Here is a 55,852-nt window from a genome sequence, read left to right as displayed (position 1 = left end):
AACAAATGGTTTCCATTGCGGCGGCCGGTGGCAAAGCCCAGTGTTATGGTTAAGGCAAGGACTGTTCGGCTGAGCGGTCTTTGTCCTGCGAAGCAGGAGCGTCATGCGGCATATTTTGAGCTCTTTTCTAGCATTGCATTGGGCGGCCGTTTTCGCCCTGCTGGCGTTCATCTGCATCGATGGGAATCGTGGCGTCGCGGCGGCCCTTGGCGTGCTCGGCGTTCCCGTCCAGAACGCTCGTTTTGCCGATCTTGAAAACGCCGTCGTCGTGGCGCCGCTCGCCGTGGCATTGCTTGTCGTCGCGGTGCTGTTCTGCTGGGCCTTTGTTGAAGCATTGACCAGCGACGCCACCAACCCGGACCCAGCCGACAGTGTTGTGCGGATCGCCTTCATCTCGGCCTCGGGCGTGCTGTCGTTGATCGTCATCGGCGGCGCTGCGCAAGGCATCAATGGGCTGTTCATGGTTGTCGCCGTGCAATTGGCGGCACTTCTGGCGTCATATGTCGCGATGCTCGCCGAGCGGCGCTCAGCCGCTGCCGCGGCAGTTCCAGTGACCGGCGAAATCCGCGCGGCCGCGCATATCATGGCCAAGGCAGCGGCGTACAATTCCTCGCTTGCCCGCATTTCGGGCCGGCCGGATTCGAGGGACGATCGCTGATGCGCACCTTGTTCGCGCTGTGGGCGGCTCCGCTCCTCCTGTTCTGGGGCTGGTTCTTTCTGTCGCTCAACGACATCAATTTCGGCTATGTCATGCTGAGCCGCCAATTGCACGATCTCGTTTTCCAGCTTTATGGGCAGATGCTCGGCGTCGATCCGGCGCTCATCCCGGGCATGGTGGCGAAGGCTTGCGTCTTCGACGGACTGCTGCTGATGGCGTTCTGGGCATTTCGCCGCCGCAAGGCGATCGGCAGCTGGATCAAGGCAACGCGCAATCGCTATTTCGACCAGGCATCGACTCCGAGCGCCTGAAGCCGGTCGAGAACACCCTGCAGGATGAAGGCCGCCGCCGCTGAATCGATCTTGCCGGCGCGTTTCTTGCGCGAAAAATCCATCTCGATCAGTGTCCGCTCGGCCGCCACCGTCGACAGCCTTTCGTCCCAAAAGACGAACGGCAGATCGGTCAATCCAGCCATGTTGCGGACGAAAGCGCGGGATTTTTGGGCGCGTGGGCCTTCCGAGCCGTCCATGTTGATGGGGAGGCCGATCACCACTGCGCCGGCATTTTCCTTCTGCAGCAGAGCGAGCAGCACCGCGGCATCGAGCGAGAATTTCTTGCGCATGATGACAGGGCGCGGGTGCGCGAAGGACAAGCCGCGGTCCGAAACCGCCACGCCGATCGTCTTGTCGCCGAGGTCAAGCCCAGCCAGGGTCTTGCCGCCGCCGAGCCGGCCCGGCAACTCCTCGATCGTGATGATGCCCAACGGCTTTTCCTTTGACCGCGACGCCGCACTTCCTATACGCGCAACATATGCCGCGGCACTTTAATTTCGCCGTCGGTGTTCTAGCCTCTACCGAAGCAAAAATCGAGGAAGGCATTGATGAAACTTACCTGGTACGGACACTCGGCATTCCGCGTCGAAATCGAAGGCGCGAAAATCCTCATCGACCCGTATCTGGTCGGCAATCCGTCATGGACAGGCGGCTGGGAAGAGCCGGCCGAAGGGGTCACGCACGTGTTGCTTACCCATGGCCACAGCGACCACATCAGCGGCGCCGTCGAAGTGCTCAAGAAAAGCGGCGCGATGCTTGTCGCCAATTTCGAGATTTGCATGTACCTGGTCGGCAAAGGCGTCAGTGACAAGCAAATCAATCCCGGCAATATCGGTGGTACCGTCGATTGCGGCGGCTTCACCACCACTTTCGTTCAGGCTCTGCATTCATCGTCCTTTCTAGGCGAGAGCGGCCAGAACACCTATCTCGGCAATCCGGGCGGGCTCGTCCTGCACTTCCCCGAGGATAAGACGCTCTACCATATGGGCGACACCGACATCTTTTCCGATATGGCGCTGATCAACGAGTTGCATGACCCGAAGATCGGCATCGTGCCGATCGGCGACCGCTTCACCATGGGTGGCGCGGTGGCAGCTCTTGCCTGCCAGCGTTTCTTCAAGTTCGAGACGGTCGTTCCCGCTCACTTCGGCACATTTCCGATGATAGATCAGACCGCCGACAAGTTTGTGGCCGGGCTGGACGGATCGGGTGTGAAAGTGGCGTTGCCGAAGATCGGCGAGACGATTACGCTGTAGGAATAGCGAACCGGAATGACGACATGGGTCTGAGAAACTCTCTTTGCATTTCTATGCTGGTTGCCGCATCGCCGGCGCTGGCCGCCGAGGATTTCATCGAGGGCATCTATCTGCAATCGGAGGATCTCTGCGCGCAGGCCAAAAAGGATACGCTGCAGACGGTGATCGAGGGCGGCAATATCGTACTGTCGGCAAACGGACTGGAAAGCATCGAATATAACTGCGAGTTCCTGCAGATCACCAAGGCGGCACGCTCGCCAAGCTAGGCGGTGACCGCCATCTGCCAGGAGCCGGGCTACGTCTTTCCGGATGTTCTCTCACTGACTCAGATGAACGCGAAGCAGATCGACCTGGTTTCGGTTCGGCCTGCCGCGGACGAAAGCGAGCAGAGCGGCAACGGCGGCAGCTATTTCCTCTGCGACGGCGTGGCAATGCCGTAGGGCAGTTGTCGGCACGATGCATGTTGCGCGGCACGCGCTGCGCCGCTATAGCGCTGGTTTTCCCCGAGGCACAAACATGTCCGTTGATATTAAAACCGTGAAGCGCGTCGCGCACCTTGCCCGCATTGCGGTGAGCGAGGAGGATGCAGAGCGCATGACCGGCGAATTGAACGCCATTTTGGGCTTTGTCGAGCAGTTGAACGAGGTCGATGTTTCCGGCGTCGAGCCGATGACCTCGGTCACGCCGATGGCAATGAAGAAGCGCCAGGACGTCGTCACCGACGGCAGCAAGGCAGCCGACATCGTCGCCAACGCGCCGGCAACCGAAGAGAACTTCTTTCTCGTGCCAAAGGTCGTGGAGTAGCTGGCCGATGGGAATCGAGATCGCCGCGGAGACGCCGCTGCAGGACGATGTGCGTGGGCTGGTCGAGGAGCTCAACGCCACATTGCTGGAGTTGACGCCGCCGGAGCATCGCTACCATTTGACGGTCGAGCAGATGGCGGACCGCGACACGACCGTCTTCATCGCCCGCGATAACGGCCTTGCCATCGGTTGCGGCGCGCTGAAGCGCCACGATGCTGTCGTCGGCGAGGTCAAGCGTATGTATACGCGGCCTTCGCATCGCGGCCGCAAAATCGGTGCGATGATCGTCGAGCGGATTGAGGGCTTGGCGCGCCAAGAAGGGCTGAAGCGTCTGGTGCTGGAGACGGGCGACCGTCATCCCGCCGCCTGGACCGTCTACGAACGCGCCGGTTTTTCGCGCTGTGGGCCGGTGCTGAATTATCCCAATTCCGAGTGGTCGGTGTTTTACGAAAAGAGTCTTGCCTGATGAGCGACCTGACCCAGCTGACGATTTCGCAGGCCCGCGCCAAATTGCGCTCCAGGGAGATCACCGCCACCGAAGTCACCGAGGCTTATCTTTCGGCTATCGAGCGAGCCAATCCGGCGCTCAATGCCTATGTGGTGGTCACTGGCGACAAAGCGCGCGACATGGCCAAGGCCTCCGACGCGAAACTGGCCAAGGGCGAGGGCGGGTCGCTCGAGGGTATCCCGCTCGGCATCAAGGATCTGTTCGGCACCGAAGGCGTCCACACCCAGGCCTGCAGCCACGTGCTTGACGGGTTCAAGCCGCGCTACGAATCGACTATCACCGCCAATCTGTGGGCGGATGGCGCCGTCATGCTCGGCAAGCTCAACATGGACGAGTTCGCCATGGGCTCGTCCAACGAGACCTCGTATTACGGGCCTGTCATCAACCCGTGGCGGCGTTCGCGGCTCGACACGGTGGTAATGCCGACGACACATCAGGGCGAGGGCGGCTTCGTTTCGGCGGGCGGCACCAGGACCGCGCGCACGTTGGACAATGCCCAGCTGGTGCCGGGCGGTTCGTCCGGTGGCTCGGCATCAGCCGTCTCGGCCTTCCTGTGCGCCGGCGCTACCGCCACCGACACCGGCGGCTCGATCCGCCAGCCCGCCGCCTTCACCGGCACGGTCGGCATTAAGCCGACCTATGGCCGCTGCTCGCGTTGGGGCGTCGTCGCCTTCGCCTCGTCGCTCGACCAGGCCGGGCCGATCGCGCGCGACGTGCGCGATGCCGCGATCCTGTTGAAGTCGATGGCTTCGGTCGACCCGAAGGACACGACCTCCGTCGACCTGCCGGTGCCGGATTACGAGGCGGCGATCGGCCGCTCGATCAAGGGGATGAAGGTCGGCATCCCCAAGGAATACCGTGTCGACGGCATGCCCGAGGAGATCGAGGCGTTGTGGCAGAAGGGCATTGCCTGGCTGAGGGATGCCGGCGCCGAGATTGTCGACATCTCGCTGCCGCACACGAAATACGCGCTGCCGGCCTATTACATTGTTGCGCCCGCCGAAGCCTCGTCCAACCTCGCCCGTTACGACGGCGTCCGCTATGGATTGCGCGTGCCCGGCAAGGACATTGTCGACATGTATGAAAAGACCCGCGCCGCCGGCTTCGGGCGTGAGGTCAAGCGCCGCATCATGATCGGCACCTATGTGCTTTCCGCTGGCTACTACGATGCCTACTATCTGCAGGCGCAGAAGGTTCGTAACCTGATCAAGCGCGATTTCGAAAATGTGTTTGTCGCAGGTGTCGACGTCATCCTGACGCCGGCAACGCCGTCCGCCGCCTTCGGCATCGCAGACGAAGACATGGCCGCCGACCCGGTCAAGATGTATCTCAACGACATCTTTACGGTGACGGTGAACATGGCCGGCTTGCCCGGCATCGCGGTTCCGGCCGGGCTCGACGCCAAGGGGCTGCCACTCGGCCTGCAGCTGATCGGCCGGCCTTTCGACGAGGAAACGCTGTTCCAGACCGCCCATGTCATCGAACAGGCGGCCGGCACATTTCAGCCGGAAAAATGGTGGTAGGATCGTTTCTCATCTGAGGGGGTGAGGGATGTTCTTCTATGTCTCCAAGGTCCTGTGGCTCTTCGTCCAGCCGCTTAATCTCGCGATCATCCTGCTGCTGGCTGGATTGCTTGCGGCATTGGTCGGGCGCAAAAGGCTATTTGCCACCGGCAGCGTGCTGGCCTTCCTTGTCCTGGCACTGTCAGCATGGACCTCGCTCGGCGCAGTGATGCTCAATCCGCTCGAGGAGCGTTTCCCTAAGCCACCCCTGCCGGAAAGGGTTGACGGAATCGTTGTGCTCGGCGGCGGTATGGACGGCGCCATCAATTTCGTTCGCGGCGGTTATGAACTCAACGCCAGTGGCGATCGAATTGTCGAGGCAGCCGTGCTGGCGCGGCGTTTTCCGACAGCGAGAGTCGTCATTTCAGGCGGCCCCGTTGCAATAATCGGTGAGGACGAAGGCGACTCAACCACGGCGCCACGCGTACTCACTGCGCTCGGCGTGGCGGCCGATCGTCTGATCCTGGAAGACAAGTCACGCAACACCTACGAGAATGCCGTCTTCACCCAGCGGCTGATTACGCCGAAACCCGGCGAGATCTGGCTGCTGGTGACCTCAGCCTTCCACATGCCGCGCGCCAAGGCGCTGTTCGACAGAGCCGGCTTCCCGACGGTTCCATGGCCGGTCGACTACCGCACCTCCGGTAAGGAAGGTATCAGCCTGTTCCGCAAATCTACCAACGAAGCGCTGCAGACCACGACCATCGCGATTCGCGAATGGATCGGGCTCGTCGCCTATTGGCTGTCGGGCCGCATTGATCAGCCTTTTCCCGGGCCAGGCGGCTGACCGAGCACCGCCTGCCGCGCCGCCGAGAAAAATTGGCGGCGCACCAGCACCGCCAGAAGCAGCAGCGTCGATAGCACGAAAACGGCGGGATCGACGAACCAGCCAAGATAACCGATCGAGAAGAACACGCCGCGCAGCCCGGAATTGAAATGCTTCCCGGCCAGCATGTTCATGCGGGCCGCGCGCCACACCGCCGTTTCGGTGACCGGATTGCGCGACGCCTCGCCATGCGGAATCGGCACCGCGCCGATCAGGATCGAGCAATAGTTGAACAGCCGGTAAGCCCAGCCGAACTTGAAGAAGGAAAAGGCCAGGATCAGCACCAGCCCGAACACCTTCGTCTGGAAGGCGGCGCGTGAGGATGTGGCGCCAAACGGCAGGTCGCTCAGCACAGTGAGAACCTGATCGGAAGTGCCGAGCAAGGCAAAACAGCCGCCGATCGCAATTAGCGAACTGGAGGCAAAGAAGGCGGTCCCCTGTTGCAGGCCGCTCATGATGGCGGTGTCGACGATGCGGATCTCGCGTTCGGCCATGGTCCTCATCCAGGCCTCGCGCTGCGCGTTCATCGCCCTCGTCAGCGACATGCGGCTGACCAGCATTCCGTCGGCGGCGAGCGTATGCAGCACCCACGCGGCAAGGAAGAACCCCAGCGCAGCAAGGTCGGCCGTCGATAAATGAAAGGAATCGCTCATGCGGTGCTTTTACCACAGGCGGAGGGGACGCTTCGATGGCCGAAGCCGGAATGTCGCTGCCGGAGCAAACAAGGTCGGCAGGCGCAGCGCCGCGATCTTCAAAACAGCGGAAAACATCATGGGAATTCCTATATGTAGATCTCAACAGGGTCCCAGGAGAAAACGCCCACGTGTTCCTTTCGGTTTTCGACCTGTTCAAGATCGGCATCGGCCCATCGAGTTCGCACACGATGGGGCCGATGACGGCTGCGCGGCGGTTTCTCGACGAGATTGCGGGAGACGACTGGCCGCGTCCGGCCGACGCCAGGGTCGACCGAATCGCGGCCAGCCTGCATGGCTCGCTCGCCTATACCGGTATCGGCCATGGCTCCGATCGCGCCGTGGTGCTCGGCCTCGCCGGCCAGACGCCGCAGACGGTGGATCCTGACCACGCCGACGGCATCGCCGCTCGCATCGCCGCCGAGAAGCGGATTTCGCCGCCCGGCCATCCGTCCTATCGTTTCGACCCGGCAACGGATCTGGTGCTGGATCGCAAGACGCCGCTGCCGGGTCACGCCAATGGCATGGCGTTTTCTGCCTATGATGCCGGAGACCGGTTGCTGCTGAGGCGCGTCTACTATTCGATCGGCGGCGGCTTTGTCGTTTCCGAGGAAGAATTGCAGCGGATGAAGGCGAGGGGCTCGGCGACAACCGAAGGCAAGAAGGTTCCATATCCGTTCAAGAACGCCGTCGAAATGCTCTCAATGGCAGCGAAAAGTGGCCTTTCCATCGCCGAGATGAAGCGCGTCAACGAGGAGACGCAGATGTCGCGCAAGGAGCTCGACGCCGGCCTCGACGGCATCTGGAGCGCCATGAAGGGATGCATCGAGCGCGGCCTGTCGCAAGACGGCATCATGCCCGGCGGACTGAAGGTGCGCCGCCGTGCCCGGATGCTGCACGACAAGTTGCAGGAGCAATGGCAGCAGAACCGGCCCAACCCGCTGCTCGCCAATGACTGGCTGTCGATCTATGCAATGGCGGTCAACGAGGAGAACGCCGCCGGCGGCCGTGTCGTCACCGCGCCAACCAATGGGGCGGCCGGCACTCTGCCCGCGGTGTTGCGCTATTGGCTGCATTTCCATCCCGAAGCCGACCAGCCGAGTATCCGCGATTTCCTGCTGACGGCGGCGGCCGTTGGCGGCATCATCAAGACCAATGCTTCGATCTCGGGGGCCGAGGTAGGCTGCCAGGGCGAGGTCGGTTCGGCTTCGGCGATGGCTGCGGCGGGATTGTGCGCCGTCATGGGCGGCACGCCCGAGCAGGTCGAGAACGCTGCCGAAATCGCGCTGGAACATCATCTCGGCATGACCTGCGATCCGGTCGGCGGCCTGGTGCAGGTGCCGTGCATCGAGCGCAACGCGCTTGGCGCTGTCAAGGCGGTGACCGCCGCTTCGCTGGCCATCAAGGGCGATGGCGTTCATTTCGTGCCGCTCGATGCGGCGATCGAGACGATGCGCCAGACCGGCCTCGACATGAACGAAAAGTACAAGGAAACCAGCCTTGGCGGATTGGCCGTCAATGTCGTGGAGTGCTGAGCGCCAGTCTGGCGGCCTGGACCACCACTGTGGAGAAGTCGATCAGGCCGTTGACGCGTTCGCGTGCTGGGCTAAACCTTAAACGATGTCTCTCAATCTCATAAAGCTTTGCGTCGGCTGTGACAGCGTCGAGGATCTGGAAGAGTGGATTGCCTTCCGCCTCGACGAGCGGCGCCGCGCCGGCGAACCGGCCGAACACTACCACACCACCCGCATGGTGCCGACGCGCGGCGCCGAGATCACCGACGGCGGCTCGCTCTACTGGGTGGTCAAGGGCAATGTCCAATGCCGTCAGCTGATCACCGAAATCCGGCCCTTCACTGATGACGATGGCATCGGCCGCTGCCATCTGATCCTCGATCCCGAGGTCGTGCGCACCGACTGGCAGCCGCGCCGTGCATTCCAAGGGTGGCGCTACCTGAAGCCGGCGGACGCGCCGGCCGATCTCGGCAAGGGCAAAGCCGGGCTGATCGAAATGCCGCCGAAGCTCAGGCGTGAGCTTGCCGATCTCGGCCTACTCTGACGCCAAGAACCGTAACGCCAAGGGCACCGGCCGAACGCTTGTCCGCAGTTGCCATCATCACCGGTCCTGCAGGTCGCCTGATCTGGGCTTGCAAGCTGGGGAACAACGCCACATCTTGAATGTCATGAGCGACAAGAAGCAGCCCGTGCCTGCAAAGGCCAATCCTGCGCCGGTCGAGTCCCAATCGAGCACCGGCGAGATCGACGCCTTTCTCCGTCAGGCAAGGACGCTCGCTGCATCCGCCACCGGTTCAGGCAGGCTGATCCTGTCCCTCGACGCTACGATGAGCCGCCAGCCGACCTGGGATCTCGCCTGTGCGCTGCAGGCCGAGATGTTCGACGCCGTCGGCAAGGCTGGGGTGCTCAAGGTTCAACTGGTCTATTTCCGCGGGCTTGGCGAGTGCCGTTCCTCCGCATTCGTCACCGATACCGAAGCTCTGAAGCAGCTGATGACGCGCATCGACTGCCGTAGCGGCCACACCCAGATCGGCAAGGTGCTCGCCCATGCGCTGAAACAGACGGCGGCGGCCAAGGTCAACGCGCTGGTCTATATCGGCGATGCGATGGAAGAAAACATAGATGATCTGGCCGAAAAGGCCGGTAGCCTAGGTCTGCACGGCGTTCCTGTCTTCGTTTTTCAGGAAGGCCATGATGCCGGTGCAGAAAAGGCGTTCAAGGAAATTGCACGGCTGTCCAAAGGGGCCTGGTTCCGGTTTGATCGGCGGGCTGCCGCGACCTTGGCCGGCCTGCTTTCGTCCGTCGCCGTGTTTGCGACCGGCGGTCTGAAAGCACTGGAGGACCGGGGCAGGCCGGAGGACCGGCTGATGATCGAGCATCTGCGGGGCGGCGGAAACTGATGGGCGCGATTATCGCTTTTGTAGCATTGCTTCTGGTGCTTCTCGGCATGCTCACCATCTTCCTGCGCGCCGATCCGGGGAAGCTTGCAGGCGGCATGAGGACCCTTGGACCCGTGCTGCTCGGGCTGGTCGGCGTTGCCGTGCTGCTGGTCGGGCGCGAGGGCCTCGGCGGCTTGATCCTGTCGGCCGCGCTCGCCTGGTATGGCTCCATGCGCATGAATCAGCCGGCCGCAAAACTGGCACCGGGCAAGCGTTCGACGGTGCGTACCGCGGCGCTTGAGATGGAACTCGATCACGACACCGGCGGCCTCGAAGGCCTCGTGCTGGCTGGGCGCCATGAAGGCAAGATGCTTGGCTCGATGGGGCTTGCCGAATTGCAGCAACTTTATCGCGAGCTCTCCGGCGATCCGGAGAGCCGCCAGCTGCTAGAGACGTATCTTGACGGCAGATTTCCCATCTGGCGCAAAGACGCTGATGCGAATGGTGGCGAAGGGCTGGGTGTTGCGCCAGGTTCGGGCGCCATGACTAAGGAGGAGGCCTACAAGATCCTTGGTCTTGAAGCGGGGGCTGCCGCGGCGGATGTCCGCAAGGCGCACCGCCGCCTGATGCAGCGCCTGCACCCCGATATCGGTGGCACGTCTTTCCTGGCGGCGCGGATCAACGAAGCCAAGGACGTCTTGCTCTCCAATCACAACTAGTCTCCTTCGACGCAGAACTTTCGGGAAAGATATCGTTTCGCGCCCTTACTGCTGGACGGCGTAGCACTCGATCTTCTTCTTTTTCAAAGCGTTACAAGCCCTCCAGGCGGCGGTCTTCGAACCAAAACCACCGAACCGGGCGCGGTAATAGGTGACGCCGTCTTTGTCGAAGGCGACGGTGAAACCGGAGGCATCGGCCAGAACGGAGGGCACCTGCTTCGTCGCCTTGTCGAGGAAAGCCTTTGCTTCGGATTGCTTTGGCGAAGAGGCGACCTGTATTGCCCAGCCGGATGGCACCGACGCCGTGCTGACCGGATCGACCTCTGCAGCCGGTTCGGCATAGGCTGCGGCGACCCGGGCCGTCGCCACATCGTCCGCTGTCGCCACGGCCGCCGTCTTGACCTTTCTGGTCTGAACGACCGGAGTGGTTTCTTCAACGACGGGAGCATTTTCCTCGACGAGGGAGGCAACGGCATCGTCGTCCGGCTTACTATCCGGCGTCGGCGCGTCATGCTTCGGCAGAAGCACCTTGGCCAGGGCTGAAATCGGATTGCCGCCACCGGCTTTGGCAATCAGCATGCCGCCGCCGCGCGACGACGCCTTCGGCATGTAGGCATTGATCAACCCGGCCATCTGGCTGTCGCGGCTGCCGCCGGACCTGCCGCCCATGACCACCGCTACGATGCGCCGGTCGCGATCCGATACCGAGGAGACCAGGTTATAGCCGGAGGCGCGGGTATAACCGGTCTTGATGCCGTCGACGCCCTTGATGCGTCCGAGCAGACGGTTATGGCCGTTGATGCGCTGTCGCCCGTAAAGAAAGGAGCGCTGCGAGAAATAGCCGTAATATTGTGGAAAATGCTCTCTCAGGGCGATACCGAGCAGCGCCATGTCGCGCGCCGTCGTGAACTGCCCGGGATCAGGCAAGCCGTTGGCGTTGCGGAAAACGGTTCCCCGCATGCCCAGCGCCCGCGCCTTGGCGGTCATCATGCGGGCGAAATTGGCCTCATTGCCGCCGAGCATCTCGCCAAGCGCAGTTGCGGAATCGTTTGCCGATTTGGTCACCATCGACAGGATGGCGGTCTCGACCGTGACCGAGCCGCCCCGCTTGACGCCGAGCTTTGTTGGCGGTTCGGCAGCGGCATTGGCCGAGAACACGACCGGAGAATTCCTGCTGATCCTGCCCTTCGCCAATGCCTCGAACGTCAGATAGAGCGTCATCATCTTGGTAAGCGAGGCCGGATAGCGCCGGCCATCGGCATCCGACGAATAAAGCACCTTGCCGGACTTGGCATCGATGACGATGGCCGCCGACTTGGCCGCCATGGATGAAGCCGCGTCCGCGACGACGAAGCTCATCGCCATAGCGAGAATCATGATCGTTTTGAGGGGGGACGCGGATTTGGAAACGAAGCCCGACAACGCCTTACGCACTGATAGTTCCTTTGAATTTCCGTTGCCTTGGAGGCGGCAAAGGGTCCTGCCTCACCTCGGGCCACGCTAACGCGGGCAGCGTTACCAATCCGTTTATGGTAACCGCCGCGTTCACCATTTTCTGCGGGATTGAGCCTCTCTTTATTCGAATCTTAGCGATTGCCGGCGGCTCACGATGCGCATTGCCGCGGAAATCTTGACTTTTTGTGCACTGCACAATATATTTACACGCATTGCACAACGCGGCCCGGACAAGGCGCGTCCATCGTCCAAAGGCAACCGTTCAAGGGAATGCGTGAAATGACCCAGACCTATGAAGATTTCAGCAAATACGGCAAGGAATTTGCCGACACCGGATTGAAGAGCTTTGCATCGCTGTCCAAGGGTGCGCAGGCCATCGCCACCGAGGCGGGCGAGTACACCAAGAAAAGTTTTGAGGCCGGCAGCGCCGTTGTCGAGAAGCTCTTCTCCGCCAAGTCGCTGGATAAGGCGATCGAAATCCAGTCCGACTACGCCAAGCAGTCCTATGAGAGCTTCGTCACCGAGGCCACCAAGCTTGGCGATCTCTATGCCGAACTCGCCAAGGAAGCCTACAAGCCGTTCGAATCGATTGTCGCCAAGGCGAAGTAAATTCGACGAACGTTCCAAGCCGGCCCCTGGGCCTCAAAAGACAGACCCGGTCGCGAACGCGCGGCCGGGTTTTTTCATGCCAGTTCGAAATCGGGGTCCTTGCGGTCTTCACGATTTGAAAAATCGGTCAAGTTTGGCCACCTAGCCATATTGTCAGCTAAACAGAAGGGCTTAAAATCGTCCATCGAGCACCTACATGTCGAGCATGCATGAGGATTCGAAAGAGGCAGGACTACGTGACTACAGGTTTGACTGCCACGAGCTACGTGGTGCGAATGCAGAACGGCAGCAACGGCAATGAGGCCGGTCGCGGCACGGCCGTCATCACGCGCACAAAAACCAAGACCAAGAAGCCCAGTCTGTATCGGGTCCTCATCCTTAACGACGACTACACACCCATGGAGTTCGTGGTTCACGTGCTGGAGCGTTTTTTCCAGAAGGATCGCGAAGCCGCCACACGCATAATGCTTCATGTTCACAATCATGGGGTGGGCGAGTGCGGGGTCTATACATTCGAGGTGGCCGAGACCAAAGTGTCTCAGGTCATGGATTTCGCCCGACAGAATCAGCATCCGCTGCAATGCGTGATGGAGAAGAAGTGAGGTAACATGCCGGCTTTCTCCCAAGGCCTGGAAAAGGCGCTTCACCAAGCGCTGACGCTCGCCAATGAGCGGCACCATGAATATGCAACCCTTGAACATTTGCTGCTCGCCCTGATCGACGACACCGAGGCGGCCGCAGTCATGCGTGCCTGCAACGTCGATCTCGACGAGTTGAAGCATACGGTTCTCACCTATATCGACACCGAGCTCGACAATCTCGTCACCGGCTACGATGAAGATTCCAAGCCGACGGCCGGTTTTCAGCGCGTCATCCAGCGCGCGGTGATCCATGTGCAGTCGTCAGGCCGCGAGGAGGTGTCCGGCGCCAACGTGCTCGTCGCCATCTTCGCCGAGCGCGAGAGCCACGCCGCTTATTTCCTGCAGGAACAGCAGATGACCCGCTACGACGCGGTCAACTACATCTCGCATGGCATTGCCAAGCGCCCAGGCGCTTCCGAGACGCGGACGCCGCGCGGCGCCGACGACGAGCAAGGCAGCCAGGGCGGAGCTGAGCCGCAAGAAGAAGGCGGCAAGAAGAAGCAGCAGCAGGACGCGCTGACTGCCTATTGCGTCAACCTGAATAACAAGGCCAAGGCTGGCAAGATCGATCCGCTGATCGGTCGCGAGAGCGAGATCAACCGGACTATCCAGGTGCTGTGCCGCCGGTCCAAGAACAACCCGCTCTATGTCGGCGATCCCGGCGTCGGCAAGACGGCGATCGCCGAAGGCCTCGCCAAGCGCATCGTCGAGGGCGACGTTCCCGAAGTGCTGCACAATGCCACCATCTTCGCGCTCGACATGGGCACGCTGCTGGCCGGCACCCGTTATCGCGGCGATTTCGAGGAGCGGCTGAAGCAGGTCGTCAAGGAGCTCGAGGACTATCCCGGCGCCGTGCTGTTCATCGATGAGATCCACACCGTGATCGGGGCAGGAGCCACCTCTGGTGGCGCCATGGATGCGTCGAACCTGTTGAAGCCGGCGCTGTCGTCCGGCGCGATCCGCTGCATCGGCTCGACCACCTACAAGGAGTTCCGGCAGTTCTTCGAGAAGGACCGCGCGCTGGTGCGGCGATTCCAGAAGATCGACGTCAACGAGCCGACCGTCGAGGACGCCATCGAGATCATGAAGGGACTGAAGCCCTATTTCGAGGAGTTCCACAAGGTTCGCTACACGAGTGAAGCGATCAAGGCTTCGGTCGAGCTCTCGGCCCGTTACATCAACGACCGCAAGCTGCCGGACAAGGCGATCGACGTGATCGACGAGACCGGCGCCTCGCAGATGCTGGTGCCCGAAGCCAAGCGCAAGAAGACCATCGGCATCAAGGAGATCGAAGCGACGATCGCCACGATGGCGCGCATCCCGCCGAAGACGGTTTCCGCCGACGACGAGAAGGTGCTGCAAGGTCTCGACATCGAGTTGAAGCGCGTCGTCTATGGCCAGGACACCGCGATCACCGCGCTGACTTCGGCCATCAAGCTGGCGCGGGCCGGCCTGCGGGAACCGGAAAAGCCGATCGGCTCGTACCTGTTCTCCGGTCCGACCGGTGTCGGCAAGACGGAAGTGGCCAAGCAGCTCGCCGCCTCGCTCGGCGTGGAGCTGATCCGCTTCGACATGTCGGAATATATGGAACGCCACACCGTTTCGCGGCTGATCGGCGCGCCTCCCGGCTATGTCGGCTTCGACCAGGGCGGCCTTCTGACCGACGGCGTCGACCAGCATCCGCATTGCGTGCTGTTGCTGGACGAAGTCGAAAAGGCGCATCCGGACCTGTTCAACATCCTGTTGCAGGTCATGGATCACGGCAAGCTGACCGACCATAACGGTAAGCAGATCGACTTCCGCAATGTCATCCTGATCATGACCACCAATGCGGGCGCATCCGACGCGCAGCGCGCGGCGATCGGTTTCGGTTCGACCAAACGCGAAGGCGACGATGTCGAAGCGATCAACCGGCTGTTCACGCCGGAGTTCCGCAACCGTCTCGATGCGATCATTCCGTTCGGCTCGCTGCCGGTGCCGGTCATCCATCAGGTGGTGCAGAAGTTCGTCATGCAGCTGGAAGCGCAGCTTTCCGAACGCGGCGTGACCTTCGACCTGTCGCAGGATGCAATCGCCTGGCTGGCCGACAAGGGCTATGACGAGCGCATGGGTGCGCGGCCGCTTGGCCGTGTCATTCAGGAGCACATCAAGAAGCCGCTGGCCGACGAGGTGCTGTTCGGCAAGCTCAAGAAGGGCGGCACGGTGCGTGTCACCGTCGAGAAGAAGGAAACCGGCGAGACCGGCCTGAAGCTCGAATCGCTCGCCGACGAGGCGCCGGTGAAGCCGAAGAAGGAAGAGCCGGACGACGTGCCGAAAGCCAAGAAGGCGGTGGCGAAAAAGCCCGCCGGGAAAAAGGCGGTGGCGCAGAAGTCGGAGCCGAAGGGCAAGGATGGCGGCAAGCGCAGCCTGGTGCCGCAACTGCCGCGTAAGAACTGACAATCCTGCAAGTAAAAAAGCCCCGGCAACGGGGCTTTTTTCATGAAGCTTGTGGTCGAGTGTCGGCCGAGCGGCTTCGCCCCGATTCAGTTTGCCAGCGCCGTCCGTATCTTGCCGGCGTTCTCAGCCAGGACTTCAGGCTGTTCCATCTGTCCGCTGTGCGGCTTCAAGGGGATGCCTTCGAAGCGCGGAATGACATGGACATGGAGGTGGTAGACGGTCTGGCCCGAAGCTGGTTCGTTGAGCTGCATGACCGTGACGCCATCGGCATCGAAGGCCTTCTTTACTGCCCGCGCAACTTTCTGCACGTGAGCGAAGAGGGGGCCAAGCACCGCCGGATCCGCGTCGAGCAGGTTGCGCGACGGCGCTTTCGGCACGACCAGCGTGTGACCCGGTCCTTGCGGCATCACATCCATGAAGACGATGACCGCATCATCCTCGTAGACGCGGTGCGAAGGGATTTCTCCGCGCAGGATTTTTGCGAAAATGTTGCTGCTGTCGTAGGTTGCTTCGGCCATGGCGCACGCTCCGGTTCTTGGCTCGCGGTCTCGTGTAGCGAAGCTGTTGCGGGCGGGCAAGACGATCGGTCGACATCGGCCATGCAGGCTCGAACGTAGTTGAGCGATCGGGCGGGTTTTGCTACTCCGCCATGTCCTTGCGGAACGGGGTGTGCTCTTCCAGATATTCGCTCATCCGCTCGACTTCGCGCCGCTCGCGCTGGAGGTAGTCGGCCACTGCATTGCGCAGACCTGGATGGGCGATGTAGTGCGCCGAATGCATCGTCACCGGCCGGTAGCCGCGCGCCAGCTTGTGCTCGCCCTGCGCACCGGCTTCAACCACCTTCAGCTTTCGCGAGATGGCGAAATCGATCGCCTGATGGTAGCAGACCTCGAAATGCAGGAACGGGTGGTCCTCGATGCAGCCCCAATTGCGGCCGTAGAGCGCGTCTGAACCGATGAAGTTGATGGCGCCGGCTATGTAGCGCCCGTTGCGTTTGGCCATCACCAGCAGGATGTCGTCGGCCATGCGCTCGCCGATCAAGGAGAAGAAATCGCGGTTGAGGTAGGGCCGGCCCCATTTCCTGCTGCCGGTATCCATGTAGAACGCGTAAAAGTCGTCCCAGGCTTTTTCGGTCAGATCCTTGCCGGTCAGCCAGTCGATCGAGATGCCGTCGGCGAGCGCCTCACGCCGCTCCTTTTTCATCGCCTTGCGCTTGCGCGAGGCCAACGTCGAGAGAAAATCGTCGTAGCTCGAAAAGCCTTCGTTGAAGAAGTGAAACTGCTGGTCGGTGCGATGCAGGAAGCCGGCTGCCGCCAAGATCTGGACATCATCCTCCGGCGCGAAGGTGACATGCGCGGAAGACACGCCGAGCTTATCCGTCACCGCCTTTAGGCCGGCCGCAAGGCCGGCCTTGACGGTGGGGCTGTCCTCGCGCTTGCCGACCAGCAGGCGAGGGCCGGTGACGGGTGTGAACGGCACCGCGCATTGCAGCTTCGGATAGTAGCGCCCGCCGGCGCGTTCGAATGCGTCCGACCAGCCATGGTCGAAGACATATTCGCCCTGGCTGTGCGACTTCAGATAGCAGGGGACCGCACCGAGCAGCTTGCCTTGCGCGGTTTCCAGCCTGAGATGATGACCCTGCCAGCCGGTGCGTCGAACGGCGCAGCCGGAATCTTCTAGCGCGCTCAAAAAAGCGAATGAAACAAGCGGGTTGTAGGCGTTTTCTGCCTCGCCCCGCGTAGTGCCGCCGAGGCTGTCCCATTCCGCGCTGGTGAAGGCGCCGATGCCCGCGGCGATGCGGATCGACAGCTCCGCATTCGCCGTTTGTCTGTCGCAGTCGTCCCCTTGATCCATGTGGCTTACTTAAGCTCGCTGCGAACCCATACAAGCCCGTTCAAGCAAGCCGCACAAGATCGGGCTCGAATCCTTCGAACGTCATCTGGTCGGCATATTTGAAGGTCAGGTCGACGGCAGGTTGGTCATGCACTGTCCAGGTGATCACCGGCATGCCGAGCCTTTCACGTACGAACGACACGAACCGGTTCGGCAGGTCGCCGGCGGCGTAGGAGATAAAGGCGATGTCATGCGCCAGCATGGCGAAATGCGCCTCGATCAGATGGTTGTCGTTGCCGTAGGCGGTCAACCCGCCGGGTATGCCGGGTGCATGTTTCGGGAACTCGCGGATCAGCCAATGGTCGAACGACATGATCGCGGTCTTGCCCTTATAGCGCTTGAGCATCTTGCCGACGCCTTCGACCAGGCCTTCGTCGTGTCCGGCAGCGCCTTTCAGCTCGACAACCATCGGCACACGCCCGTCGACCAGATTAAGCGCCTGCTGCAGCGTCGGCAAATGGTCGGCGGTGCCGCCGACCTTCAGCGCCGTGATCTCAGCAGCCGTACGCTGCCAGACGAAGCCGTCCTCGCCGGTCAGCCGCCGCAGATCGCCATCGTGGATGATGACGGGGACGCCGTCGGATGACAGGTGCACGTCGCACTCGATCGCATAGCCGCGCTCGGCTGCCGCGGCGAAGGCGGAAAGAGTGTTCTCCCAGCGCGCCTTGTTCATGTCGTGGAGGCCGCGATGGGCGACGGGCCGGGCAGTCAGCCAGGAAAGGTCGGTCATGGTCGCAGTCCCGGTCATTCGACTTCGAAGATCGCTTCGATTTCCACTGCGGCATTAAGCGGCAGGGAGGGGGTGCCGACGGCGGAGCGGGCGTGCTTGCCGCGGTCGCCGAGCACGGCGACGAGAAAATCCGAGGCGCCGTTGGCGACCAGATGCTGTTCGACAAAATCCGGTGCCGAGGCGACGAAGACGGTGATCTTCACCAGGCGGCGGATCTTGTCGAGATCGCCAAGTGCCGCCTGGGCCTGCGCCAATATGTTGATCGCACAGTATTTTGCGGCTTCCTTTCCGGTCGCGGTGTCGACATCGCGGCCAAGCAGCCCGCTCGCCTGGAGCTTGCCCTCCTTGAGCGGCAACTGCCCGGCGGTGAACAGCAGATTGCCGGTCCTGCAATAGGGAACGTAGTTGGCGGCGGGCGCAGCGGCAGCCGGCAGCGTCACGCCGAGATCGCTTAGCCGCTTTTCGATTGTTTCGCTCATGCTATTTCCCTATTGCTTGAAGGTGCCGCGCAGGCCGGGCCGAAATTGCTATTTTTGCCTCGCTTCCGCCACGACTTTTTTTAAGCTGGACCATCTTTCCATGCGGCCTGCCATTAGCCGCGATGATCGGAGCACCCCATGCGCGCAACGCGCCTCGCATTCAACGCCGTTCTTCTGACAGCGGCTTCCTGGGCGGCTCCCGCTTTTGCGGTGCCGGCGCTGCAGGCGCACCGTGCCGTCTATGATATCACCCTGGACAAGGCGTCGGATCGCTCGGGGATCACCGGCATATCGGGCCGTATGGTCTACGAGTTCAATGGCTCGCCTTGCGAGGGCTACACGGTAAAGTTCCGCCTGGTCACCCAGATCGTCACCAACGACAATACTAGGCTGACCGACCAGCAGATGACCACCTTCGAGGATGCCGAAGGCAAGACCTTCTCCTTCGTCAACAAGTCCTTTGTCGACCAGAACCTCGACAAGGAGGTCAAGGGGACGGCAACGAAGGAGGCCAATGGTCTCAAGGTCGAAATCGACAAGCCCGAGAAGAACAGCCTGGAACTCGCCGCGACCCAGTTCCCGACCCAGCAAATGGTTGAAATGATCGGCAAGGCGGAAAAGGGCGAGCGTTTTTACGAAACCAACCTGTTCGACGGCTCGGAGGATGCCAACAAGGTGATGACCACCACCGTCGTCGTCGGCAAGCAAGCCAATGCCGACAAGACTGATCCGGAAGTGCCGGCGCTGGCCAAGCTCGCCAGCGACAAATACTGGCCGGTTGACATCGCCTATTTCGACGATACCGACAAAGGCGGCGAGGAAGTGCCGGAATACCGGATCAGCTTCAAGCTGCACGAGAACGGCATCACGCGCGGTCTCGTAATGGACTATGGCGAGTTCTCGATGACCGGCAAGCTGGTCAATCTGTCGCTGTTCGATCAGCCAAAGACCTGCCCGTCGAAATAGGCTCGAACCGACGGCAAGCTGCTGCCGGCTGCTCTCCGCGATAGTGGCGCTTGATCTTGCGGGCATGTTGCACCGACTTGAGCATGCCGCAATTGCATATCAACGTCTTACGACGGTAAGCGCCGCGGGGGGAGCAGGTTGAGCAGGATCGACGTTTTTGTGGCGCCGCGGCCCAATGCGACGCTGATCAAGGCCATGACATTCGTCAACCGCATTGTCATGCTGCACGGCATTCCGGGGCTTCGCGACCTGTTGCCGTTCAACCGTCTGGCCGGTCTGCGCGGCGTCGCCAATGTCCGCCACATCGATTTTCCGGAGGACGACCGGCAAAGGTTGAAGGCTTGTTGCGGCGCGGGCAAGGCGACGTTCATCACGCCCAACCATCCGGAGTTCTTTACCGACTGGATGATCGACAAGGAGGTCGTCTCGCGGGTAAGCCCGCTGGCGGCATCCTGGGCCACGCACGGCGTCGTCAACGGGCTTGGCCGGCTGATGCAGAAATTCTGGCTGGCCAACAATCTAATCGCCCAAATCCCGGGCAATAGCGGGGCCGCCAAGGAACATTCGGTGGCCTGGGCGCTGAAAGGGCACGGCGTTCTCCTGCATCCCGAAGGCGGCGTCGGCTGGCATGCCAACATCGTTGCCCCGCTGCTGCCGGGCGCGGTCGAGATGGGGCTCGAAGCGCTGAAGCGCGGCCGCCTGACGGATCCGGATTTCAAAGTTTGGATCGCGCCCGTGATCTGGAAGCTCGCTTTCACGGGGAATGTCGAGGCAGCGCTGGCAAAGGAGTGCGCCTACGTCGAGCGCAGCCTGAAGATCGAACGCCATGCCGCCGATTCGCTGCCGGAGCGCGTCCATCGTATCTATGCGACATTGCTGTCGCGCGATGAGGCTGCATATGGCCTGCGGTCCGATGAGCGGGTTTCGTATGACGCACGTCAGAAGGACCTGCTCGTGGAACTCGGCCGTCGCCTTGCTGAACTTGTCTCGGTCGGCGCCGGCACGCTCGACAGTGGCGAGCTTTTGCGCCGGTCGCGCCGCTGGCTGCGAGAAAACACGGATGATACCGGAAGCCGGAAGCAGGTCCGAACGCTGGCGGATACGATCCAGCGCTTGCGGCGTGTCGGGCCCTGGGCTTCAGCCAATCCGCGCATCACGCAGGAGGAGATCGCCGAACACTTGAAGCGGATCCGCAACGATTATTGCAAGGGTACACTGCGCGATACGATCGACCGTTTCGTGCCGCAGCCGGCAGGCCCACGCCGCGCCCATATCCGGGTGCCGGACCCTTTAGGCTTGCACGCCTATAAAGGCTCCGTCGAGGCGGCACTCGTCGAACTGCACGACCGCATGCAGGAGACCATCACCAGCACCATAGCGCAACTCCAGGCCGGCGGCGGCTTCATTTTCTATGCTAATCCCTTCTATCATCGTTAGCGGCGTGTTGGTCGGCGCAAGATGAAGGAGTGCGGCAAGCCCCATGGCGGTCTATGTCGATGCGGCGATCTGGAAATGGGTCGGCCACCGCTGGTGTCATCTGCTGGCAGACGACACCGACGAGCTGCATCGCTTCGCCGCGCAGCTCGGCATCAAGCGCTCGTCCTACCAAGGGCCGCCGAAGACATCGGCGCCGCATTATGACATAACCGGGTTCGAGCGCGACCGCGCGGTGCGGCTCGGCGCCATCGAGTGCAGCCGCGAGGAGATCGTCGCTGTTTTCCGGCGTGTGCGCGTGCCGAGGGGGAAGATGCGACGATGACATTGACGGCATTTTTGGCTTACTGCGCCGCGATCACATTTGCCGCCGCCACGCCTGGTCCGGCGATGTTCACGGTTATCGCCAATGGCGTCTCGCTTGGCTTCGTTCGCGCTTTCCTGGCTGGACTCGGCATCGCCGCAGGCGACGCGGTGCTGGTCACCTTGGCACTGCTCGGTCTCGTGGCGCTGGTACAGGCCTTCGAATGGGTTTTTTTAATCCTGAAGTATGCGGGTGCTGCCTATCTGGTGTTTCTCGGCATCCGGATGTGGCGATCGGCCTCCGCGCGATCGCATGGACAGCACGCAACCCAGGCAAGACTGTCTCGATCGTTTTTCCTCGGTATCTCCATCGCATTGGGCAATCCCAAGGCGATCCTGTTCCACGCCTCTATCATCATGCCGCTGATTCTTGACCTCAATACGATGACCTTCGCCGATGGGCTGCTCGTGGTTGCGGTCGTGATCTGCGTCAACATCGTCACCATGGGCTTCTACGCAGCGCTCTCCGGGCGGGCTTCGAGCTGGTTCAAGACGCCAAGGCGCATGCGGCTGATGAACAGGTTTGCCGGCGGCGCCATGATAGGCACCGGTGCGCTGATCGCCGCACGCTGAGCCGCAAGACGCCACAGCGCTTGCGTTTGTCGCGCATCCCCTCTATATGCGCGCACATTCCACACACGGACTTTGGTGTCTGCCCGGGAGAAATCCGGCGGAAACCTCCGGTGGCGTTCGAGGACCAAGTCCAAAAAATGCCTGTGTCCGTGGAGGCTAACCGGAAAGGAAATAAGAATGGCTCTGCCTGATTTCAGCATGCGCCAGCTATTGGAAGCTGGCATTCACTTCGGCCACCAGACCCACCGCTGGAATCCGAAAATGGCGCCCTATATCTACGGCGCCCGCAACAACATCCACATCATCGACCTCTCGCAGACGGTGCCTTTGCTGCACCAGGCGCTGAAGCAGGTTTCCGACACTGTTGCCAAGGGCGGCCGCGTGCTGTTCGTCGGCACCAAGCGCCAGGCCTCCGACATCGTCGCCGATGCCGCGCAGCGCTCGGCTCAGTACTATGTTAACTCGCGCTGGCTCGGCGGCATGCTGACCAACTGGAAGACGATCTCGAATTCCATCCAGCGCCTGCGCAAGCTCGACGAGATGCTGGCCGGCGAGGCTCAGGGCCTGACCAAGAAGGAGCGCCTCAACCTCGACCGCGAGCGTGAGAAGCTCGACAAGGCGCTGGGCGGCATCAAGGATATGGGTTCGACGCCCGATTTGATGTTCGTGATCGATACCAACAAGGAAGCGATCGCCATCCTCGAGGCCAAGCGTCTCGGCATCCCGGTCGTTGCCATCATCGATTCCAACTGCGACCCGGACAAGATCGACTTCCCGATCCCCGGCAATGACGATGCGGCCCGCGCCATCCAGCTCTATTGCGATCTGATTGCCAAGGCTGCGATCGACGGCATCGCCCGCCAGCAGGGCGCACTCGGCGTCGACATCGGCGCATCGGTCGAGGCTCCGGTCGAGCCGGCGCTCGAACCGACCCCGGCCGCCGAGAGCCCGGCAACCCAGACCCCGGAAGCATAATAGCGAAGGCCGGCTGCGGCCTTCATCTTTCCAATATGTTGGCGCGGTAAGCGCTACCGGCACCAGGCGCATCATCGAAACTCGATGGTGCGTCGGTGCATTTAGACAAAGAGGCGACAATGAGCATTTCGGCTGCACAGGTCAAAGAACTCCGCGACTTGACCGGCGCGGGCATGATGGACTGCAAGGCGGCGTTGAACGAGACCAACGGCAACATGGAAGAAGCCATCGACTGGCTGCGCAAGAAGGGCATTTCCAAGGCCGACAAGAAGGCTGGCCGTACTGCTGCCGAAGGCCTGATCGGCGTCGATTCCGGCGTCCGCGAGGCAGCGATCGTCGAGGTCAATTCCGAGACGGATTTCGTTGCGCGCAATGCTGCGTTCCAGGAGATCGTCGCCAATGTCGCGAAGGTCGCGCTTGCCTATGGCGGCAAGACCGAGGCCGTTGCCGCTGCTCCCTATCCGGGCTCGGGCAAGTCGGTCACCGAGACCATCAAGGACGCAGTCGGCACCATCGGCGAGAATCTGGGCTTCCGCCGCTCGGCCAAGCTCACCGTCGAGCACGGCGCTGTCGCAACCTACGTCCACAATGCGGTTGCCGACGGCCTTGGCAAGCTCGGCGTGCTGGTCGCCATCGAGACGACAGGCAACGCGCAGGCCGCCAACGCCTTTGCCCGCCAAGTCGCCATGCATGTCGCCGCCACCAACCCGATGGCCTTGACCACCGAAGAGCTCGATCCGGCCGCGGTCGAGCGCGAGAAGGCGATCTTCGCCGACCAGGCGCGCCAGTCCGGCAAGCCGGAAGCGATCATCGAGAAGATGGTCGAGGGCCGTTTGCGCAAGTTCTACGAAGAGGTCGTGCTGCTCAAGCAGGCTTTCGTGCTCAATCCCGACATCACCGTCGAGAAGGCGCTGAAGGATGCCGAAAGCGAGATCGGCGCGCCGGCCAAAATCGCCGCCTATCTGCGCTTCGCGCTCGGTGAGGGCATCGAGAAGGAAGAGACCGATTTCGCGGCGGAAGTCGCGGCAGCGGTCAAGAAGTAAACTATTCGTTTGAAAGGCTTTTTCGGCCGGGTGTCCGCGAGGATGCCCGGCCGATTTCTTGCGCGGTGTCGATAAAGGCGCGGAGCTTCGGGGCCATCGCGGCGCGGCGCGGGAAATAGAGGAACAGTCCCGGTTCCTCGATCGATGCCTCGCCAAGGACTTCGACCAGCCGGCCTGCCTCGATGTCGGGCTTGACAAGCGGCTCGAACAGATATGCGAGGCCGATGCCGGCAAGGGCCATGTCTTTTGCCGACAGCGGTTCGCTGACGACGACGCTGCCGCGCGTCTCGACGCCGATATCCTTGCCCTGGTCTGACAGATCCCAACGGTAGAGCGCACGTGATCGCAACAGCCGATAGCCGATGCAGTTGCGGGTGGAGAGATCAGCAATTGTTCGCGGCTTTCCGTGGCGGCCGATATAGGCCGGAGAGGCGACAATGGTCGTCCGGAACGGCTGAGTCAGCCGCACCGTCACCATATCCTCGGCGATCATCTCGCCCAGCCGGATGCCGGCGTCGAAACCCTCGCCGACGATATCGCTCAGACGTTCGTCGGTGACGATCTCCACCGTCACGTCAGGGTAACGTTCCGCCATCGCCGTCAGGATGGGCATCAGCGCCAGAGGCAGCGCCAAACGCGGCGCGTTGATCCTGAGCAGTCCGCTTGCCCGGCCTTTGACAGAGCGGATGCGTTCGATCCGGTCGGCAATGTCTTCCAGCGCCGGCTCCGCCGCAGCGACGAGGGCGGTGCCAGCCTCGGTCAGCGAGACGCTGCGTGTGGTGCGGGCAAACAACGGCTGGCCGATTCGCTCCTCCACCAGCCGCACCGCATGGCTGACCGCTGACGGGCTCATGCCGAGCTCGGCGGCCGCCGAGGCGAAGCCGCCACGCCGCGCGACGGCAACGATTATAGGTAGGTGGCTAAGCAGATCGCGATCCATTCATGCATGGTATCGCATAGTCCATTCGGATAATGCAATCTTATCGGATGGGGAAGAAGAACGCATCTTTGGCTGCATCACACGGCAATCGCCGAGCAGCCAAGGAGACGTCCAATGACCGACCTCAAGTCCGAACGAACCCGTAATCTCGAGACAGTGCGTAAATTCTTTGACCTGATGCACCGCAAGGACATTGAGGCATGGGGCAACCTTTGGGCTGAAGATGGCCGAATCCTTGTCTTCTACCCGCCGGCAGGATTTGGAAGCAGCATCGATGGTAAGGCCGCGATCCTGGCGGCCTTCCGAGGCCTCTTCGGCAATTTCGAATCCTTCGACTCCCAGCTGACAGCCGTCTATCCGGCAGCGGATTCGGACGCGATCGTCGTTGAGTACAAGAACCGCGCGATGCTGATTTGGCGGCTCTGAATACACCAACAGCAATATCGCGATCTTCCGCTTCGAGAGCGGTCTGATCAGCGCCTACCACGACTATTTCGATCCGCGTCGGTTCCAGGTGGTGGTCGATGCGCTGGCCAAGGCCTGACTGCATATCGCAGGCAAGGACCTCAATCCCGTTTTCAAATTTCAGGAGAAAATCCATGACCATGTCCTACTACACGCTCGGCAACAGCGGGCTGCGTGTCACTCGTCTGGCGCTCGGCACCATGACGTTCGGCACGGAATGGGGCTGGGGCGCGGAGAAGGAAACGGCGCGCGCCTTGGTTGATGCCTATGTCGAAGCCGGTGGCAATTTCTTCGATACCGCCGATCTCTATACCGGTGGCACGGCCGAAACCTGGCTCGGCGAATTCATCGCCGAGCGTGGGCTGCGCGACAAGGCGGTGATCAGTACCAAATTCACCTACAACGCCGAACCGGGTAATCCAAATGCCGGCGGCAACGGCCGTAAGAACATCCTGCGGGCGGTAGACGGTTCGCTGAAGCGGCTCGGCACCGATTACATCGACCTCTACATCCTCCATACCTGGGACAGGCTGACGCCACCGGAGGAGGTGATGCGGACGCTGGACGATCTGGTGCGCGCCGGAAAGATCCGGCATGTCGGTCTGTCCGACGTGCCGGCCTGGTACGCAAGCCGGGCGCAGGCGATCGCCGAGCATCGCGGCTATGAACCGGTTTCGGCGCTTCAGCTCGAATATTCGCTGGCCGAGCGCAACATCGAGCACGAGTTCGTGCCGTTCGGCACGCGCTATGGCGCTGGAATCATGGTCTGGAGTCCGTTGGCCAGCGGCCTGCTCAGCGGAAAATACCGTTTCGATACAATCGTCAAGGATGGTGGCCGGCTGGAGACAATGCGTGGTTCGACCAATCCCGGTTTCCAGAAATTCACCGACCGCAACTGGCAAATCGTCGCCGAACTGGAGAGGGTTGCCGGCCAGCTCGGCCGCAGCATGGCCCAGGTCGCCCTGAACTGGGCGGCAAACAGGCCAGGCATTGCGTCCGTCATCGTCGGCTCCACCAGGCTTGACCAGCTCAAGGACAATCTCGGCGCGCTTGATTTCGACATTCCCGAAGACCTTCGGGCACGGCTCGATGCGGTGAGCCGGCCGGTCACGCCCTTTCCGTATTCGTTCTTCGGCCCTGAAATACAAGGCGGCTTGACCGGTGGGCAGGCGGTTGGCGACAAGCCGGCAAGCTATCTGCCGGATCTGCTCATGCAAGGCACTTTTGCCGGCGTGAGCTGACGGCTATCCCAGTCCACGATCTCAACTTTCCGGCTCGGGCGCCGCGTGACATCGCGGCGCCCTTCGTGTATCGGAACGCCCAGTGTTTCGGGGCGCCACCGAAGCGCGTCACACGCATGATGACGAGGACCAGATGACGGTGAAGCCCCTCTACCGACGTGTCTTGCTGAAAGCGTCGGGCGAAGCGTTGATGGGCGAACAGCATTTCGGCATCGACGTATCGGTGGTCGACCGCATCGCCGCCGACATTGCCGAGGCCCGCGCACTGGGCATCGAGGTCGGTGTCGTCATCGGCGGCGGCAACATCTTTCGCGGCGTCGCGGTTGCATCAAAAGGCGGAGACCGCGTCACCGGCGACCATATGGGCATGCTTGCCACGGTCATCAATTCGCTGGCGCTACGCACCTCGCTCAACAAGATCGGCGTCGACGCCGTGGTGTTGTCGGCGATCGCCATGCCCGAGCTGTGCGAAAGTTTTTCGCAGCGTCAGGCAACCGCCTACATGAACCAGGGCAAGGTCGTCATCTTCGCCGGTGGCACCGGCAATCCGTTTTTCACTACCGATTCGGCTGCAGCCCTTCGCGCCGCCGAGATCGGCGCCGATGCTTTGTTCAAGGGCACTCAGGTCGATGGCGTCTATTCGGCTGATCCCAAGAAGGACCCGAACGCGACACGCTTCGAGCGCATCAGCCATAGCGACGTCATAAAACGCGGGCTTTCGATCATGGATACCGCGGCGATTGCACTTGCGCGCGAAAACAACATTCCGATAATCGTCTATTCGATCCACGAGAAGGGTGGTTTCGGTGATATCCTGCGTGGCGGCGGCCGTTGCACGGTTGTCGCCGACGATTAATCCGGACCGTGAACCCGAAAGAGGGACCAGTTCGCGGATTGAGGCTCGAACAGGGTTTTACCCTCAAGGCAGTGAACCCGGGCTAAACGGGTCGAGGAGACGATGATGAGTGGCGAATACGACGATCTCAAACGGCGCATGGACGGGGCGATCGCCGCGTTCAAGCATGATCTGGCTTCGCTGCGCACCGGCCGCGCGTCGAGCAGCCTGCTCGACGCCATCCAGGTGCAGGCCTACGGCACCGCCATGCCGATCAACCAGGTGGCAACCGTGTCGGTGCCGGAGCCGCGCATGATCTCGGTTTCGGTCTGGGACAAGTCGATGGTCAGTGCCGTCGACCGCGCCATCCGTGAATCCAATCTCGGCTTCAATCCAATCGTAGACGGCACCAATCTCAGGATCCCGTTGCCTGAACTCAACGAGCAGCGCCGCAAGGAGCTTGTCAAGATCTCGCACGGCTATGCCGAGAATGCCCGCGTCGCTGTGCGTCACGTTCGCCGGGACGGCATGGACTTTCTGAAAAAGGCGGAAAAGGACGGCGACATCAGCGAGGACGACCACCGCAAACGGGCCGACCAGGTTCAGAAACTAACCGACGAGACAATCAGCACCATCGACCACCTGCTTTCCGACAAGGAAGCGGAAATCATGCAGGTCTAGGGTCTGGCCACGGCTGGCCCGGAAGCGAGAACATGGCAACGCCCGCGCATGTCGCGATCATCATGGACGGAAACGGACGCTGGGCCAAGGCGCGCGGCTTGCCGCGGCTCGCCGGTCACCGCGCCGGCGTCGAAGCGCTGCGCAAGACGGTGCGCGCCGCCCCTAACCTGGGCATCTCCTTCCTGACCGTCTACGCTTTCTCGTCGGAAAACTGGTCACGGCCGAAATCCGAAGTCAGCGACCTCATGGGCCTGCTGAAGCTTTTCATCCGACGCGATCTCGCCGAGTTGCACCAGAGCGGCGTCCGAATCAGGGTCGTCGGTGACAGGGCAGGGCTGCAGCCCGACATAAGAGGCCTGCTCGAGGAAGCCGAAACGCTCACTCTCCGCAACGAGGCGCTGACGCTGGTCATCGCCTTCAATTATGGCGGGCGCGACGAGATCGTCCGCACAGCGCGCAAGCTCGCCGCGGCGGTGGCGCGTGGCGAGATCGACAGCGAAGCGATCACGGCAGAGTCCTTCGCCAACTCGCTCGATACAGAGGGCATTCCGGACCCGGAACTGGTTATCCGCACCAGCGGCGAGCTTCGGCTGTCGAATTTCCTGTTATGGCAGGCCGCCTACAGCGAACTTGTTTTTTTGCCTTGCTACTGGCCCGACTTCAGTCGCGAGCACCTGTCCGATGCACTGCGCGATTTCGCCGGCCGCGAGCGCCGCTTCGGCGGACTTGCCGCCCAAGACGTCGCCTCGGGCTGAGGGATGAGCAACCTTCAGCTCCGCGTCATTTCGGCCGTCGTGCTTGCCATCGTTACGCTCGGCCTGACCTGGCTTGGCGGACTGCCCTTCCGGTTGCTTTGCGCTGCCATGGCGGCGGTGATCTTCTACGAGTGGACGCGGATGAGCCGCCCCGTTGCGCCGGCAGGTGCTAATGCTACGGCAGGTTTCCGCTTTCTGCCCGAGGCGCTGATCGTGGTCTTTATCGGTGCCCTCATCGCCGGCCTGCCTGCGTCTTTGCTGCTGCCGCTCGTCGCGGCTCTGGTTGCTGTCGCTGCCATCGCGGCGTCGATGCGCAAGGCAGGACCGTGGGAAGCATCCGGCCTTGCCTATGCGGCGGTTTCCGGCCTGTCGCTGGCCTTCTTGCGCGACGGCGACCGTTCCGGGCTGCTGGCCATCCTCTTTCTGTTCGCCGTGGTTTGGGCGACCGATATTTTTGCATATTTCGTCGGCCGCTCCGTCGGTGGTCCAAGGCTGGCGCCGTCGATCTCGCCGGGCAAGACGCGGAGCGGGGCGCTCGGCGGGGCGATCGGCGGCGTGGTGGCCGGGCTGCTTCTGGCCGCCATAGCCGGAACGGGCAACGTTGTCGTGCTTGGCGTGATCGCACTGGTGCTTTCGATCGTCGCGCAAGCCGGCGACCTGTTCGAATCATGGGTCAAGCGACGCCACGGCCGTAAGGACTCCGGCGCGCTAATACCCGGCCATGGCGGCATCATGGACCGGGTCGACGGGCTTGTCGCGGCGGCTTTCGCCCTATACGTCATCGGCTGGATTTCCGCGACCGCCGACCATCCCGCACAGGGACTGTTCCCGGTTTGAGCGGCATCCGACGGCGGGCTGGCGCGGGTTGCGCCATGGATTCGCCTGGATTGATGTCACAGTCGCGGCGTGACCTGCGCCGTGGATGAATTTGAGGGCATGAATTGAACGAGATTCTTCACGCGGTTTTCAGCACAGAGGGCTTTGTCCTCGGCACGCTGGTGCCTTTCCTGTTCGTGCTGACCGTGGTCGTTTTCGTCCACGAAATGGGCCACTACCTCGTCGGCCGCTGGTGCGGTATCGGCGCAAAGGCCTTTTCGATCGGTTTTGGTCCTGAAATCATCGGCTTCAACGACAGCCGCGGCACGCGCTGGAAGCTTTGCGCCATACCGCTCGGCGGCTACGTCAAGTTCGTCGGCGACATGAACGCGACGTCGAGCCAGCCCAGCTCGGAGGAGATCGAGGCGCTGAGCGACGAAGAACGCAAGGTCGCCTTCCACACGCAGCCGATCTGGAAGCGCGCGGCGACAGTGGTGGCGGGGCCGCTGTTCAACTTCCTGCTGACGATCGCTGTCTTTTCCGTGCTTTTTTCTGTCCATGGCCGTCCCGTGCTGGAGCCGATGGTGGCTGAGGTTACCGTCGGCAGTGCGGCGGCGGCGGCCGGCATCATGCCCGGCGACCGATTCGTCAGCGTCGACGGCAGCAAGGTCGAGACCTTTGCCGACGTCCAGCGTCTGGTCTCCGGCCGTGCCGGCGACAGCATCACCTTCGTCATGCTACGCGGCGGCAAGGAAATCACCGTCACGGCGACGCCGCGCTTGATGGAACAACAGGACGCACTGGGCAACAAGGTCCAGGTGGCCGTGATCGGCGTCGTCAACAACAAGGAACTCGGCCAGCCACGGCTGATCACCTACAGTCCGGCCGGGGCGGTCGGGGCAGCGGTCCAGGAAACCGGACACGTCATTCAGCGCACCGGCCAGTTCCTGCAACGTTTCGTTGTCGGTCGCGAGGACAAGTGCCAGCTGGGCGGCCCTATCAAGATCGCCAAGATGTCGGGTCAGGCGGCAAAGCTCGGCTTTGAATGGCTCGTACAGCTTGTTGCATTCCTGTCAGTCGGGATCGGGATTCTCAACCTTTTGCCGATTCCCCCCCTCGACGGAGGGCATCTTCTGTTCTACGGCGTGGAGGCTGTCATCCGGCGGCCGGTGTCCGAACGGATGATGGAAATGGCTTACCGAAGCGGCCTCATATTGGTGCTCGGCTTCATGGGCTTTGTTTTCTGGAACGATCTGTTTGGGTGCTGAAATCATGAAGGAATTTGGCTTCGGCACGAGCAATGTTGAGACGCCGTTTACCATGCGTGGGGATATGCGTGACGCGAAAGCCACGCCACAGGGTTAAGTAAATACAAATTAACCAGAAGCCTTGCGTGTAGGGAAAATCCGGTTAATACGGTAGGGGAAATTACCGCACGTCCGGTTTTCTCGCCGTGGGGACTTCGAGAAAAGGTACAAAAGCCCGATGAAGGCAGCATCCAAGTTTCTGAGCGCCGCGTCCGCGGTGGCTATGTCCGCCGCTCTGGTTGTACCAGGCGCGCTCGCAGTGCAGTTCGTTGCCACATCGGCCGCCGAGGCGGCTGTCGTCTCCAGAGTCGAAGTCACCGGCAATCAGCGTGTCGACGCGGACACCATCCGCAATTACGTGACGATCAAGCCGGGCAAGGCGTTTTCCAGCTCCGACATCGACGATGCGGTCAAGGCGCTGTTCGGCACCGGGCTGTTTTCGGACGTGCAGATCAACCAAGTCGGATCGACGCTGGTCATCAAGGTTTCCGAATACCAGGTCGTCAACCAGGTGCTGTTCCAGGGCAACAAGAAGCTCAAGGACAACGCGCTTGAAGCTGCGGTGCAATTGAAGCCGCGCAGCACCTTCTCGCAACAGCAACTCGACACCGACGTTGAGGCGGTCAAGGCCGCTTACAGGCGTATCGGCCGCGACGACGCCGCCGTGACCACCCAGATCATGGATCTCGGCGACAACCGCGTGAACGTGGTCTTCAACATCAACGAAGGCGGCCGCACCCAGATCGCAGCGATCAATTTCGTCGGCAACAGCGCCTATTCGAGCCGCCGTCTGTCGGACATCATCTCCACCAAGCGCTCGTCCTTCCTTTCCTTCGTGCTGCGCGACGACGTCTATGACGAGGACAAGCTGCGGGCCGACCAAGAGCTGTTGCGCCGCTTCTATTACAATCACGGCTATGCCGACTTCCAGGTCGTCTCGGCTGTCGGCGAACTCGACGACACCACCAACAAATACACCGTCACCATCACGGTGCAGGAGGGCGAGCGTTATACGTTCGGCGATGTCAGTGTCGAAAGCACAATCCCCGAGGTCGACAGCAAGTCGCTTGAATCGGTAGTCCAGACCCACAAGGGCGATGTCTATAACGCCAAGGACGTCGAGGACACGATCATCGCGCTGACCGAGAAAGTCGCCGGTTCGGGCTATGCCTTCGCCCAGGTGACGCCGCGCGGCGATCGCAACTTCGAAAACCACACGATCTCGGTTGTGTATACAATCGACCAGGGCACCAAGGCCTATATCGAGCGCATCGAGATCCGCGGAAACGATCGAACGCGCGACTACGTCATTCGCCGCGAATTCGATGTCAGCGAAGGCGATGCGTTCAACCAGGTTCTCATCCAGCGCGCGAAGAGGCGGCTGGAAGCGCTCGATTATTTTGAGAAAGTCGAGATTTCCACCGTTCCGGGCTCTGAGCCGGACCAGGTCGTGTTGGTGGTCGACGTAGTCGAGAAGTCGACCGGTGAATTCTCGATCGGTGCCGGCTATTCGACTGGTGGCGAAACGTCAGGTCCGTCCGTCGAAGGTTCTATCAGTGAGCGCAATTTCCTCGGTCGCGGCCAATTCATCAAGGTGGCGGCGGGCGGCGGCAAGAACTCGCGCGACTACAGCTTCTCTTTCACCGAACCTTATTTCCTTGGGCGGCGCATCGCGGCCGGCTTCGACATCTACAAGCAGAGCCGAAACTACGACCATTACGACAGCGATACGACGGGCGCGACAGTGCGTTTCGGTCTGCCGATCACCGACAACATCACGACGCAGCTCGCGTACAATATCGCGCAAGAGAAGTACGAGTTCGACGAAGACTGCGACCCAATGGCCGGTTGCAACGTCTCCCAGGCGATCCAAAACGGAGTTAACGAGAGCCCATGGCTCAAGTCGTCGGTCAGCCTCGGCCTGATCTACAACACCATCGACGACATGAAGAACCCGCATGACGGGCTTTATGCCAATGTCAACACCGAAGTGGCCGGCGTCGGCGGCGACGCCAAGTTCATCAAGGTCACGGCGCGCGGCAGCATCTATCAGACGTTGTCCGAACAATTGGATCTGGTAGGCCTCATTTCCGGCGGCGCCGGCCATGTCCAGGGATATGGCGGCGGCGATCTACGTGTCTTCGACCATTTCCAGAGCAGCGACCGTATGATCCGCGGCTTCGAATATGGTGGCATCGGTCCGGTTGCCTTGGACAACCGCAACGACCATCTCGGCGGAACCACTTATTTCAACGCCTCGGCCGAAGCCCAGTTCCCGCTGCCGGTTATCCCGGAAAGCTTCGGCCTCCGCGGGGCAGTGTTTGCCGATGCGGCAACGCTCTACGGCAGCAAGATTGCAAGTGGCCTCGTCGATCAGTCGACAACCGGAATGGAATGGCGCGCTTCTGTCGGTGTCGGCCTGATGTGGGCATCGCCCTTCGGTCCGATCCGCATCGACTATGCGATCCCGGTCAAGAAGGAAAAGACCGACGACGTGCAGGAATTCAACTTCGGTATATCGACCCGCTTCTGATGTGCGGGTAACGATGCTTCCGGCTCGTTTGGATCCGGATGGGCGGTGACCCGACACTACAGCGCAGCGCGTCCTATTGGACACGCAAAGGATGTTGTAGCACTTTGTTTTTGCGCATGATCCTTTCCGAGGATCGACTTCCGATTTCCGGGGTCATGCGCTAGCTGGATATTGCTTCTGGAATGACCGATCCGGTGTTCTTCGCGCCCTCACGCCGGTATACGGCCGGCGAAGTCGCGAATCTGACCGGCTCGACGCTTGTCGATTCCGGTCTCTCCGATGTATCGATCGAGGCTCTGGCGCCCGCCAACGAAGGCGGCGAGAACGCGCTTGTCTTCGTCGATGGGAGGCGCAATTTCGCGCTGATGCAGTCACTGCGGGCGGCAGCGGTTCTCTGCCCCGCCGAATTTGCCGGCAAGGCGCCGGCGGGCATTGCGGTGCTGGTGCATCCGCGCCCGCAGCAGGCTTTCGCAATGGTCGGGCGCCTGCTTTTCCCGGCGGCTGCAACGCCTGGACCGATGACCGGCGAAACCGGTATCTCGCCGCACGCCCATGTCGATCCGACCGCCCATGTCGAGGCCGGTGCGATCATCGAAGCAGGCGCGGTCATCGGGCCGCGCGCTGCCATCGGCAGCGGAACCGTCATTGCCCCGCATGCGGTTATCGGTCCTTCCTCTCAGATCGGCCGCGACGGCTATGTCGGTCCAGGTGCAAGCGTGCAATATGCGTTGATCGGCAATCGCGTCATCATCCATGGCGGTGCCAGGATCGGCCAGGATGGCTTCGGTTTCGTTGCCGGCGCCAAGGGTCCGGAGCGGGTTCCGCAGATCGGCCGCGTCATCATTCAGGACGACGTCGAGATCGGCTCGAATACGACCGTCGATCGCGGCGCCATGTCCGACACGATCATCGGCCAGGGCACCAAGATCGACAATCTGGTGCAGATCGCCCACAACGTTCGCATCGGCCGCAATTGCATTATAGCCGGGCTTTCGGGTATTTCCGGTTCGGTGACGGTAGGCGACAACGTCACCATGGGTGGCGGCGTCGGCCTTGCGGATCATTTGACCATCGGGTCCGGGGCCAAGCTTGCCGCAAGAAGCGGGTTTATGAGCAATGTGCCTGCAGGTGAGATTTGGGGAGGATATCCGGCGCAGCCGATGGCGGAAGCCATGCGCGAGATAGCGGCCTTGCGCAGACTTGCACGGACGCGCAAACAGGGTGAGGGGGGAAATGGCTGAGATCGCAGCGGCGACGCTCGAAGCGGTTGACATAATGCGGCTGATGAAGCTCCTGCCGCACCGCTATCCGTTCTTGATGATCGACCGCATTGTCGACATAGATGGCGACGAATCCGCCATCGGCATCAAGAACGTCACCATAAACGAGCCGCATTTCCAAGGTCATTTCCCCGACCAGCCGGTCATGCCCGGCGTGCTCATCATCGAGGCGATGGCGCAGACGGCCGGCGCCATCTGCATCCGCAGCCTCGGTACGGAAAAGCCGTCGCTGGTTTATTTCCTGACCATCGACAACGCCAAGTTCCGCAAGCCGGTCGTTCCAGGCGACCAATTGAAAATTCATGTGAAGAAAATCAAGAAACGCGGCAATCTTCTCAAATTCGCCTGCGAGGCCCTCGTCGATGGCACCAAGGCGGCGGAAGCCGAGATCTCGGCAATGATGGTCGCAAGCGGCTGACAAACGAATGCTAATGAAAATCCAGACAGTCATCCATCCATCGTCGGTCATCGAGGCAGGCGCCCAAATCGGCGAAGGCGCCCGCATCGGACCCTTCTGCTACGTCGGCCCCGACGCCGTGATCGGCGACCGTGTCGAACTGGTCAGCCATGTGTCGGTGATGGGCGCGACCACCATCGGTGCATCGACCAAGGTCTATCCGATGGCGATACTGGGCGGGCCGCCGCAGAACACCAAGCACAAGGGCGGCCGTACCACGCTGGTGATCGGCGAGAACTGCGCGATCCGCGAAGGCGTCACCATGCATCTCGGCACCGATTCCAGCCGCGGCGAAACGACGATCGGCGACAACGGCAATTTCCTCGCCTATGCCCACATTGCACATGACTGCGTGGTCGGCAGGAACGCCACCTTCGCCAATCAAGCGACGTTAGGCGGGCATTGCGAAGTCGGTGACAATGTCTACATCGGCGGCCTTACCGCGGTTCATCAGTTTGTCCGCATCGGCGATAACGCCTTTCTCGGCGGTTGCTCGGCGATCGTCGGCGACGTCATTCCCTACGCCATCGCCGTTGGCAACCGTGCCAGCCTTCGCGGCCTCAACATCATTGGCCTGAAGCGCGCCGGCCTGCCGCGTTCCGAGATCCACTTGCTGCGCAAAGCCTACAACACGATCTTCGATCGCTCTCGGACCGTCGGCGAAAACATCGAGTTCGCCAAGGCGGAATTCGCCTCGTCGCCGACGGCCATGAAGATCGTCGATTTCATCGCTGGCCGCGGCAAGCGGCACTATGCCGTGCCGTCGCTCAAAGGTGGCGACGGCGACGATACCGATGATGAAGACTGAGGGCAGATGACGAAGATTGAGGCTGCCGGAAAGGGCCTTGATCTCGCGCCAGATGCCAAGGTCGGCATCATCGCCGGCGGCGGCAGTCTCCCGGTCGAAATTGCCCGAGCGCTCGCCCGGCAAGGCAAACCTCCCTTCGTCGTCATGGCGGCGGGCGAGGTCGACCGCATAGTCGATTTCGAGCCCTATGAGCAGGCAAGCTTGAGGCTGGAGGACGTCGGCTCGCTGCTGCCGATGCTCAAGCGGCATCACGTTACGCATCTGGTGACCGCGGGACATATTACGCGCCGCCCCATGCTGAGCGCCATGCGCCTCAATTTGGGCCTGCTCGCCTGGCTACCCAGCCTTCTCGTCGGTGTAACCCGGGGGGACGATACGGTGCTGAAACTGTTCGTGCGCAGGATCGAGCGCAGCGGCATCAAGGTTGTCGGCGCTCACGAGATCGTGCCGGAACTGGTCGCCGCCGAAGGCCCGCTGACCAAGATGGCGCCACGCAAATCCGACTGGCGCGACATCGAGGCGGCGCACGCTGCAGCAAAAGCTATCGGCGCGCTGGATATTGGCCAGGCGGCTGTTGCGGTTGGTGGCCGCGCCATCGCGCTGGAAGGCGTCGAGGGCACAGACGGGCTGCTCGAGCGGACAAAACAATTACGCGGGCACGGCAGGCTGGCTGGCAGGAGCCGTGGTGTTTTGGTCAAATGCGCCAAGCCCGGTCAGGAACTGCGTGCCGATCTGCCCTCCATTGGCCCGCTGACCGTCGAGGCGGCGCATGCCGCCGGACTGGCCGGCATTGCCGTCGAAGCCGGCCGCTCGCTGGTGCTCGAATGTCCTGCCACCATCGGGCGTGCCAATGCACTCGGCCTGTTCGTGATCGGCCTGCCTGCTGCGGAGCCGGCGCATGGCGAATGAGCAGCCGTTGAAGATAGCCGTCGTCGCCGGCGAGGAGTCCGGCGACCTGCTTGGCGCCGACCTTGTGCAGGCGTTAAAGCGCATGACCGGGCGCGAAGTTCGGCTCGTAGGCATCGGCGGCCGCCATTTGCAGGCGCTCGGTTTGGCGCCATTGTTCGACGGCAGCGAGATCGCGCTGATGGGGCTTAGCGCTATCCTGCGCGACCTGCCGCGCCTGATGCGGCGGATCGGCCAGACGGCAAACGCGATTGTCGATGAAAAGCCCGACTGCCTTATCACCATCGACAGTCCGGATTTCTCGCTGCGCGTCGCCAAGAAGGTGCGCGCCGCCGATCCGACGATCCCGATCGTCCACTATGTCTGCCCGAGCGTATGGGCTTGGCGGCCGGGCAGGGCGGCGGCAATGAAGCCATATGTCGATCACATTCTTTGTATCCTGCCGTTCGAGGTGAAGGAACTCGCTCGCCTGGGCGGGCCGCCCGGCACCTATGTCGGGCATCGCCTTGCACACGATCCGGGCATAGTCAGTGCCGCCAGGGCGCAGGCGCAGCCGCGTGACCTCTCCGCCGACCGTGTGAAAACGTTGCTTGTATTGCCCGGTTCGCGTCGCGGCGAGGTGCGGCGCCTGGTCGGGCCGTTCGGCGAAACGGTATCGATCCTGCGGGCGCGCGGGCACCGCTTGCGCTTGCTGTTGCCGACGGTGCCGCACGTCGCCGACCTGGTCAGGACCTCGGTCGCGAGCTGGAACGAGAAGCCGGAGATCATCCTTGATGCCGAACGCAAATGGCAGACCTTCGGCAAGGCCGATGCGGCGCTGATCGCGTCGGGGACGGTATCGCTGGAACTGGCACTGGCGGGCGTGCCGATGATCTCCTGCTACCGGCTCGATCCGGTCATGCGCATGGCGCAGGGACTGATCAAAGTTTGGAGCGCAGCCTTGCCCAATCTCATCGCCGACCGGCCGGTCGTGCCGGAACACTACAACCAATATGTGCGTCCGCATTATCTGGCGCGCCAGCTGGAGGCGCTATTCTCCGATACCGCCTACCGCGCCTGGCAGAAGGACGGTTTTGCCGACATCGCCGGGCGTATGGCAACCGACAAGCCGTCAGGCGAGATGGCGGCGGGGGTGGTGATGGGTATGGTGAGGAAGTGAGCGAGTAGTGAGTAGCGAATAGGAAATGGTGCTGGCCGTAACAGCCAAGCTGCTTCAGCTACTACTCGCTACTCGCTACTCGCTACTCGCTACTCGCTACTCGCTACTCGCTACTCGCTACTTTCACCGCTTCGCGATCGGCACGTAATCCCGTTCCGGCGCACCGGTATAAAGCTGGCGCGGACGGCCGATCTTCTGGTGCGGGTCCTCGATCATCTCCTTCCACTGCGCAATCCAGCCGACGGTGCGGGCAACCGCGAACAGCACGGTGAACATGGTAGTGGGGAAGCCCAGCGCCTTCAGCGTGATGCCGGAATAGAAATCGACGTTGGGGTAGAGCTTCTTCTCGATGAAATAGGAATCGGTCAGCGCGATCTTTTCCAGCTCCATGGCGATGTCGAGCAGCGGATCGTCCTTGATGCCGAGCTCGCCCAGGACTTCGTGCGCGGTCTTCTGCATGATCTTGGCGCGCGGATCGTAGTTCTTATAAACGCGGTGGCCAAAGCCCATCAATCGGAACGGATCGTTCTTATCCTTGGCGCGCGCAATGAATTCCGGGATGTGATCGACATGGCCGATCTCGCCCAACATGTTCAGGGCTGCCTCGTTGGCTCCGCCATGTGCAGGACCCCACAGGCAGGCGATGCCGGCAGCGATACAGGCAAAGGGATTGGCGCCCGACGAGCCGGCGAGGCGGACGGTCGAGGTCGAGGCGTTCTGCTCGTGGTCGGCGTGCAGGATGAAGATGCGCTCCATCGCGCGCGCCAGCACCGGATTGATCTTGTATTCCTCGCAAGGCACGGCGAAGCACATATGCAGGAAGTTGGCTGCGAAATTCAGTTCGTTCTTCGGATAAATGAACGGCTGGCCGATGTGGTATTTATACGCCATCGCCGCGATCGTCGGCATCTTGGCGATCAGCCGCATAGAGGCGACCATGCGTTGATAAGGGTCCGAGATATCGGTGGAATCGTGATAGAAGGCCGACAGCGCGCCGACCACGCCGCACATCACCGCCATCGGATGCGCATCGCGGCGGAAGCCGGTGAAGAAGCGCGACATCTGCTCATGCACCATGGTGTGGCGCGTCACCCGGTAGTCGAAATCGTCCTTCTGCGCCTTGGTCGGTAGTTCTCCGTAGAGCAAGAGATAGCAGACTTCGAGGAAGTCGCCGTGCTCGGCCAGCTGGTCGATCGGGTAGCCGCGGTGCAAGAGAATACCGGCATCGCCATCGATGAAGGTGATTTCCGATTCGCAGCTCGCCGTCGACGTAAAACCGGGATCGTAGGTAAATACGCCGGTGGTGCTGTAGAGCGAACCGATGTCGATGACATCAGGTCCTACCGAACCACTTCGTATCTTGAATTCATGGGTTTTGCCGTCGAGTTCCAGTTTTGCCGTCGACGCCTGGGTTTTGCCGCCAAATTCCATCTTTGTCGCAGGTTCGGTCATAGCAAACTCCTTTTTGTTTCCTCAGGCCGGCAACGGCAAAACATTGAACCCAACACGTCAAAAGCATCGGAATACGCACATTTGCGCCCGCAATTGAATCTGCGCGCCAGATTAGGCCAAGACCCAATGTTGCACTGCGAAACACACCTTTCAATGCCAATCTTCTTGGGCCAGTTTCCTAATCGATTTGATCAGCAATCCGCGCCAGGCTTTCCTCGCGGCCAAGCACGGCCAGCACATCGAAGACGCCGGGCGAGGTGCTTTTGCCGGTGAGCGCGGCGCGCAGAGGTTGGGCCACGGCGCCGAGTTTGTGGCCTCCGGCCTGCGCATAGTCGCGGATCGCGGCTTCCGCCGAGGCGGCAGACCAGTCCGAAATCGTGGCCAGTGCCGCATGAGCGCCCCGCAGGATCGCGCGCGCCTCACCGCTGAGCAGCGCCGCCGCCTTCTCGTCGACCGGCATCGGCCGCTCGACGAACAGGAATGCAGCCCCTTCAACAAGTTCGACCAGCGTCTTGGCGCGCTCCTTCAGGCCTGGCAAAGCGGCAAGCAATTGCGCCTTGCGTCTGTCGTCGAGGCTAGCTGCGATCGCCGGACCGCCGTCGAGATAGGGCAGAGTGGCGATGAAGATGTCGAGCAGCGCCGCGTCGTTCATGCGGCGCATGTGCACGCCGTTCAGCGCCTCGAGCTTGGCGAAGTCGAAACGGGCGGCGCCTTTGTTGACGTCGCCAATGTCGAACCATGCGATCATGTTGGCGATCGACATGATCTCATCGTCGCCGTGGCTCCAGCCAAGCCTCGCCAGATAATTGAGCAGCGCCTCCGGCAGGTAGCCCATGGCGCGATAGGCCTCGACGCCGAGCGCACCGTGCCGTTTCGACAGCTTGGCGCCGTCGGCACCGTGGATCAGCGGGATATGCGACATCGACGGCACCTCCCACCCCATGGCATGGTAGATCACCGTCTGGCGGGCGGCGTTGGTCAAATGGTCGTCGCCGCGGATGATGTGGGTGACGCCCATGTCGTGATCGTCGACGACGACGGCATGCATGTAGGTCGGGTTGCCGTCCGAGCGCAGAATAATGAAATCGTCGAGATCCTTGTTGGGAAAGCGCACGTCGCCCTGGACGCGGTCATGCACAACCGTCTCGCCGTCTGTCGGCGCCTTGATGCGGATCGCCCCCTTGGCGCCGGCCGGCGCCTCGGAGGGGTCGCGGTCGCGCCAGCGGCCGTCATAGCGGGGAGGCAGCCCCTTGGCTCGTGCGCTCTCGCGCATTGCCTCCAACTCGGCAGGCGTCGCGTAACAATAATAGGCCCTGCCCATGCGAACGAGTTCCTCGGCCACCTCGCGATGGCGCGGCGCACGCTCGAACTGCGACACCGGCTCACCGTCCCATGTCAGGCCAAGCCAGGAAAGCCCGTCGAGGATGGCCGCGGTTGCCGCATCGGTGGAACGCTCGCGGTCGGTGTCCTCGATGCGCAGCAGCATCGTGCCGGCTGTGTGCTTGGCATACAGCCAGTTGAACAGCGCCGTGCGCGCCCCGCCAATATGCAGATAGCCGGTGGGCGAGGGGGCAAAACGGGTGACGACCTTGTCGGGCATGGAACTCTCAGGCAGGCGAAGGAAGTGGGTTTGCGGACTTTCGCGCGTTGCGCGTTCATGTAGCATAGGAGGTCGAGGGCGCAAGGGGCAGACCCGATGGCTGTGCGAGGCCGTGGTGCGGGCGAGGGCGAGGACGTTGGCAGCGGCGTCAGCGAACGCTTGCTGTTTGCCGCGCCCGTGCCTGTCCTGCCGGCACCGGCATTGCTGCCGGCTCCACGCTTTGATGCCCCGTCGCTGCCGGCGAGCGACCCAGCAACGGTTCCCGTGCCCGCGGCCGAGCCCATCGTGCGCCTACGCCGGCGTTTCCGCCTCCCGTCACCGTCCCGTATCCGCAACGGCGTAACCTCGGCGGCCGGCCTGGAGCTCGACCGTGGGGTCGCCTTCCTGCTGGTGCCGGTGTTCCTCGCATGCGGGGTGGTCGTATATTTTGCGCTGGCGGTGGAGCCGGCCTTTCCACAGCCGATCGCAATCGTCGCCTTGGTAGCCCTCTGTGCCGTCGCCTCGCGATCGTGGCCCAGAACCCGCCTGTGCTTCATGGCGGCGTTGCTCTGCGCGCTTGGCGTGCTTGCCGCCAAGGTCGAGACCTGGCGTGTTGGAACGCATATGCTCGGTTCCGAAATCTCGACGCGCCTCACGGGTCGCGTCGTATCGTTCGAGCCCATGGCGAGCGGCCGCATCAGGCTGACGATCGATGTGATCTCAACCGCCAGGCCGACACTGCGCTACATGCCGGAACGGGTCCGCGTTTCGGCGATGAAAATACCGGCTGAGCTGACCGCCGGTTCCGAGATCGCCGGCTATGTGCGGCTGCTGCCGCCGACCGGGCCGGTGCGGCCCGACAGCTATGATTTCTCCTTCGACAGCTATTTTGCCGGTATCGGCGGCAGCGGCTTTTTTCTCGGCAATCCGAAAGTCGTGTCGTCGGGCAGCATGCCGTTTGCCGCGCGGCTTTCTTCCGCGATCGAAGACGCGCGCGAATCCATCGCCGACCATATCCGCAGCCGCATCGGCGGCGCCGAGGGCGAGATTGCTGCTGCGCTGATCGTCGGCGTGCGCGCCGGCATTCCCGAGGAGATCAACGAAGCGATGCGGCGTACCGGCATCTACCACATCATCTCCATCTCGGGGCTGCATATGGCGTTGGTCGCCGGCACCATTATGGCGCTGCTGCGCGGCGCCTTTGCGCTGTTTCCCGATTTCTCATCGCGACGGCCGGTCAAGAAATACGCGGCGGCCGCCGCGCTTTTTTCGATTGCGGCCTACCTCGTCTTTTCCGGCATTGTGGTGGCGGCCGAACGCAGCTTCATCATGTTGGCGGTGATGCTTATCGCCGTGCTGTTCGACCGGGCCGCGCTCACCATGCGCAACCTGGCGATCTCGGCCATCGCGGTCATTCTGGTGTCGCCGCACGAGGTGGTCGGTCCGAGCTTCCAGATGTCCTTCGCCGCGACGGCGGCCCTTGTCGGCGCCTATGCAGGCTGGTCCGATTACCGCGCCGGCGGGGCCACCACGCCGCCGCCCCGGCGGTCGCCGCTACGCTTTGCCACTAGAAAGGTACTGATGGGCATGGGCGGCCTGGCGATGACCTCGATCATTGCAGGGAGCGCCACGGCGCTTTTCGCCATATGGCATTTCCAGCGCGTGGCGCCGCTCAGCCTGTTCGCCAATCTGGCCATCATGCCTATCGTCTCACTGGTCGTCATGCCCTTCGCCGTCCTCAGTGCGCTGGCGATGCCGTTCGGCGCGGATGGGCCTTTCCTCTACGTGATGGGCAAGGGGCTGACGGCGATGATCGCCCTGTCCGGGTGGATCTCCGAGCGCTCGCCGATCGATGCGGTCGGGCTGATTTCGCTGAGATCTGTCCTTTTGGTGACGATCGCCCTCGTCATTGCCAGCATGGCGACGACCTGGTTGCGGCTCGTGGCCCTTCCTTTTGCGCTCGCCGGCTTGCTAACGACAACGCAGACGCGCGTACCCGATGTATTGATCTCGGAGGACGCACGGCTCGTCGCGCTGCCGATCGGCAGCGGTGAACTCGCGGTCAACCGGGCACGCCCGAATGAGTTCACCATCGACAACTGGAAACGCGCGCTCACATCAGAGGCTATCGTCGCGCCGGAAACACCTGGAAAGAACGATCCGCAATTCGACATTGCCGATCCGGCCGACTTACCGCCGGGCATGCCGTTCATTTGCACGGACGGTCTCTGCCTTGCCAGGCATCCATCCGGCGCGATCATCGCGCTAGCCAATGACCGCGATACTGCACGGCCAGCCTGCGCCTTTGCCAGCTTGATCGTCATCGACGACGCCACCGCCCATAATCCCTGCTACTACGACCGGCTGGTCCTCGTCGTCACCAAACGGCAACTGGCGCGCGCGGGAAGTGCGGCCGTCTATTTCGATCCACAAGCGGCAACACGCGCCGAAATCCGCTTCGCCGTCGAAAAATCATACCGGCCCTGGCACGTGCAGCGGAAATTTTCACGCGCGGCGCGGGGCATGCCGCCATACCGCAGAGCCGACAAGCCAAAAGCCGGCGCCAAGGGCGCAGCTCAGTAGCGGCGGATCAGCCCAACGAGCTTGCCCTGCACCTTGACCCTGTCTGGTCCGAAGATGCGCGTCTCGTAGGCCGGATTGGCGGCTTCCAGGGCGATCGAGGCGCCCTTGCGGCGGAACCGCTTCAGCGTCGCTTCTTCCTCGTCGACCAGTGCCACCACGATCTCACCGGGGCTCGCCGTATCGGCATTGCGGATGATCACCGTGTCGCCGTCGAAAATGCCAGCCTCGATCATCGAATCGCCTTTGACCTCGAGCGCATAATGCTCGCCGCCCATGATCATGTCCGGCGGCACCGAGATCGAATGCGTCTGGTGCTGGATGGCATCGATCGGCACACCAGCGGCGATGCGGCCCATCACCGGGATAGACACGGCGGCGACGACATCGTCGTCATTGCCGGCTGCAGGGACGCGCGACGATGTCGGCTTGCCTTGCCGAGGACCTTGCCCAAGACTGCCCTGGATGACGCTCGGCGAGAACTTGCGTGCCGCATTGAGGCCGGGGGCGATCGAATCGGGCAGGCGCAGCACCTCCAGCGCACGAGCCCTGTTGGGCAAACGGCGAATGAAGCCGCGCTCCTCCAGCGCCGTAATCAGCCGGTGGATTCCCGATTTGGAAGCCAGGTCGAGCGCTTCCTTCATCTCGTCGAAGGAGGGCGGGATACCGCTTTCCTTCAGCCTTTCGTGGATGAACATAAGCAGTTCGTGTTGTTTGCGTGTCAGCATAGCGACCCCCAACAGAATCAGAAAAACAAACCCAGAACAAACACTATCTGTTCCAGTTGTGTTCCGCAACTGTTTAAAGTTTAATGAATGTATTAGGGCTCGGGTAACGATACCACTCGCCAAACCGGGACGCTGCATTTTCACCGCCGCGGGCCTCATCGCCTTGATTCTGCTTTCGTTTGCGGCCTCTGGGTTTCCAGAAGGCGGCACTGCTATCGGCCGTCAGCCGGCAAAGGGGCACGGAATTGAAGCCGTATCGACTGTGCGGTTTGGTCAATGCACCGTGAACGAAACGAACTCAAAACGCCAACCTTGGGTTGGCTTGGCTCCTGGTTTCCACCGCGTGGTCAGGCAACTTGTCGCCGGTGGAGCCTTGCTGCGCGATACCAGGTAATGGAGAACCGCTCGTGACCGATGGATGCCGTCGATGCGTGTCCGGCGTTGCGGTGAATCTTGGGGGAGCAGACAAATCATGACAGGAATTCCCGATCTCGTGGCCATAAAGGCGTTGGATGCTGCAGATCCGCTGCGCGCGATGCGCGACCGCTTTGTGCTGCCGCAAGGAGTGATCTATCTCGACGGCAATTCGCTAGGGGCCGCTTCGCGTGCCGCTTTCGATGAATTGAGCAAGGCAGCGACCGAAGAATGGGCGCATGATCTCATCCGCGCCTGGAACACGGCCGGCTGGTTCAACATGCCACTCGAACTCGGCGACCAGCTCGGGCGCCTGATCGGTGCCGCGGCCGGCCAGACGGTGGTCTGCGACACGACATCGGTCAACATCTACAAGCTGCTGCACGCCGCCATGGCCATGCGGCCGGAGCGGCAGGTCATCGTCGCCGAGGGCGACAGTTTTCCGACAGATCTCTACATGGCTGAGGGTGTGGTTTCGACGCGAAAAGATACGCTGCTTCGCCTCTCGGGGGTCGACGCGCCGAGCATCGAAGAGCTGATCGACGAAGGCACCGCCGTGGTGCTGGTCAACCACGTCAACTACAAGTCGGGCGAACTGCGCGACATGCCGGCGCTGACGCGCAGGGCCCAGGAAGCCGGGGCGATGATCGTCTGGGATCTCTGCCACACCGCCGGTGCGATGCCAGTCGAGCTCGACAAGGCAAACGCCGATTTTGCCGTTGGCTGCACCTACAAATATCTGAATGGCGGACCGGGCGCGCCTGCCTTCATCTATGCGGCTGAGCGGCATCTTGCCGACATCCAGCAGCCGCTCACCGGCTGGTGGGGCCATGCACGGCCCTTCGCCTTCGAGCCAGGCTATGCGGCCGGCACCGGCATCCGCCGGTTTCTGTGCGGCACCCAGCCGGTCCTGTCGATGCGCACGCTGAAGGGCGCGCTCGACATCTGGAACGATGTCGACATGACGGCGGTGCGCAAGAAGAGCATCGCGCTGGCCGATCTGTTCATCGAGCTTGTCGAGGCAAAGTGCGGCACTTACGGGCTAACGCTCGAAAGCACGCGCGACGGGGAAAAACGCGGCAGCCAGATTTCATTCATGCACGAGCATGGCTACCAGATCATGCGCGCGCTGATCGAACGTGGCGTGATCGGCGATTTTCGCGCGCCATCGACCATGCGCTTCGGCTTCACCCCGCTCTATGTCGGCTATGCCGATGTCTGGCAGGCCGTCGAAGTGCTTGAGGACATCCTGCGCACCGGTGCGTGGAAGGATGCGCGCTTCGCCATCAAGGCGGCTGTCACTTGAGATTGATGCGAGAGCTGGAATCGTGAGGCTGGCGACGACGCGCCGCGCGATGCTCACGCTCGTTGCAGGGCCATATTGCCAGGGGAGGGCGCAGGGTGTTCGAACGTCACATTGCCGATTGGGACAACGCCTATGCCAACGGCGCCAACATAGCCGGCAGCGATCGCTGGCCGGCGGCCTGGGTGGAGCCCGCGGGGGGTTTTCGCGACGTGCTTTCGACCGAGGGCAGGGCACGGCTCGACATCGCCTATGGCGAAAACCCACGCAACCGGCTCGATCTTTTCCTGCCGGCCACCAAGCCCAAGGGGCTCGTGGTGTTCGTCCATGGCGGCTACTGGATGGCATTCGACAAGAGTTTCTGGTCGCATCTTGCCGCTGGCGCTGTTGATCGCGGCTATGCCGTGGCGATGCCGTCCTACACGCTCTGTCCGCAGATGCGCATTGGCGGCATCGTCAAGGAAGTCGGCGCGGCGATCGGCAAGGCGGCGGGGATGGTCGCAGGGCCGCTGATGCTGACCGGACACTCGGCCGGTGGCCATCTTGTTAGCCGGATGGTTACGACGACGACGCCGCTGGCGCCCGAAATTGTCCGGCGCATTCGCCATGTCGTATCGATCTCGGGTGTGCACGATTTGCGCCCGATCATGCGCACCGGCATGAACGAGACGCTGGCGATCGATGAGGCCGAGGCGCAGGCCGAAAGCCCGGTGCTGCTGCGCCCGATGGACAAGGCCCGCCTGACCTGCTGGGCCGGCGGCGGCGAGCGCGCCGAATTCCTGCGCCAGAGCGCGTTACTGGCCAACATCTGGATCGGCCTGGGTGCCGCGACCAGTTCGGTGGTCGAGCCTGACCGGCATCATTTCAACATCATCGACGGTTTGGCCGATCCAGACCATCCGCTGACCCGGACCTTGATCTCGGAGTGAGGCAGGTTCAGCGTAGCATCAGCACGTCGCAAGCGGCGCCCGCCGCCGCGGCGGGCGTGAACGGCGCACGGACGATCAGCCCGTTGGCATCGGCCAGCATTTTCAGCATCGAGGAATCCTGGATGCTGAACGGCGTCGCCACGAGCGTGCCGGCGTCAGCGCTGACAACAGCCCGCACATAATCCTGCCTGAGATCGTTGGCCGGCATGGCAGCGCCGAGCCGTGCCTCACGCATATCCTGCTGAAAGGCGCGGCCGCCGAGCCGCGCCAGCAGCGGCTTCAGGAAGAGCTGGGTGCAGACCAGGCTCGCCACCGGATTGCCGGGCAAGCCGATGCAGCGAATGTCGCCCAGCCGCCCGAACATCAGCGGCTTGCCCGGCCGCATGGCGATCTTCCAGAAATCGAGAGTCATGCCTTGCCCGGTCAGCACGTCATGGACGAAATCGTGGTCACCGACCGAGGCACCGCCCAGCGTGACGATGACGTTCGCGCCAGCCTTCACGGCCTTTTCCACCAGCGCAGCGATCGCCTCCCTGCGGTCCGGCGCGATGCCAAGGTCGAGCACTCGCGCACCGACCGACTGTGCGGCGGCGGCGACACCATAGGCGTTGGAGGAGATGATCTGGTCGGGGCCAAGCTCGCTGCCCGGCGGCAGCAATTCGTCGCCGGTGGCGATGATGGCGACCAACGGCCTTTTGACCACGCCGACCTCGGGCTGGTTGGCCGATGCCGCCAGCGACAAGGCCGCCGGGTCGAGCAGGCGGCCTTTGTGCAGCAGGACGTCGCCTTTGGCGAAATCGAGCCCGAGGCGGCGGATGTTTCGCCCCTGCACCGTCGGCTCCGTCACTTCGACGACACCGCGGCCGAGATCGCGGACGTTCTCCTGGATGACGATGGTGTCGGCGCCTTCGGGAAGCGGCGCGCCGGTGAAGATACGGACGGCCTGCCCCTGCTGCACCGTCCCGGCAAAGCCGCTTCCGGCCGGCGCCATGCCGACCACCGAAAGCTTTGCTGGTAAGGACGCGATATCAGCCGCCCGCACGGCATAGCCGTCCATGGCGGAGGCGTTGAACGGCGGCTGGGTGCGGAGCGCCACAACCGGCTCCGCCAGCACGCGGTCGGCGGCATCCAGCAGCGCGACGCGTTCGCCCTGCAGTGCAGCTGCGCCGTCCAACAGGCGCTCGAGCGCCTCAGCAACTGGGACCAGCGCCATCAGCGGCCTGCCTCGGTGACCCCATCTTCGGTGATCTTGTAGTCGCCGGATTTCCCGCCGGTCTTTTCAACCAGCCTGATGCCGGAGATGACCATGGCGCGGTCGACCGCCTTGGCCATGTCGTAGATGGTCAGGCAAGCGACCGAGACGGCGCTCAGGGCCTCCATCTCAACGCCGGTTTTGCCGGTGACGCGGGTCAATGCTGTGACCTTCAGGCCGGGCAAAGCTGCGTCCGGCTCGATATCGACAGATATCCTGGTCAGCAGCAGTGGATGGCAGAGCGGGATCAGTTCATGCGTCTTCTTGGCCGCCATGATGCCGGCGATACGCGCGGTACCGAGCACGTCGCCCTTCTTGGCATCGCCGGCGAGGATCATGTCCAGCGTCTCGGGCCGCATCGACACGAAGCCCTCCGCGACTGCCGTGCGCACCGTCTCAGCCTTGTCGCCGACATCGACCATGTTGGCTTCGCCGCGCGCGCCAAGATGGGTGAGGGCGGCCGCCATCCTCAGATCGCCTCTGCCGGCGCCTTGCCCGTCAAAAGCAGGCGCGTTGCAGCGGCCACGTCCTGTTGACGCATCAGGCTCTCACCGACCAGAAAAGTGGCGATGCCGCTCCGCTCCAGCCGGCGGCAATCGTCATGCGAAAAGATACCGCTCTCGCTGACCAGAAGGCGGTCGGCGGGCACCATCGCGACCAGCCGTTCCGAGGTCTCGAGGCTGGTTTCGAAGGTCCGGAGATTGCGGTTGTTGATACCGATCAGCCGCGACGACAGCTGCAGCGCGCGTTCCATCTCGGCCTCGTCATGCACTTCGACCAGCGCGTCCATGCCGAGCCCGAAAGCTGTCGCTTCGAGTTCTCTTGCCAACGCGTCGTCGACGCTGGCCATGATGATCAGTATGGCATCGGCGCCCCATGCCCTGGCCTCGTAGACCTGATAGGGATCGAACAGGAAATCCTTGCGCAAGGCAGGCAACTCGACGGCAGCGCGCGCATCGCTGAGGAACGCGGGCGCCCCTTGGAAAGAGGGTGCGTCGGTCAGCACCGAAAGACAGGCGGCGCCGCCTTCCGCATAGGCCCTGGCCAGCGCCGGCGGATCGAAATCGGCGCGGATCAGGCCTTTGGATGGGCTAGCCTTCTTGATTTCGGCAATCAGCGCGAACCTGCCGGATTGGCGCTTTGCTTCAAGGGCGGAAAGAAAGCCGCGCGGCGCTTCGGCGTCCGTTGCCCGTGCCTTGATCTCGGCAAACGGCACTTGCGCCTTGGCCGCCGCGATCTCGTCGCGCTTGTAAGCCTCGATCTTGCGCAGGATGTCGGACATAGTTCTAACCGTTCGAAATCTCGACCAGCCTGTCGAGCACTTTCAGCGCGCGGCCGCTGTCGATGGCCTGCGCCGCCGTCACCATGCCGTCGGCAAGTGTCGTCGCCTTGCCGGCCACCACCAGCCCGGCGCCGGCATTCATCAGCACCGTGTCGCGAAAGGCGCCGGCGGCGCCGCCCAGCATGTCGCGCAGTGCCTGGGCATTGTGGGCGGCGTCGCCGCCGCGCAACTCGTCCTTGGTGTGACGCTTCAGCCCGACCGCTTCCGGGGTCAGCACAAAGCTGCGGATCTCGCCGCCGGCCAATTCGGCGACCTGCGTCTCGCCGGTGGTGGTGATCTCGTCATAACCGTCGCCATGGACGACCCAGGCATGGTCGGCACCAAGCTCCTTCAACGTTTCTGCCACCGGCATGATCCATTCGGGCAGGAACACGCCGACCATCTGCCGTCTGACACTGGCCGGATTGGAAAGCGGACCCAGCAGGTTGAAGATGGTGCGGGTGCCGAGCTCGACCCGGGTCGGGCCGACATGCTTCATCGCCGGGTGGTGCGCCGGCGCGAACATGAAGCCAACTCCGGCCTCGTGGATGCAGCGGCCGATCGTCTCCGGAGGGATGTCGATCTTGACGCCCAACGCGATCAGAACATCGGCGGCGCCGGTCAGCGAGGACAGTCCGCGATTGCCGTGCTTGGCGACGGGCACGCCGCTGCCGGCGATGACGAAGGCGGATGCGGTCGAAATGTTGACGCTGTGCGAATTGTCGCCGCCGGTGCCGACAATGTCGATGGCGCCCTCGGGGGCTTCGACGCGCAGCATCTTGGCGCGCATGGTGGCGACGGCGCCGGCGATCTCGCTGACGGTCTCACCGCGCACCCGCAATGCCATCAGGAAGCCGCCGATCTGGCCGGGGGTGGCGTCACCGGACATGATGATGTCGAAGGCCTCGCGCGCCTCCTCGAAGGAAAGAGCGCTACCGGCGGCGACCTTGGCGATGTGGATCTTCAGCGCGCTCATCTGGCCAGGGCTTGGGTTACGGCCGTCTGATCGATGCGGACGTCATATTGCGTCTGCAACTGCGCCACCAACTGGTCGAGCAGGTCGTCGGACATACCGGAGGTGAAGGATTTCTGCGCGTCCTGGGGTACTGAGTTGGCGTCGGCCCCGGCGGGCTCGAATACCTCGGCAACCTTGAACAGGATCTGTCCGTCGCCCGTGGGCGAGGGGATTAGCCCGGTGCCGCCTTCGCCGACGCCGAACATCGCGGCGGCCCCTTCCTTGCCGAAATCGACGTCGTCAGCATCGCGCTTGACACCGCGCTTGGTCTGCTTTTCGAGCTTGAGCTCACCGGCGATCACCTCGAGCGTGGCGCCGGCCTTGAGACGCTTCTCGAGCTCTTGTGCCTTTGCGGTAAGCCGTTTGGTGGTCTCCGCCGCGGTCCAGTCGGCCACGACCTTCTGGCGGACTTCGTCCAGCGTGCGGTCGCGGGCCGGCGTGATCGCGCTCACGTCATAGAAGACGAAGCCGTTATCGGCGGTGGTGAGGCCTTCATTGTCGGTTCCGGGTTCGGATTCGAACACCGCCTTGATGAGCGCCGGCGATTCCGGCAGGTCTTTGACGATGCTTTCATCCGGCCTTCGGCCGGTGCGGTCGATGGCGTCGATGGTAACGACCTTCAGCTTCAATTTGGCAGCTGCCTCAGCGAGCGAACTGCCGGAGGCGCGAGTATCCTCGTAATTGTCGTGCACGTCCAGCAAGATGCGACTTGCCTCGCCCAGTGCCAGATCCTTGCGGATCTGCTCGGACACTTCGGCCAGCGGCTTCACCACTTCGGGCTTGATCTCGGTGACGCGCAGCAGAACGGGGCCAAAGGCGCCCTGTACGACCGGGCTGACTTCATTGGCGTTGAGCTTGAAGGCAGCATCGGCAACCGCCTTGTCGGCGATCTTGTCCTTGGCCAGCGTGCCGAGCAGGGTGTCGGCCGGCGTCTTGCCTTCGGCGGCGACGATCTTGTCGAAGGTCGCGCCGGTCCTGAGCGAATCGAGCGCCGCCTTGGCAGCATCAGGCGTCTTGAACACAAGCTGCTCGATGGTGCGCATCTCGGGCGTGGTGTAGCGCGCCTTGTTCTTGTTGTAGTCGTCGCTGACCTGTTGATCGGTCACTGCGCTCAAATCCATGATGTCTTCCGGTTCGAGCCTGACATAGGAGAACTTACGGTATTCGGGCGCGGCGTAGGTTTTCTTGTTCTCCCCGAAATAGGCCGAAAGCACGCTGTCGGACGGCGCTTCTATCGGTTCGACCAGCGATTTCGGCAAGGTCAGGTAGTCGATTGTGCGATCTTCGCCGCGATAGAGCGCGACCGCCTTGAAGAATGTATCCGGGGCTTTGAGGCCATCCGAAACCGCCTCGACGATCTGCTGGCGGACCGCCACCTGGGCGCGGTTTTTCAGATAGTCCTCCGGCCGCATGCCGATCTGCCGGAGCAGGTACTCGAAGGTTCGCCTGTCGAAGGTTCCGCCAGGCCCTTTGAACGCCGGGTCTTCGCGGGTCAGTTCGGCCAGCCGGTCCTTGGACAGGCCAAGGCCGAGCTTGCGGGCCTGCTCGTCGAGGACGGCGCCCGAGACGAGTTGCGCCAGCACCTGGTTGTCGATGCCGAGCGCCGTCGCCTGCTCACGGCTGATGCGCTGGCCGAATTGCTGCGACATTACGCTGAGCTGGCGATCGTAGGCGAGGCGGTATTCGTTGATCGAGACCTTGGTGCCTCCGGCCGTAATCACGGCGTCATGGCCGGCAAGACCGCCCATCAGCCGCCCCGAGATGCCCCAGACGGCGAAGCTCAACACCAACAATGACAGCAGCAGTTTCGCGACCCAGGTCCCCGCCGCGCTTCTCAACATACCAAGCATGAGTACTTCCGATTTTTGCGCATTTCGCATGCGCCGAGTCTGAAACAAGCGCAATAGCGCCCTTCCTGCTCACTGTCGATTGCTTTGTGGCCTGATTTTGATAGTGAGAGCCAGCTGGAAATTGCCCGGAGAAACAAATCCCATGACGCCTGGAATCCGCCCGCTCGTCGCCGGCAACTGGAAAATGAACGGGACCAGCGCCTCGCTCAACGAGCTCAGGATGATCGGCAACGGCTTCATGAGCGGGCTCGACGCCGAGACCGAAGCCGTGGTCTGCGTGCCGGCGACCTTGCTTGCGCACGCCGCCGAGATTCTGTCGCGCACGCCGGTCCGGGCCGGTGGTGAGGATTGCCACACCGAGGAAAGCGGCGCCTATACCGGCTGTATTTCGGCGGAGATGCTGAAGGATGCAGGCGCCAGCCATGTCATCGTCGGCCATTCCGAATGCCGTGCTGATCGCAAGGAGAACGATGCCATAGTGCAGGCCAAGGCCTCCGCCGCATGGCGCGCCGGGCTGGTGGCTATCATCTGCATTGGTGAGACAAGAGCCGAACGCGAAGCAGGAGCCACGCTTGACGTGCTGTCGCGCCAGGTTGCGGGCTCGGTACCGCCAAACGCCACGGCGTCCAACAGCGTCATTGCCTATGAGCCGGTATGGGCGATCGGCACCGGCTTGACCCCGACCGCCGCCGACGTCGCCGAGGCGCATGCGCATATCCGTGAAGAACTGGCGCGGAAGCTTGGCAATACGGCGGCCAAGATGCGCATTCTCTACGGCGGCTCGGTCAAGCCGTCCAACGCCGTCGAGTTGCTCGGCGTCAGGAATGTCGACGGCGCGCTGGTCGGCGGCGCCAGCCTGAAGGCAGCGGACTTCCTCGGCATCGCGGAAGCCTATCGAAACATCGCTTGATACCGGGACTGCTTGCTGGATTTGAGCGGACGGCCGGCGCCGGAATCGTTGCAAAGGACGCATTGCTTCCCATATTCCGGCCACGGGCTTGGAAATGCCGTCAAAGCATTGTATTGAGCCGCCTCCAAATCAGCGGCCGCGCAAGGCCTTGCCAGGATAAATTATGGAAACCGTACTGATCGTCGTCCACCTCATGGTCGTGCTCGCGCTTGTCGGCGTGGTGCTGCTGCAGCGCTCCGAAGGCGGCGGTCTCGGCATCGGCGGCGGATCGGGCTTCATGACCGCGCGTGGCGCCGCCAATGCGCTGACGCGGGCGACAGCGATCCTGGCCGCGGCTTTCTTCGTCACTTCGCTGACACTGTCGATCGTTGCGCGCTATGGCGAGAAGCCGATCGACATTCTCGATCGCGTCCCGGCGACCTCGGACGGCGCAGGCAGGGGCGTACTCAACCAATTGCCCGGCACCACGACGCCGCCTTCAGGCAACACGGCGCCGACCCCGCCGTCCGGCAATGGCGCGGCAACGACGCCTCCGGCAACAGCTCCGGCGACGCCGCCAGCGACAAACGGCGCCACCGCGCCGGCCACGCCGCAGGTCCCCAACCAGTAATCGGGCATCTGATGCCGCGATCTGTTGTCGTTTGAACACAGTCGCGGCAAATGCCGCACAATCACGAAGATTCGACCGCGCCCTACGCTTGAGGCGCTTCCGGCTAATCGATTATACATTGCGCGCGGCATTTTCGGCGTCCTTGGGGGGCGCCGGGCGACGCCGTGGGCAACAAGCATTGAACGATCGGATCTTCCCCATGCAGCTTCGCAGCTTCATTTTTGCCGGCCTTTGTGCCGTGCTCAGCCTAGGTGCGCCCGCTTACGCGGCTATGCCGACGGCAAATTCGGCTCATAAAGCCGCGACAACAACTGACGTCGTCAACGTCGCTGCCAAAAGCGATGCGGCGCAATTGAAGCTTCTCAAGAAGAAGAAAGATCCGACGCCGGACGACCTTGCGCAGATCCGCAAGATCGAAGCCAAGATCGCAGCCGACAAGGAAGCCGCTCGCGCCAAGGCACTCGATGCCAGGAAGCTGGCGATGCGCGAGGCGGCGAAAGCCAAGGCCGATGCGGAACGGCAGGCATTCCTTGCCAAGAAGAGCCAGCCGGTCGCGGCGGTCAAGGTGGCTGATGCCAAGCCGGCCAAGAAGAAGACCGTCAACATCATCGAACCGATTGCACCCATCGCGCCGATCCAGTCGGCCGAGCCGATCCCGGCCGAGGCCATGAACGTTGCGCTGACCGGCAACAATGGCGAATTGCGCAGCGAACCGGTCGGGCAGAAGCCGCAGAGCGTCGGGCTGTTCGCGGGACTGTTCGGCGGCACATCGTCTTCATCGATGTCGCTGCTTCCTGAGACGCGCGCGCTCGACGCCGCGCTCGAAAGGAAGCAGGCCAAGCGCCAGTTCAAGGTCAAGCCGGAATTCGTGCCGCAGGAGGTCGAATTCACCGGCTACAACCCCGGCACCATCGTCATCGATACCAGCGCCCGCCGTCTCTACCTCGTCGAATCATCGTCAACCGCCCGCCGTTATGCCATTGCGGTCGGCCGCGAAGGCCTGCAGTTCAAGGGGACGGTTGCCGTCGGCGACAAGCAGGAATGGCCGCGCTGGATTCCGACGCTGGATATGCAAAAGCGCGAACCCAAGCATTATGGGCAGTACAAGGACGGTATGCCCGGCGGCGGCGACAATCCGCTCGGTGCGCGCGCCATCTATCTTTACGACGGCAAGAAGGACACCCATCTGCGCATCCACGGCACCATTGCGCCGCAGTCGATCGGAACCAGCGCCTCCAATGGCTGCTTCCGCATGATCAACGAGCACGTCATGGACCTCTACCGCCGGGTGAAAGTAGGCACCAAGGTAGTCATCATCTGACGCTTTACAGATCGTGCCAAAAGGGCCGGCCTCGCCGGCCCTTTTGTTTTGATACGTCCATGACCAGAGCGCCTTCTTGGGAAAAAGCCTTCGCGGCGGTTTTTTCTCTGGCGGAATCAATTCGGCCGCGTTAAGCGATGACTCCCATGGCGCGATATGTATTCATCACAGGCGGCGTGGTTTCCTCACTTGGAAAAGGCATTGCTGCAGCGGCCCTTGGGGCTCTCTTGCAGGCGCGGGGCTATCGCGCACGCATCAAAAAGCTCGATCCCTATCTCAATGTCGATCCCGGCACGATGTCGCCCTACCAGCACGGCGAAGTCTTCGTGACCGACGACGGCGCCGAGACCGATCTCGATCTTGGCCATTATGAGCGCTTCACAGGCCGCTCGGCCAACCAGCAGGACAACATCACCACCGGCCGCATCTACAAGAACATCATCGAGCGCGAGCGGCGCGGCGACTATCTTGGCGCCACCGTGCAGGTCATTCCGCACGTCACCGACGAGATCAAGAACTTCGTCCTCAACGGCAATGACGACTACGATTTCGTGCTGT

The 55,852-nt window shown here is 62.4% G+C and carries 56 protein-coding genes and 1 pseudogene (1 of these 57 only partly in view); 41 read left to right on the top strand and 16 right to left on the bottom strand.

Going from position 1 to position 55,852, the window contains the following annotated elements; genetic code table 11:
* Positions 1–103 precede the first annotated feature (103 nt).
* Positions 104–658 carry a hypothetical protein gene (locus tag NKH37_RS02020; RefSeq protein ID WP_352482275.1) on the top strand — a complete coding sequence of 185 codons (555 nt, stop codon included), beginning with the start codon at positions 104–106 and terminating at the stop codon, positions 656–658.
* Positions 658–969, top strand: a complete 312-nt coding sequence (locus NKH37_RS02015; protein WP_023717760.1) for a DUF6105 family protein — start codon at positions 658–660, stop codon at positions 967–969. The genes NKH37_RS02020 and NKH37_RS02015 overlap by 1 nt, the downstream gene beginning before the upstream one ends.
* On the opposite strand, the gene ruvX is transcribed toward NKH37_RS02015, so the two are convergent.
* The gene (gene ruvX, locus NKH37_RS02010; RefSeq protein ID WP_023717759.1) at positions 936–1,421 is read right to left on the bottom strand and encodes a Holliday junction resolvase RuvX; all 486 of its coding nucleotides are present in this window, start codon (positions 1,419–1,421) and stop codon (positions 936–938) included. The genes NKH37_RS02015 and ruvX overlap by 34 nt on opposite strands.
* Before the next feature lie 117 nt (positions 1,422–1,538).
* On the opposite strand from ruvX, the gene NKH37_RS02005 reads away from it, so the two are divergent.
* The 6 genes and pseudogenes from NKH37_RS02005 (at position 1,539) to NKH37_RS01980 (ending at position 5,907) form a co-directional block, all read left to right on the top strand.
* On the top strand, positions 1,539–2,246 hold the full coding sequence (locus NKH37_RS02005) for a metal-dependent hydrolase (protein WP_353004233.1): 708 nt from the start codon (positions 1,539–1,541) through the stop codon (positions 2,244–2,246).
* A 23-nt stretch (positions 2,247–2,269) separates the two neighbouring features.
* Positions 2,270–2,686: pseudogene (locus NKH37_RS02000) on the top strand (hypothetical protein).
* 76 nt (positions 2,687–2,762) lie between these two features.
* Positions 2,763–3,050, top strand: a complete 288-nt coding sequence (gene gatC, locus NKH37_RS01995) for an Asp-tRNA(Asn)/Glu-tRNA(Gln) amidotransferase subunit GatC (RefSeq protein WP_023717756.1) — start codon at positions 2,763–2,765, stop codon at positions 3,048–3,050.
* 7 nt (positions 3,051–3,057) lie between these two features.
* Positions 3,058–3,516, top strand: coding sequence for a GNAT family N-acetyltransferase (locus NKH37_RS01990; RefSeq protein ID WP_353004237.1), 459 nt, complete (start codon positions 3,058–3,060; stop codon positions 3,514–3,516).
* Positions 3,516–5,081: an amidase gene (locus NKH37_RS01985; protein WP_023717754.1), complete on the top strand. Its 1,566-nt coding sequence runs from the start codon at positions 3,516–3,518 to the stop codon at positions 5,079–5,081. The genes NKH37_RS01990 and NKH37_RS01985 overlap by 1 nt, the downstream gene beginning before the upstream one ends.
* 28 nt (positions 5,082–5,109) lie before the next feature.
* Positions 5,110–5,907: a YdcF family protein gene (locus NKH37_RS01980; RefSeq protein WP_353004239.1), complete on the top strand. Its 798-nt coding sequence runs from the start codon at positions 5,110–5,112 to the stop codon at positions 5,905–5,907.
* Here NKH37_RS01980 and NKH37_RS01975 read toward each other — a convergent pair.
* Positions 5,880–6,599 carry a DUF599 domain-containing protein gene (locus NKH37_RS01975; protein ID WP_023717752.1) on the bottom strand — a complete coding sequence of 240 codons (720 nt, stop codon included), beginning with the start codon at positions 6,597–6,599 and terminating at the stop codon, positions 5,880–5,882. The two genes, NKH37_RS01980 and NKH37_RS01975, sit on opposite strands and share 28 nt — an antisense overlap.
* A 170-nt stretch (positions 6,600–6,769) precedes the next feature.
* Here NKH37_RS01975 and NKH37_RS01970 point away from each other — a divergent pair, with 170 nt between their 5' ends.
* The 4 genes from NKH37_RS01970 to NKH37_RS01955 all read left to right on the top strand — a co-directional run bounded on the left by NKH37_RS01970 (position 6,770) and on the right by NKH37_RS01955 (position 10,250).
* The gene (locus tag NKH37_RS01970; protein ID WP_023717750.1) at positions 6,770–8,173 is read left to right on the top strand and encodes an L-serine ammonia-lyase; all 1,404 of its coding nucleotides are present in this window, start codon (positions 6,770–6,772) and stop codon (positions 8,171–8,173) included.
* 85 nt (positions 8,174–8,258) lie between these two features.
* Complete coding sequence (locus tag NKH37_RS01965; RefSeq protein WP_023717749.1) at positions 8,259–8,696, top strand: DUF1489 family protein; 438 nt, start codon at positions 8,259–8,261, stop codon at positions 8,694–8,696.
* 124 nt (positions 8,697–8,820) lie between these two features.
* Positions 8,821–9,552: a vWA domain-containing protein gene (locus NKH37_RS01960; RefSeq protein ID WP_352482282.1), complete on the top strand. Its 732-nt coding sequence runs from the start codon at positions 8,821–8,823 to the stop codon at positions 9,550–9,552.
* Positions 9,552–10,250 carry a DnaJ domain-containing protein gene (locus NKH37_RS01955; protein ID WP_023717747.1) on the top strand — a complete coding sequence of 233 codons (699 nt, stop codon included), beginning with the start codon at positions 9,552–9,554 and terminating at the stop codon, positions 10,248–10,250. The genes NKH37_RS01960 and NKH37_RS01955 overlap by 1 nt, the downstream gene beginning before the upstream one ends.
* Positions 10,251–10,295: 45 nt before the next feature.
* Here NKH37_RS01955 and NKH37_RS01950 read toward each other — a convergent pair whose 3' ends face one another.
* Positions 10,296–11,684, bottom strand: a complete 1,389-nt coding sequence (locus tag NKH37_RS01950; protein ID WP_353004242.1) for an SPOR domain-containing protein — start codon at positions 11,682–11,684, stop codon at positions 10,296–10,298.
* 300 nt (positions 11,685–11,984) lie between these two features.
* On the opposite strand from NKH37_RS01950, the gene NKH37_RS01945 reads away from it, so the two are divergent.
* From NKH37_RS01945 to clpA, 3 genes are all read left to right on the top strand, one after another.
* Positions 11,985–12,314 carry a phasin family protein gene (locus NKH37_RS01945; protein ID WP_023717745.1) on the top strand — a complete coding sequence of 110 codons (330 nt, stop codon included), beginning with the start codon at positions 11,985–11,987 and terminating at the stop codon, positions 12,312–12,314.
* 275 nt (positions 12,315–12,589) lie between these two features.
* Positions 12,590–12,916: an ATP-dependent Clp protease adapter ClpS gene (gene clpS / locus NKH37_RS01940; protein ID WP_023717744.1), complete on the top strand. Its 327-nt coding sequence runs from the start codon at positions 12,590–12,592 to the stop codon at positions 12,914–12,916.
* A 6-nt stretch (positions 12,917–12,922) separates the two neighbouring features.
* Positions 12,923–15,391: an ATP-dependent Clp protease ATP-binding subunit ClpA gene (clpA, locus tag NKH37_RS01935; RefSeq protein WP_023717743.1), complete on the top strand. Its 2,469-nt coding sequence runs from the start codon at positions 12,923–12,925 to the stop codon at positions 15,389–15,391.
* 86 nt (positions 15,392–15,477) lie between these two features.
* Here clpA and NKH37_RS01930 read toward each other — a convergent pair whose 3' ends face one another.
* From NKH37_RS01930 to NKH37_RS01915, 4 genes are all read right to left on the bottom strand, one after another.
* Entirely contained in the window at positions 15,478–15,909 is a 432-nt protein-coding gene (locus NKH37_RS01930; protein ID WP_023717742.1) for an HIT family protein, read from the bottom strand.
* 121 nt (positions 15,910–16,030) lie between these two features.
* Positions 16,031–17,245: a GNAT family N-acetyltransferase gene (locus NKH37_RS01925; protein WP_352587134.1), complete on the bottom strand. Its 1,215-nt coding sequence runs from the start codon at positions 17,243–17,245 to the stop codon at positions 16,031–16,033.
* A gap of 40 nt (positions 17,246–17,285) precedes the next feature.
* Entirely contained in the window at positions 17,286–18,014 is a 729-nt protein-coding gene (locus tag NKH37_RS01920) for a glycerophosphodiester phosphodiesterase (protein ID WP_023717740.1), read from the bottom strand.
* Between the two features lie 14 nt (positions 18,015–18,028).
* Positions 18,029–18,493 (bottom strand): RidA family protein, encoded by a 465-nt coding sequence (locus tag NKH37_RS01915; protein WP_023717739.1) that lies wholly within the window; start codon positions 18,491–18,493, stop codon positions 18,029–18,031.
* Positions 18,494–18,631: 138 nt separating this feature from the next.
* Here NKH37_RS01915 and NKH37_RS01910 point away from each other — a divergent pair, with 138 nt between their 5' ends.
* From NKH37_RS01910 to tsf, 6 genes are all read left to right on the top strand, one after another.
* Complete coding sequence (locus NKH37_RS01910) at positions 18,632–19,459, top strand: cell envelope integrity EipB family protein (RefSeq protein WP_023717738.1); 828 nt, start codon at positions 18,632–18,634, stop codon at positions 19,457–19,459.
* A gap of 138 nt (positions 19,460–19,597) precedes the next feature.
* Entirely contained in the window at positions 19,598–20,896 is a 1,299-nt protein-coding gene (locus tag NKH37_RS01905) for a lysophospholipid acyltransferase family protein (protein WP_023717737.1), read from the top strand.
* 43 nt (positions 20,897–20,939) lie between these two features.
* Entirely contained in the window at positions 20,940–21,218 is a 279-nt protein-coding gene (locus tag NKH37_RS01900; RefSeq protein ID WP_023717736.1) for a DUF4031 domain-containing protein, read from the top strand.
* Positions 21,215–21,829 carry a LysE family translocator gene (locus tag NKH37_RS01895; RefSeq protein ID WP_353004246.1) on the top strand — a complete coding sequence of 205 codons (615 nt, stop codon included), beginning with the start codon at positions 21,215–21,217 and terminating at the stop codon, positions 21,827–21,829. Before NKH37_RS01900 ends, NKH37_RS01895 begins: the two co-directional genes overlap by 4 nt.
* 177 nt (positions 21,830–22,006) lie before the next feature.
* Positions 22,007–22,804 carry a 30S ribosomal protein S2 gene (gene rpsB / locus NKH37_RS01890; RefSeq protein ID WP_023717734.1) on the top strand — a complete coding sequence of 266 codons (798 nt, stop codon included), beginning with the start codon at positions 22,007–22,009 and terminating at the stop codon, positions 22,802–22,804.
* 119 nt (positions 22,805–22,923) lie between these two features.
* A complete protein-coding gene (gene tsf / locus NKH37_RS01885; RefSeq protein WP_023717733.1) occupies positions 22,924–23,847 on the top strand; it encodes a translation elongation factor Ts in 924 nt (307 codons plus the stop codon).
* Position 23,848: 1 nt separating this feature from the next.
* Here the strand turns inward: tsf and NKH37_RS01880 are convergent, their stop codons facing one another.
* Positions 23,849–24,787, bottom strand: a complete 939-nt coding sequence (locus NKH37_RS01880) for a LysR family transcriptional regulator (RefSeq protein ID WP_023717732.1) — start codon at positions 24,785–24,787, stop codon at positions 23,849–23,851.
* A gap of 114 nt (positions 24,788–24,901) precedes the next feature.
* On the opposite strand from NKH37_RS01880, the gene NKH37_RS01875 reads away from it, so the two are divergent.
* From NKH37_RS01875 to lpxB, 13 genes are all read left to right on the top strand, one after another.
* The gene (locus tag NKH37_RS01875) at positions 24,902–25,213 is read left to right on the top strand and encodes a nuclear transport factor 2 family protein (protein ID WP_352961502.1); all 312 of its coding nucleotides are present in this window, start codon (positions 24,902–24,904) and stop codon (positions 25,211–25,213) included.
* Between the two features lie 173 nt (positions 25,214–25,386).
* Entirely contained in the window at positions 25,387–26,493 is a 1,107-nt protein-coding gene (locus tag NKH37_RS01870; protein ID WP_352844083.1) for an aldo/keto reductase, read from the top strand.
* Positions 26,494–26,626: 133 nt separating this feature from the next.
* Entirely contained in the window at positions 26,627–27,349 is a 723-nt protein-coding gene (gene pyrH / locus NKH37_RS01865; RefSeq protein WP_023717729.1) for a UMP kinase, read from the top strand.
* 105 nt (positions 27,350–27,454) lie between these two features.
* Positions 27,455–28,009 (top strand): ribosome recycling factor, encoded by a 555-nt coding sequence (frr, locus tag NKH37_RS01860; RefSeq protein ID WP_084642476.1) that lies wholly within the window; start codon positions 27,455–27,457, stop codon positions 28,007–28,009.
* Between the two features lie 32 nt (positions 28,010–28,041).
* Positions 28,042–28,764, top strand: a complete 723-nt coding sequence (locus tag NKH37_RS01855; RefSeq protein ID WP_353004248.1) for an isoprenyl transferase — start codon at positions 28,042–28,044, stop codon at positions 28,762–28,764.
* A 3-nt stretch (positions 28,765–28,767) separates the two neighbouring features.
* Positions 28,768–29,601 carry a phosphatidate cytidylyltransferase gene (locus NKH37_RS01850; RefSeq protein ID WP_023717726.1) on the top strand — a complete coding sequence of 278 codons (834 nt, stop codon included), beginning with the start codon at positions 28,768–28,770 and terminating at the stop codon, positions 29,599–29,601.
* A 104-nt stretch (positions 29,602–29,705) separates the two neighbouring features.
* Positions 29,706–30,848, top strand: a complete 1,143-nt coding sequence (rseP, locus tag NKH37_RS01845; protein WP_353004250.1) for an RIP metalloprotease RseP — start codon at positions 29,706–29,708, stop codon at positions 30,846–30,848.
* A 217-nt stretch (positions 30,849–31,065) separates the two neighbouring features.
* Complete coding sequence (bamA, locus tag NKH37_RS01840; protein WP_352482671.1) at positions 31,066–33,420, top strand: outer membrane protein assembly factor BamA; 2,355 nt, start codon at positions 31,066–31,068, stop codon at positions 33,418–33,420.
* A gap of 182 nt (positions 33,421–33,602) precedes the next feature.
* Entirely contained in the window at positions 33,603–34,661 is a 1,059-nt protein-coding gene (gene lpxD, locus NKH37_RS01835) for a UDP-3-O-(3-hydroxymyristoyl)glucosamine N-acyltransferase (protein WP_352482670.1), read from the top strand.
* The gene (fabZ, locus tag NKH37_RS01830; RefSeq protein WP_023717722.1) at positions 34,654–35,118 is read left to right on the top strand and encodes a 3-hydroxyacyl-ACP dehydratase FabZ; all 465 of its coding nucleotides are present in this window, start codon (positions 34,654–34,656) and stop codon (positions 35,116–35,118) included. The genes lpxD and fabZ overlap by 8 nt, the downstream gene beginning before the upstream one ends.
* Positions 35,119–35,131: 13 nt before the next feature.
* Positions 35,132–35,965 (top strand): acyl-ACP--UDP-N-acetylglucosamine O-acyltransferase, encoded by an 834-nt coding sequence (lpxA, locus tag NKH37_RS01825; RefSeq protein ID WP_023717721.1) that lies wholly within the window; start codon positions 35,132–35,134, stop codon positions 35,963–35,965.
* A gap of 6 nt (positions 35,966–35,971) precedes the next feature.
* A complete protein-coding gene (locus tag NKH37_RS01820) occupies positions 35,972–36,874 on the top strand; it encodes an LpxI family protein (protein WP_353004252.1) in 903 nt (300 codons plus the stop codon).
* Positions 36,864–38,030, top strand: coding sequence for a lipid-A-disaccharide synthase (gene lpxB / locus NKH37_RS01815; RefSeq protein ID WP_023717719.1), 1,167 nt, complete (start codon positions 36,864–36,866; stop codon positions 38,028–38,030). The genes NKH37_RS01820 and lpxB overlap by 11 nt, the downstream gene beginning before the upstream one ends.
* A 123-nt stretch (positions 38,031–38,153) precedes the next feature.
* Here lpxB and gltA read toward each other — a convergent pair whose 3' ends face one another.
* Together gltA and gltX are read right to left on the bottom strand one after the other, a co-directional pair.
* Positions 38,154–39,482, bottom strand: a complete 1,329-nt coding sequence (gltA, locus tag NKH37_RS01810; RefSeq protein WP_023717718.1) for a citrate synthase — start codon at positions 39,480–39,482, stop codon at positions 38,154–38,156.
* A 178-nt stretch (positions 39,483–39,660) separates the two neighbouring features.
* Positions 39,661–41,082: a glutamate--tRNA ligase gene (gene gltX / locus NKH37_RS01805; RefSeq protein WP_353004253.1), complete on the bottom strand. Its 1,422-nt coding sequence runs from the start codon at positions 41,080–41,082 to the stop codon at positions 39,661–39,663.
* Positions 41,083–41,178: 96 nt separating this feature from the next.
* Between gltX and NKH37_RS01800 the strand changes: the two genes are divergently transcribed.
* Positions 41,179–43,644: a ComEC/Rec2 family competence protein gene (locus tag NKH37_RS01800; RefSeq protein WP_353004255.1), complete on the top strand. Its 2,466-nt coding sequence runs from the start codon at positions 41,179–41,181 to the stop codon at positions 43,642–43,644.
* Here NKH37_RS01800 and lexA read toward each other — a convergent pair.
* Positions 43,638–44,369 carry a transcriptional repressor LexA gene (lexA, locus tag NKH37_RS01795; protein WP_084642503.1) on the bottom strand — a complete coding sequence of 244 codons (732 nt, stop codon included), beginning with the start codon at positions 44,367–44,369 and terminating at the stop codon, positions 43,638–43,640. The two genes, NKH37_RS01800 and lexA, sit on opposite strands and share 7 nt — an antisense overlap.
* 472 nt (positions 44,370–44,841) lie before the next feature.
* Here lexA and kynU point away from each other — a divergent pair, with 472 nt between their 5' ends.
* Positions 44,842–46,089 (top strand): kynureninase, encoded by a 1,248-nt coding sequence (gene kynU / locus NKH37_RS01790; RefSeq protein WP_353004257.1) that lies wholly within the window; start codon positions 44,842–44,844, stop codon positions 46,087–46,089.
* A 95-nt stretch (positions 46,090–46,184) separates the two neighbouring features.
* Positions 46,185–47,015: a hormone-sensitive lipase gene (locus NKH37_RS01785; RefSeq protein WP_353004259.1), complete on the top strand. Its 831-nt coding sequence runs from the start codon at positions 46,185–46,187 to the stop codon at positions 47,013–47,015.
* 7 nt (positions 47,016–47,022) lie between these two features.
* Here the strand turns inward: NKH37_RS01785 and NKH37_RS01780 are convergent, their stop codons facing one another.
* Genes NKH37_RS01780 through NKH37_RS01760 form a run of 5 tightly spaced genes read right to left on the bottom strand, consistent with a single transcriptional unit; the run spans position 47,023 to position 52,453 of the window.
* The gene (locus tag NKH37_RS01780) at positions 47,023–48,228 is read right to left on the bottom strand and encodes a molybdopterin molybdotransferase MoeA (RefSeq protein ID WP_353004261.1); all 1,206 of its coding nucleotides are present in this window, start codon (positions 48,226–48,228) and stop codon (positions 47,023–47,025) included.
* Complete coding sequence (gene moaC, locus NKH37_RS01775; RefSeq protein WP_023717712.1) at positions 48,228–48,734, bottom strand: cyclic pyranopterin monophosphate synthase MoaC; 507 nt, start codon at positions 48,732–48,734, stop codon at positions 48,228–48,230. The genes NKH37_RS01780 and moaC overlap by 1 nt, the downstream gene beginning before the upstream one ends.
* 2 nt (positions 48,735–48,736) lie before the next feature.
* Positions 48,737–49,549, bottom strand: coding sequence for an indole-3-glycerol phosphate synthase TrpC (gene trpC / locus NKH37_RS01770; RefSeq protein WP_352482658.1), 813 nt, complete (start codon positions 49,547–49,549; stop codon positions 48,737–48,739).
* Positions 49,550–49,553: 4 nt separating this feature from the next.
* Positions 49,554–50,564, bottom strand: coding sequence for an anthranilate phosphoribosyltransferase (gene trpD, locus NKH37_RS01765; protein WP_352482657.1), 1,011 nt, complete (start codon positions 50,562–50,564; stop codon positions 49,554–49,556).
* Positions 50,561–52,453: a SurA N-terminal domain-containing protein gene (locus tag NKH37_RS01760; protein WP_023717709.1), complete on the bottom strand. Its 1,893-nt coding sequence runs from the start codon at positions 52,451–52,453 to the stop codon at positions 50,561–50,563. Before NKH37_RS01760 ends, trpD begins: the two co-directional genes overlap by 4 nt.
* Positions 52,454–52,595: 142 nt before the next feature.
* Here NKH37_RS01760 and tpiA point away from each other — a divergent pair, with 142 nt between their 5' ends.
* The 4 genes from tpiA to pyrG form a co-directional block, all read left to right on the top strand.
* Positions 52,596–53,363, top strand: a complete 768-nt coding sequence (gene tpiA / locus NKH37_RS01755; RefSeq protein ID WP_023717708.1) for a triose-phosphate isomerase — start codon at positions 52,596–52,598, stop codon at positions 53,361–53,363.
* 163 nt (positions 53,364–53,526) lie between these two features.
* Positions 53,527–53,973, top strand: coding sequence for a preprotein translocase subunit SecG (gene secG, locus NKH37_RS01750; protein ID WP_352790168.1), 447 nt, complete (start codon positions 53,527–53,529; stop codon positions 53,971–53,973).
* Between the two features lie 199 nt (positions 53,974–54,172).
* Positions 54,173–55,294 (top strand): L,D-transpeptidase, encoded by a 1,122-nt coding sequence (locus NKH37_RS01745; RefSeq protein ID WP_353004263.1) that lies wholly within the window; start codon positions 54,173–54,175, stop codon positions 55,292–55,294.
* Positions 55,295–55,440: 146 nt separating this feature from the next.
* Positions 55,441–55,852, top strand: partial view of a CTP synthase gene (pyrG, locus tag NKH37_RS01740; RefSeq protein ID WP_352448839.1) — the 5' end (the start) only. It continues 1,217 nt past the right edge of the window; only the first 412 of its 1,629 coding nucleotides appear in the window; it begins with the start codon at positions 55,441–55,443; the stop codon falls past the right edge of the window.

Source organism: Mesorhizobium sp. M1217, assembly GCF_040318275.1.
GTDB lineage: Bacteria > Pseudomonadota > Alphaproteobacteria > Rhizobiales > Rhizobiaceae > Mesorhizobium.
This window is presented reverse-complemented; position numbering and strand designations above follow the sequence as displayed.

Excerpts from the sequence above, each read along its gene's own strand:
- NKH37_RS01985 (WP_023717754.1), top strand. The coding sequence starts at position 3,516 with ATGAGCGACCTGACCCAGCTGACGATTTCGCAGGCCCGCGCCAAATTG.
- NKH37_RS01895 (WP_353004246.1), top strand. The coding sequence starts at position 21,215 with ATGACATTGACGGCATTTTTGGCTTACTGCGCCGCGATCACATTTGCC.
- NKH37_RS01850 (WP_023717726.1), top strand. The coding sequence starts at position 28,768 with ATGAGCAACCTTCAGCTCCGCGTCATTTCGGCCGTCGTGCTTGCCATC.
- NKH37_RS01975 (WP_023717752.1), bottom strand. The coding sequence starts at position 6,599 with ATGAGCGATTCCTTTCATTTATCGACGGCCGACCTTGCTGCGCTGGGG.
- lpxA (WP_023717721.1), top strand. The coding sequence starts at position 35,132 with ATGAAAATCCAGACAGTCATCCATCCATCGTCGGTCATCGAGGCAGGC.
- clpA (WP_023717743.1), top strand. The coding sequence starts at position 12,923 with ATGCCGGCTTTCTCCCAAGGCCTGGAAAAGGCGCTTCACCAAGCGCTG.
- bamA (WP_352482671.1), top strand. The coding sequence starts at position 31,066 with ATGAAGGCAGCATCCAAGTTTCTGAGCGCCGCGTCCGCGGTGGCTATG.
- NKH37_RS01945 (WP_023717745.1), top strand. The coding sequence starts at position 11,985 with ATGACCCAGACCTATGAAGATTTCAGCAAATACGGCAAGGAATTTGCC.
- lpxD (WP_352482670.1), top strand. The coding sequence starts at position 33,603 with ATGACCGATCCGGTGTTCTTCGCGCCCTCACGCCGGTATACGGCCGGC.
- secG (WP_352790168.1), top strand. The coding sequence starts at position 53,527 with ATGGAAACCGTACTGATCGTCGTCCACCTCATGGTCGTGCTCGCGCTT.
- NKH37_RS01960 (WP_352482282.1), top strand. The coding sequence starts at position 8,821 with ATGAGCGACAAGAAGCAGCCCGTGCCTGCAAAGGCCAATCCTGCGCCG.
- NKH37_RS01800 (WP_353004255.1), top strand. The coding sequence starts at position 41,179 with ATGGCTGTGCGAGGCCGTGGTGCGGGCGAGGGCGAGGACGTTGGCAGC.
- NKH37_RS01760 (WP_023717709.1), bottom strand. The coding sequence starts at position 52,453 with ATGCTTGGTATGTTGAGAAGCGCGGCGGGGACCTGGGTCGCGAAACTG.
- gatC (WP_023717756.1), top strand. The coding sequence starts at position 2,763 with ATGTCCGTTGATATTAAAACCGTGAAGCGCGTCGCGCACCTTGCCCGC.
- NKH37_RS01965 (WP_023717749.1), top strand. The coding sequence starts at position 8,259 with ATGTCTCTCAATCTCATAAAGCTTTGCGTCGGCTGTGACAGCGTCGAG.
- NKH37_RS01780 (WP_353004261.1), bottom strand. The coding sequence starts at position 48,228 with ATGGCGCTGGTCCCAGTTGCTGAGGCGCTCGAGCGCCTGTTGGACGGC.
- NKH37_RS01870 (WP_352844083.1), top strand. The coding sequence starts at position 25,387 with ATGACCATGTCCTACTACACGCTCGGCAACAGCGGGCTGCGTGTCACT.
- NKH37_RS02020 (WP_352482275.1), top strand. The coding sequence starts at position 104 with ATGCGGCATATTTTGAGCTCTTTTCTAGCATTGCATTGGGCGGCCGTT.
- NKH37_RS01900 (WP_023717736.1), top strand. The coding sequence starts at position 20,940 with ATGGCGGTCTATGTCGATGCGGCGATCTGGAAATGGGTCGGCCACCGC.
- NKH37_RS02015 (WP_023717760.1), top strand. The coding sequence starts at position 658 with ATGCGCACCTTGTTCGCGCTGTGGGCGGCTCCGCTCCTCCTGTTCTGG.
- gltX (WP_353004253.1), bottom strand. The coding sequence starts at position 41,082 with ATGCCCGACAAGGTCGTCACCCGTTTTGCCCCCTCGCCCACCGGCTAT.
- trpC (WP_352482658.1), bottom strand. The coding sequence starts at position 49,549 with ATGTCCGACATCCTGCGCAAGATCGAGGCTTACAAGCGCGACGAGATC.
- NKH37_RS01920 (WP_023717740.1), bottom strand. The coding sequence starts at position 18,014 with ATGACCGACCTTTCCTGGCTGACTGCCCGGCCCGTCGCCCATCGCGGC.
- trpD (WP_352482657.1), bottom strand. The coding sequence starts at position 50,564 with ATGAGCGCGCTGAAGATCCACATCGCCAAGGTCGCCGCCGGTAGCGCT.
- lpxB (WP_023717719.1), top strand. The coding sequence starts at position 36,864 with ATGGCGAATGAGCAGCCGTTGAAGATAGCCGTCGTCGCCGGCGAGGAG.
- NKH37_RS01880 (WP_023717732.1), bottom strand. The coding sequence starts at position 24,787 with ATGGATCGCGATCTGCTTAGCCACCTACCTATAATCGTTGCCGTCGCG.
- NKH37_RS01925 (WP_352587134.1), bottom strand. The coding sequence starts at position 17,245 with ATGGATCAAGGGGACGACTGCGACAGACAAACGGCGAATGCGGAGCTG.
- rpsB (WP_023717734.1), top strand. The coding sequence starts at position 22,007 with ATGGCTCTGCCTGATTTCAGCATGCGCCAGCTATTGGAAGCTGGCATT.
- NKH37_RS01980 (WP_353004239.1), top strand. The coding sequence starts at position 5,110 with ATGTTCTTCTATGTCTCCAAGGTCCTGTGGCTCTTCGTCCAGCCGCTT.
- tpiA (WP_023717708.1), top strand. The coding sequence starts at position 52,596 with ATGACGCCTGGAATCCGCCCGCTCGTCGCCGGCAACTGGAAAATGAAC.
- NKH37_RS01915 (WP_023717739.1), bottom strand. The coding sequence starts at position 18,493 with ATGAGCGAAACAATCGAAAAGCGGCTAAGCGATCTCGGCGTGACGCTG.
- moaC (WP_023717712.1), bottom strand. The coding sequence starts at position 48,734 with ATGGCGGCCGCCCTCACCCATCTTGGCGCGCGCGGCGAAGCCAACATG.
- NKH37_RS01930 (WP_023717742.1), bottom strand. The coding sequence starts at position 15,909 with ATGGCCGAAGCAACCTACGACAGCAGCAACATTTTCGCAAAAATCCTG.
- NKH37_RS02005 (WP_353004233.1), top strand. The coding sequence starts at position 1,539 with ATGAAACTTACCTGGTACGGACACTCGGCATTCCGCGTCGAAATCGAA.
- gltA (WP_023717718.1), bottom strand. The coding sequence starts at position 39,482 with ATGACCGAACCTGCGACAAAGATGGAATTTGGCGGCAAAACCCAGGCG.
- NKH37_RS01955 (WP_023717747.1), top strand. The coding sequence starts at position 9,552 with ATGGGCGCGATTATCGCTTTTGTAGCATTGCTTCTGGTGCTTCTCGGC.
- NKH37_RS01745 (WP_353004263.1), top strand. The coding sequence starts at position 54,173 with ATGCAGCTTCGCAGCTTCATTTTTGCCGGCCTTTGTGCCGTGCTCAGC.
- clpS (WP_023717744.1), top strand. The coding sequence starts at position 12,590 with ATGCAGAACGGCAGCAACGGCAATGAGGCCGGTCGCGGCACGGCCGTC.
- NKH37_RS01820 (WP_353004252.1), top strand. The coding sequence starts at position 35,972 with ATGACGAAGATTGAGGCTGCCGGAAAGGGCCTTGATCTCGCGCCAGAT.
- pyrH (WP_023717729.1), top strand. The coding sequence starts at position 26,627 with ATGACGGTGAAGCCCCTCTACCGACGTGTCTTGCTGAAAGCGTCGGGC.
- NKH37_RS01990 (WP_353004237.1), top strand. The coding sequence starts at position 3,058 with ATGGGAATCGAGATCGCCGCGGAGACGCCGCTGCAGGACGATGTGCGT.
- tsf (WP_023717733.1), top strand. The coding sequence starts at position 22,924 with ATGAGCATTTCGGCTGCACAGGTCAAAGAACTCCGCGACTTGACCGGC.
- fabZ (WP_023717722.1), top strand. The coding sequence starts at position 34,654 with ATGGCTGAGATCGCAGCGGCGACGCTCGAAGCGGTTGACATAATGCGG.
- NKH37_RS01910 (WP_023717738.1), top strand. The coding sequence starts at position 18,632 with ATGCGCGCAACGCGCCTCGCATTCAACGCCGTTCTTCTGACAGCGGCT.
- frr (WP_084642476.1), top strand. The coding sequence starts at position 27,455 with ATGAGTGGCGAATACGACGATCTCAAACGGCGCATGGACGGGGCGATC.
- NKH37_RS01855 (WP_353004248.1), top strand. The coding sequence starts at position 28,042 with ATGGCAACGCCCGCGCATGTCGCGATCATCATGGACGGAAACGGACGC.
- lexA (WP_084642503.1), bottom strand. The coding sequence starts at position 44,369 with ATGCTGACACGCAAACAACACGAACTGCTTATGTTCATCCACGAAAGG.
- kynU (WP_353004257.1), top strand. The coding sequence starts at position 44,842 with ATGACAGGAATTCCCGATCTCGTGGCCATAAAGGCGTTGGATGCTGCA.
- NKH37_RS01875 (WP_352961502.1), top strand. The coding sequence starts at position 24,902 with ATGACCGACCTCAAGTCCGAACGAACCCGTAATCTCGAGACAGTGCGT.